The organism is Pseudomonas sp. CBZ-4 (assembly GCF_000346755.1).
Classification (GTDB): domain Bacteria; phylum Pseudomonadota; class Gammaproteobacteria; order Pseudomonadales; family Pseudomonadaceae; genus Aquipseudomonas.
In genome coordinates this window covers 1-57,402 of sequence record NZ_ANNV01000181.1, presented here as the reverse complement: position 1 = coordinate 57,402, position 57,402 = coordinate 1, and the positions used below count along the sequence as shown (strand labels likewise).

The 57,402-nt window shown below is 61.5% G+C and carries 50 protein-coding genes and 1 tRNA gene (1 of these 51 only partly in view); 20 read left to right on the top strand and 31 right to left on the bottom strand.

Going from position 1 to position 57,402, the window contains the following annotated elements:
* The 4 genes from B348_RS0129085 to B348_RS0129070 all read right to left on the bottom strand — a co-directional run.
* Nucleotides 1-322, bottom strand: partial view of a serine/threonine protein kinase gene (locus B348_RS0129085; protein ID WP_017739544.1) — the 5' end (the start) only. It extends 653 nt beyond the left edge of the window; 322 of the gene's 975 nt are visible here — the first part of the coding sequence; the start codon lies at nt 320-322; the stop codon falls past the left edge of the window.
* 161 nt (nt 323-483) lie between these two features.
* On the bottom strand, nt 484-2,382 hold the full coding sequence (locus tag B348_RS0129080) for a PhoX family phosphatase (RefSeq protein WP_017739543.1): 1,899 nt from the start codon (nt 2,380-2,382) through the stop codon (nt 484-486).
* 79 nt (nt 2,383-2,461) lie between these two features.
* Entirely contained in the window at nt 2,462-3,226 is a 765-nt protein-coding gene (locus tag B348_RS0129075; RefSeq protein WP_017739542.1) for a TOBE domain-containing protein, read from the bottom strand.
* Between the two features lie 58 nt (nt 3,227-3,284).
* Entirely contained in the window at nt 3,285-4,022 is a 738-nt protein-coding gene (locus B348_RS0129070; RefSeq protein ID WP_026137158.1) for a ComF family protein, read from the bottom strand.
* A gap of 92 nt (nt 4,023-4,114) precedes the next feature.
* On the opposite strand from B348_RS0129070, the gene bioB reads away from it, so the two are divergent.
* The 10 genes from bioB to B348_RS0129020 all read left to right on the top strand — a co-directional run bounded on the left by bioB (nt 4,115) and on the right by B348_RS0129020 (nt 16,494).
* Complete coding sequence (gene bioB, locus B348_RS0129065; RefSeq protein ID WP_017739540.1) at nt 4,115-5,170, top strand: biotin synthase BioB; 1,056 nt, start codon at nt 4,115-4,117, stop codon at nt 5,168-5,170.
* Nucleotides 5,171-5,310: 140 nt separating this feature from the next.
* Nucleotides 5,311-6,492 carry an 8-amino-7-oxononanoate synthase gene (gene bioF / locus B348_RS0129060; protein ID WP_017739539.1) on the top strand — a complete coding sequence of 394 codons (1,182 nt, stop codon included), beginning with the start codon at nt 5,311-5,313 and terminating at the stop codon, nt 6,490-6,492.
* A complete protein-coding gene (locus B348_RS0129055) occupies nt 6,485-7,216 on the top strand; it encodes an alpha/beta fold hydrolase (protein WP_017739538.1) in 732 nt (243 codons plus the stop codon). Before bioF ends, B348_RS0129055 begins: the two co-directional genes overlap by 8 nt.
* Nucleotides 7,209-8,021, top strand: coding sequence for a malonyl-ACP O-methyltransferase BioC (gene bioC / locus B348_RS0129050; protein ID WP_017739537.1), 813 nt, complete (start codon nt 7,209-7,211; stop codon nt 8,019-8,021). The genes B348_RS0129055 and bioC overlap by 8 nt, the downstream gene beginning before the upstream one ends.
* Nucleotides 8,018-8,698 (top strand): dethiobiotin synthase, encoded by a 681-nt coding sequence (bioD, locus tag B348_RS0129045; RefSeq protein ID WP_017739536.1) that lies wholly within the window; start codon nt 8,018-8,020, stop codon nt 8,696-8,698. The genes bioC and bioD overlap by 4 nt, the downstream gene beginning before the upstream one ends.
* Before the next feature lie 106 nt (nt 8,699-8,804).
* The gene (locus B348_RS0129040) at nt 8,805-9,086 is read left to right on the top strand and encodes a hypothetical protein (RefSeq protein ID WP_017739535.1); all 282 of its coding nucleotides are present in this window, start codon (nt 8,805-8,807) and stop codon (nt 9,084-9,086) included.
* 342 nt (nt 9,087-9,428) lie between these two features.
* Nucleotides 9,429-11,234: a phenylacyl-CoA dehydrogenase gene (locus B348_RS0129035; protein ID WP_017739534.1), complete on the top strand. Its 1,806-nt coding sequence runs from the start codon at nt 9,429-9,431 to the stop codon at nt 11,232-11,234.
* A gap of 208 nt (nt 11,235-11,442) precedes the next feature.
* On the top strand, nt 11,443-12,732 hold the full coding sequence (locus tag B348_RS0129030) for a diguanylate cyclase (RefSeq protein WP_026137157.1): 1,290 nt from the start codon (nt 11,443-11,445) through the stop codon (nt 12,730-12,732).
* A 90-nt stretch (nt 12,733-12,822) separates the two neighbouring features.
* On the top strand, nt 12,823-14,592 hold the full coding sequence (locus B348_RS0129025; protein ID WP_017739532.1) for an acyl-CoA dehydrogenase C-terminal domain-containing protein: 1,770 nt from the start codon (nt 12,823-12,825) through the stop codon (nt 14,590-14,592).
* Nucleotides 14,593-14,715: 123 nt separating this feature from the next.
* Nucleotides 14,716-16,494 (top strand): acyl-CoA dehydrogenase C-terminal domain-containing protein, encoded by a 1,779-nt coding sequence (locus B348_RS0129020; RefSeq protein WP_017739531.1) that lies wholly within the window; start codon nt 14,716-14,718, stop codon nt 16,492-16,494.
* 226 nt (nt 16,495-16,720) lie between these two features.
* On the opposite strand, the gene B348_RS0129015 is transcribed toward B348_RS0129020, so the two are convergent.
* Nucleotides 16,721-17,620 (bottom strand): LysR family transcriptional regulator, encoded by a 900-nt coding sequence (locus tag B348_RS0129015; RefSeq protein WP_017739530.1) that lies wholly within the window; start codon nt 17,618-17,620, stop codon nt 16,721-16,723.
* 209 nt (nt 17,621-17,829) lie between these two features.
* Here B348_RS0129015 and B348_RS0129010 point away from each other — a divergent pair, with 209 nt between their 5' ends.
* The 4 genes from B348_RS0129010 (at nt 17,830) to B348_RS1000000131345 (ending at nt 20,248) form a co-directional block, all read left to right on the top strand.
* Nucleotides 17,830-19,089: an aspartate aminotransferase family protein gene (locus B348_RS0129010; protein ID WP_017739529.1), complete on the top strand. Its 1,260-nt coding sequence runs from the start codon at nt 17,830-17,832 to the stop codon at nt 19,087-19,089.
* 235 nt (nt 19,090-19,324) lie between these two features.
* Nucleotides 19,325-19,690, top strand: coding sequence for a type II toxin-antitoxin system RelE/ParE family toxin (locus B348_RS0129005; RefSeq protein WP_017739528.1), 366 nt, complete (start codon nt 19,325-19,327; stop codon nt 19,688-19,690).
* The gene (locus B348_RS0129000) at nt 19,674-19,994 is read left to right on the top strand and encodes a DNA-binding transcriptional regulator (RefSeq protein WP_017739527.1); all 321 of its coding nucleotides are present in this window, start codon (nt 19,674-19,676) and stop codon (nt 19,992-19,994) included. Before B348_RS0129005 ends, B348_RS0129000 begins: the two co-directional genes overlap by 17 nt.
* Nucleotides 19,995-20,089: 95 nt before the next feature.
* Nucleotides 20,090-20,248, top strand: a complete 159-nt coding sequence (locus B348_RS1000000131345; protein ID WP_010207008.1) for a YqaE/Pmp3 family membrane protein — start codon at nt 20,090-20,092, stop codon at nt 20,246-20,248.
* 5 nt (nt 20,249-20,253) lie between these two features.
* On the opposite strand, the gene pqqE is transcribed toward B348_RS1000000131345, so the two are convergent.
* The 14 genes from pqqE to rpsU all read right to left on the bottom strand — a co-directional run bounded on the left by pqqE (nt 20,254) and on the right by rpsU (nt 37,757).
* Nucleotides 20,254-21,384: a pyrroloquinoline quinone biosynthesis protein PqqE gene (gene pqqE / locus B348_RS0128990; RefSeq protein WP_017739526.1), complete on the bottom strand. Its 1,131-nt coding sequence runs from the start codon at nt 21,382-21,384 to the stop codon at nt 20,254-20,256.
* Nucleotides 21,377-21,652, bottom strand: coding sequence for a pyrroloquinoline quinone biosynthesis peptide chaperone PqqD (pqqD, locus tag B348_RS0128985; protein WP_003194772.1), 276 nt, complete (start codon nt 21,650-21,652; stop codon nt 21,377-21,379). Before pqqD ends, pqqE begins: the two co-directional genes overlap by 8 nt.
* Entirely contained in the window at nt 21,649-22,401 is a 753-nt protein-coding gene (gene pqqC, locus B348_RS0128980; RefSeq protein ID WP_017739525.1) for a pyrroloquinoline-quinone synthase PqqC, read from the bottom strand. The genes pqqD and pqqC overlap by 4 nt, the downstream gene beginning before the upstream one ends.
* An 11-nt stretch (nt 22,402-22,412) precedes the next feature.
* A complete protein-coding gene (gene pqqB / locus B348_RS0128975; protein ID WP_017739524.1) occupies nt 22,413-23,324 on the bottom strand; it encodes a pyrroloquinoline quinone biosynthesis protein PqqB in 912 nt (303 codons plus the stop codon).
* Nucleotides 23,325-23,393: 69 nt separating this feature from the next.
* On the bottom strand, nt 23,394-23,468 hold the full coding sequence (gene pqqA, locus B348_RS1000000131340; RefSeq protein ID WP_003194766.1) for a pyrroloquinoline quinone precursor peptide PqqA: 75 nt from the start codon (nt 23,466-23,468) through the stop codon (nt 23,394-23,396).
* Nucleotides 23,469-23,627: 159 nt separating this feature from the next.
* Nucleotides 23,628-25,982 carry a pyrroloquinoline quinone biosynthesis protein PqqF gene (pqqF, locus tag B348_RS0128965; protein WP_017739523.1) on the bottom strand — a complete coding sequence of 785 codons (2,355 nt, stop codon included), beginning with the start codon at nt 25,980-25,982 and terminating at the stop codon, nt 23,628-23,630.
* Between the two features lie 48 nt (nt 25,983-26,030).
* Nucleotides 26,031-26,825, bottom strand: coding sequence for a carbon-nitrogen hydrolase family protein (locus tag B348_RS0128960; protein ID WP_017739522.1), 795 nt, complete (start codon nt 26,823-26,825; stop codon nt 26,031-26,033).
* Between the two features lie 11 nt (nt 26,826-26,836).
* Nucleotides 26,837-28,528, bottom strand: a complete 1,692-nt coding sequence (locus B348_RS0128955; protein WP_017739521.1) for an NAD(P)/FAD-dependent oxidoreductase — start codon at nt 28,526-28,528, stop codon at nt 26,837-26,839.
* 146 nt (nt 28,529-28,674) lie between these two features.
* Nucleotides 28,675-29,121, bottom strand: coding sequence for an Lrp/AsnC family transcriptional regulator (locus B348_RS0128950; RefSeq protein ID WP_017739520.1), 447 nt, complete (start codon nt 29,119-29,121; stop codon nt 28,675-28,677).
* A 132-nt stretch (nt 29,122-29,253) separates the two neighbouring features.
* Nucleotides 29,254-29,330 (bottom strand) — tRNA-Ile (locus tag B348_RS0128945).
* Nucleotides 29,331-29,345: 15 nt separating this feature from the next.
* Nucleotides 29,346-33,089 (bottom strand): EAL domain-containing protein, encoded by a 3,744-nt coding sequence (locus tag B348_RS0128940; protein WP_017739519.1) that lies wholly within the window; start codon nt 33,087-33,089, stop codon nt 29,346-29,348.
* Between the two features lie 121 nt (nt 33,090-33,210).
* Nucleotides 33,211-35,061, bottom strand: coding sequence for an RNA polymerase sigma factor RpoD (gene rpoD, locus B348_RS0128935; protein ID WP_017739518.1), 1,851 nt, complete (start codon nt 35,059-35,061; stop codon nt 33,211-33,213).
* A 67-nt stretch (nt 35,062-35,128) separates the two neighbouring features.
* The gene (dnaG, locus tag B348_RS0128930; protein WP_017739517.1) at nt 35,129-37,099 is read right to left on the bottom strand and encodes a DNA primase; all 1,971 of its coding nucleotides are present in this window, start codon (nt 37,097-37,099) and stop codon (nt 35,129-35,131) included.
* 442 nt (nt 37,100-37,541) lie between these two features.
* Nucleotides 37,542-37,757, bottom strand: coding sequence for a 30S ribosomal protein S21 (rpsU, locus tag B348_RS1000000131335; RefSeq protein ID WP_002551877.1), 216 nt, complete (start codon nt 37,755-37,757; stop codon nt 37,542-37,544).
* A gap of 202 nt (nt 37,758-37,959) precedes the next feature.
* On the opposite strand from rpsU, the gene tsaD reads away from it, so the two are divergent.
* A complete protein-coding gene (gene tsaD / locus B348_RS0128920) occupies nt 37,960-38,985 on the top strand; it encodes a tRNA (adenosine(37)-N6)-threonylcarbamoyltransferase complex transferase subunit TsaD (protein WP_017739515.1) in 1,026 nt (341 codons plus the stop codon).
* A 32-nt stretch (nt 38,986-39,017) separates the two neighbouring features.
* On the opposite strand, the gene plsY is transcribed toward tsaD, so the two are convergent.
* Nucleotides 39,018-39,587, bottom strand: coding sequence for a glycerol-3-phosphate 1-O-acyltransferase PlsY (plsY, locus tag B348_RS0128915; RefSeq protein ID WP_017739514.1), 570 nt, complete (start codon nt 39,585-39,587; stop codon nt 39,018-39,020).
* A gap of 74 nt (nt 39,588-39,661) precedes the next feature.
* Between plsY and folB the strand changes: the two genes are divergently transcribed.
* Both folB and folK read left to right on the top strand, forming a co-directional pair.
* A complete protein-coding gene (gene folB, locus B348_RS0128910) occupies nt 39,662-40,015 on the top strand; it encodes a dihydroneopterin aldolase (RefSeq protein WP_015886183.1) in 354 nt (117 codons plus the stop codon).
* A complete protein-coding gene (gene folK, locus B348_RS0128905) occupies nt 40,006-40,524 on the top strand; it encodes a 2-amino-4-hydroxy-6-hydroxymethyldihydropteridine diphosphokinase (protein ID WP_017739512.1) in 519 nt (172 codons plus the stop codon). The genes folB and folK overlap by 10 nt, the downstream gene beginning before the upstream one ends.
* 111 nt (nt 40,525-40,635) lie before the next feature.
* Here the strand turns inward: folK and B348_RS0128900 are convergent, their stop codons facing one another.
* The 11 genes from B348_RS0128900 to B348_RS0128850 all read right to left on the bottom strand — a co-directional run bounded on the left by B348_RS0128900 (nt 40,636) and on the right by B348_RS0128850 (nt 54,681).
* Nucleotides 40,636-41,865: a multifunctional CCA addition/repair protein gene (locus B348_RS0128900; protein ID WP_017739511.1), complete on the bottom strand. Its 1,230-nt coding sequence runs from the start codon at nt 41,863-41,865 to the stop codon at nt 40,636-40,638.
* Nucleotides 41,866-41,928: 63 nt separating this feature from the next.
* Nucleotides 41,929-43,494 carry a SpoVR family protein gene (locus B348_RS0128895; RefSeq protein WP_017739510.1) on the bottom strand — a complete coding sequence of 522 codons (1,566 nt, stop codon included), beginning with the start codon at nt 43,492-43,494 and terminating at the stop codon, nt 41,929-41,931.
* A complete protein-coding gene (locus B348_RS0128890; RefSeq protein WP_017739509.1) occupies nt 43,491-44,762 on the bottom strand; it encodes a YeaH/YhbH family protein in 1,272 nt (423 codons plus the stop codon). The genes B348_RS0128895 and B348_RS0128890 overlap by 4 nt, the downstream gene beginning before the upstream one ends.
* Nucleotides 44,763-44,875: 113 nt before the next feature.
* Nucleotides 44,876-46,798, bottom strand: a complete 1,923-nt coding sequence (locus tag B348_RS0128885; RefSeq protein WP_017739508.1) for a PrkA family serine protein kinase — start codon at nt 46,796-46,798, stop codon at nt 44,876-44,878.
* 285 nt (nt 46,799-47,083) lie between these two features.
* Nucleotides 47,084-47,413: a thiosulfate sulfurtransferase GlpE gene (gene glpE, locus B348_RS0128880; protein ID WP_017739507.1), complete on the bottom strand. Its 330-nt coding sequence runs from the start codon at nt 47,411-47,413 to the stop codon at nt 47,084-47,086.
* A gap of 8 nt (nt 47,414-47,421) precedes the next feature.
* The gene (locus B348_RS0128875) at nt 47,422-48,270 is read right to left on the bottom strand and encodes a symmetrical bis(5'-nucleosyl)-tetraphosphatase (RefSeq protein WP_017739506.1); all 849 of its coding nucleotides are present in this window, start codon (nt 48,268-48,270) and stop codon (nt 47,422-47,424) included.
* Nucleotides 48,270-48,650: a Co2+/Mg2+ efflux protein ApaG gene (gene apaG / locus B348_RS0128870; RefSeq protein ID WP_017739505.1), complete on the bottom strand. Its 381-nt coding sequence runs from the start codon at nt 48,648-48,650 to the stop codon at nt 48,270-48,272. The genes B348_RS0128875 and apaG overlap by 1 nt, the downstream gene beginning before the upstream one ends.
* Nucleotides 48,651-48,757: 107 nt before the next feature.
* Nucleotides 48,758-49,570, bottom strand: coding sequence for a 16S rRNA (adenine(1518)-N(6)/adenine(1519)-N(6))-dimethyltransferase RsmA (rsmA, locus tag B348_RS0128865; protein WP_017739504.1), 813 nt, complete (start codon nt 49,568-49,570; stop codon nt 48,758-48,760).
* Nucleotides 49,567-50,556, bottom strand: a complete 990-nt coding sequence (gene pdxA / locus B348_RS0128860; protein ID WP_017739503.1) for a 4-hydroxythreonine-4-phosphate dehydrogenase PdxA — start codon at nt 50,554-50,556, stop codon at nt 49,567-49,569. Before pdxA ends, rsmA begins: the two co-directional genes overlap by 4 nt.
* Nucleotides 50,553-51,887 (bottom strand): peptidylprolyl isomerase, encoded by a 1,335-nt coding sequence (locus tag B348_RS0128855; RefSeq protein WP_032865261.1) that lies wholly within the window; start codon nt 51,885-51,887, stop codon nt 50,553-50,555. The genes pdxA and B348_RS0128855 overlap by 4 nt, the downstream gene beginning before the upstream one ends.
* The gene (locus B348_RS0128850) at nt 51,868-54,681 is read right to left on the bottom strand and encodes an LPS-assembly protein LptD (RefSeq protein WP_026137155.1); all 2,814 of its coding nucleotides are present in this window, start codon (nt 54,679-54,681) and stop codon (nt 51,868-51,870) included. The genes B348_RS0128855 and B348_RS0128850 overlap by 20 nt, the downstream gene beginning before the upstream one ends.
* A gap of 130 nt (nt 54,682-54,811) precedes the next feature.
* On the opposite strand from B348_RS0128850, the gene B348_RS0128845 reads away from it, so the two are divergent.
* Genes B348_RS0128845 through B348_RS0128835 form a run of 3 tightly spaced genes read left to right on the top strand, consistent with a single transcriptional unit; the run spans nt 54,812 to nt 57,277 of the window.
* Entirely contained in the window at nt 54,812-55,837 is a 1,026-nt protein-coding gene (locus B348_RS0128845) for an aminoglycoside phosphotransferase family protein (RefSeq protein WP_017739500.1), read from the top strand.
* Nucleotides 55,834-56,508: an N-acetylmuramate alpha-1-phosphate uridylyltransferase MurU gene (gene murU, locus B348_RS0128840; RefSeq protein ID WP_026137154.1), complete on the top strand. Its 675-nt coding sequence runs from the start codon at nt 55,834-55,836 to the stop codon at nt 56,506-56,508. Before B348_RS0128845 ends, murU begins: the two co-directional genes overlap by 4 nt.
* Before the next feature lies 1 nt (nt 56,509).
* The gene (locus B348_RS0128835) at nt 56,510-57,277 is read left to right on the top strand and encodes a TerB family tellurite resistance protein (RefSeq protein ID WP_017739498.1); all 768 of its coding nucleotides are present in this window, start codon (nt 56,510-56,512) and stop codon (nt 57,275-57,277) included.
* Nucleotides 57,278-57,402: the final 125 nt, after the last annotated feature.

Below are 57,402 nucleotides of genomic sequence, written 5' to 3'. Positions count from 1 at the left end.
CGCCGCGGCGGGGGAACAGGGCGAAACGGAAACCGGCGTGTTCGAACAGGCTTTCACCGTTGTGGATCAGCGGCGCGACCACCGGCACTTCGCATTCCGCCAGCTCAAAGGTGAAGCGGTGTTCTTCGAGGATCGCTTCGTTGGTCCAGCGCTGCGGGCGGTAGAACTTGGCGATCAGCGGCTCGGCGTCGTCGATGCCCACCTGATAGACGCGGTTTTCGTAGCTGTTGAGCGCCAGGACGCGCGCATCGCTGAGGAAACCGATGCTTTCGACCGCGTCGAGGACCAGATCGGGGGTGAGTGTTTCAAACGGGTGGGCCATGCGAACTCCTGCGCGCAGCAGGGCGCCGCGTCCGGCCGGGTATGGTAACAGCATAGATAGGCGGTGGCTGTGGGGACGCCTTCGCGGGCAAGCCCGCTCCCACAGTTGGAGTTGTGAATACCTTCAACTGTGGGAGCTGGCTTGCCTGCGATAAGGCCCTGTCAGGCGCCGACTATCCCACCATCATCCCGCCGAATCGCCATCACCGACGAGCGCGGCTTGCCGTTCGGCAGATGCTCCGGCCAGGTCGAGCCGCCGGTTTCCCCCGGGTGCTGGATCCCCACAAACAGCGTCTTCTGATCCGGCGAGAAGCTGATGCCCGTCACCTCACATGCCACCGGTCCGACCATGAACCGGCGGATTTCCCCAGTGGCCGGGTCGGCACACAGCATCTGGTTATTGCCCATCCCGGCGAAGTCGCCTGCGTTGCTGTAGTCGCCGTCGGTAAGAATCCACAGGCGCCCGGCCTTGTCGAAACCCAGGCCATCGGGGCTGTTGAACATGTTTTGCGGGTTGATATTCGATGAGCCACCTTTCGGCGTTCCGGCATGCACGCCCGGATTGCCGGCCACCACAAACAGGTCCCAGGTGAACGTGTGGGCGCCGTGGTTATCGGCGTCGGCCTTCCAGCGCAGGATCTGGCCGTAGACGTTTTTCTCCCGAGGGTTGGGGCCGCCCACCGGCTGGCCGTCTTCGCCGCGCTTGGCGTTGTTGGTCAGGGTGCAATAGACCTGGCCGTCGGTGGGGCTGACCACGATCCATTCCGGGCGGTCCATGCGCGTGGCTTTCACCACACTGGCGGCGAGGCGCGCGTGGATCAGCACTTCGGCCTGGCTGGCGAAACCGCTGCTGGCGTCGATGCCGTTCTTGCCGTGGGTCAGCTCGACCCATTGACCGGTGCCCTTGGGATGGTCGGCGTTGCCGTCGCCCGCGTCGAAGATCGCCACATACAAGGTGCCGTGGTCCAGCAGGTCTTTGTTGGCCTTGGGGTTCTTGTGGTTGATCTTGTCGCGGCTGACGAACTTGTAGATGAATTCACCGCGTTCATCGTCGCCCATGTACACCACGGCGCGGCCGTCGCGGGTTTCGGCCAGCGCTGCGTTTTCGTGCTTGAAGCGGCCGAGGGCGGTGCGTTTGACCGGGGTGGATTTGGGATCGAACGGATCGATTTCCACCACCCAGCCGTGGCGATTGAGCTCGTTGGGATTTTTAGCAAGGTCAAAGCGCGGGTCGTGCTGGTGCCAGTTGATCTCTTTGCTGGCGGCCACGGCGCCGTAGCGCTTTTGCCCGGCATTGAAGGTTTGTTGTGGGTTGCTGCTGCCGAAGCAGTCGGTGAAGTTCTCTTCACAGGTCAGATAAGTGCCCCATGGCGTCTTGCCGTTGGCGCAGTTCTGGAAGGTGCCGAGGGCTTTGGTGCCGGTTTTGTCGGCGCCGGTTTTCAGCCAGGCGTGGCCGGCAGCGGGGCCGCCCAGGCGGATCGGCGAGTTGCCGTGGATGCGCCGGTTGTAGCGCGAGTCCTGGACGAATTGCCAAGTGTCGCCCTTGCGCCGTACTTCAATCACCGAGACACCCTCGCTGGCCAGGGCCTTGCGCACTTCTTCGGCCGATTGTGGCGCGCCGCCGTGGGCGAAGAGGTAGCGATAGTTGGTGTATTCGTTGTTGATCGCCATGAGCGCGCGGTTGTCTTCGCCGGGGAAGGCGAACAGGCTCATGCCGTCGTTGTGGTCGCCGAATTGCTGTTCCTGGGCCTCGGCGGTGCCGTTGCCGGACGGGTCGAAGGCCGGTGCAGTCTTGCTCAGCGGTTGGCCCCAGCTGATCAGCACCGAAGCGCTGTAGCCCGGTGGCAAGGTAATGGCGTCGCTGGTGGCGGCGGCGATGCTGGTGAAACCCAGCAACGGGCTGGCGGAGGCGGCGTTGACGGCCATGGCGCTGCGGCTCAGCAGGTTGCCGCCGAGGAACATGGCCGCGCCGCACAGGGCACCGGCGCCGATAAAGCGGCGGCGGGTGAGGCCGACCATCTGTTCAAGGTCGGTGGCTTGGTTTTCTTCTAATAGGCTCATCTCAGGCTCCCTGCGGTTTTTGCAGACACCTTAAGGAGCGCGCGTGACGAAATTGTTGCAGTTTGACGGCGAGCGTTGCCTACACCGGTGTGCCGAGCAACACATTGCTCGGAGCGAATTGCACCTGGATCGCCTCGCCCTCGGCGGCGCCCAGGGCCTTGAGTGCGTCGGGCTGGGCTAGGGCACACAGAACCTGGCCGTTCGGCAGGGCGATTCGCACTTCGCTGGGGCCGTCGTCGGCGGCGAGAACCATCTCGATCATGCCGCCCATGCAATTGTGTCCAGGTGTTGCAGCAGCACCGGGAGCCAACAATTCCAGCCAGCCAGCCTTGATCAACGCGACCACTTCCACGCCGGTCTCCAGTTCCAGGCGCTGGGTGCTGTCGTGGGTGATCTGCGCTTGCAACGTCAGGCCGCCCGCCAGTTGCAGGCGGATCAGGTCGTTGCGGCCATGGCTTTCAATCGCCATGACTTGGCCGTGCAACTGGTTGCGCGCGCTGGTGCGCAGCATCAGGCGGCCGAGCAGGTTGAAGTCGCTGGCGGCCTCATCCGAACCCAGCAGTTCGGCCTGCAACACTTGCAGGCGCTGGTAGAGACGCAACACCCGCTCACCCTCGGCGGTCAGCTTGGCGCCGCCGCCGCCCTTGCCGCCGACGCTGCGTTCCACCAGGGGCTTTTGCGCGAGGTTGTTCAGCTCGTCGATGGCGTCCCAGGCGGCCTTGTAGCTCAAGCCGGCGCTTTTTGCCGCGCGGGTGATCGAGCCCTGTTCGGCGATATGCCCCAGCAAGGCAATGCGCTGGGGGCGGCGGATGATGTGTTGGCTGAGGGAGGCTGGCAGAGACATGGCGACACGCTTGGATGAGATAAACCGAACGTTGCGGGCAAGGCGCGGCGGCGTCAAGTCAGGCGCCCGGTTTGGGGGTGCGGGCCAGGCAATACACGTCGACGCGGCGTGCGCCAGCATTGATCAACAGGCGGGCGAGGCTGTGGGCGGTGGCGCCGGTGGTGAGCACATCGTCCACCAGGGCGAAGTGGCGGCCCGTCACGTCGGCGCTGGTAGCCAGGGCGAAGGCCGTGAGCAGGTTGCGCTGGCGGCTTTTGGCGTCGAGGGCATGTTGCGCGACGGTGTCTTGCGGACGTAACAGCAGGTGTTCATCCATAGCGATGTCGAGGTCTTGGCTGAGCCAGCGCGCGATCATGAGTGCCTGGTTAAAGCCGCGCTCACGCAGGCGTTTGCGCGCCATGGGCACCGGCAGCAGGCAGTCGGGGCGGGTCAGTCCGCTGTTGTCGAAGCGATGTTGCAGGTGCTGGCCCAACAGTCGCGCAAGCATGTGCCCGAGGGGCCAGCGTGCCTGGTGCTTGAAGCGGCTGATCAGGCTGTCGATGGGGAAGCTGTAGGTCCAGGGGGCGATCACATGTTTAAAGGCAGACGGTTTTTTCAGGCACGGGCCGCATATCAGGCCGTCCATGGGCAAGGGCAGGGCGCATATGGCGCACTGTTCCATTAACCACGGCAGCTCGGTTTCGCAGACGTTGCATACACAATGGCTGGCGTGTGTCGCTTCATCGCAGATTAAACAGGTGTGTGCGTTTTTTAACCAGATGTAAACCTGGTGTTTGTGCTCAGGTTGACAGTGCATGAATCTTCCTTAAATATGCCGAGCATCCGTGTCGTGTCTGTGGGTATTGCCCGTCCCGCAGCGCTTGCCCAAGCATAATCAAGGAATCGCCCATGAGCGCCAGCACCACCGCCACCTTGCGTCACGATTGGTCCCTCGCCGAAGTCAAAGCGCTGTTTGTGCAGCCGTTCAATGACCTGCTGTTCCAGGCGCAGACCGTGCACCGCGCGCATTTCGACGCGAACCGTGTGCAGGTGTCGACCCTGCTGTCGATCAAGACGGGCGCCTGCCCGGAAGATTGCAAATATTGTCCGCAGTCGGGCCACTACAACACCGGCCTGGAAAAAGAAAAGCTGATGGAAGTGCAGAAGGTCCTCGAAGAGGCCGCCCGCGCCAAGGCCATCGGTTCGACGCGCTTCTGCATGGGCGCTGCCTGGAAGCACCCGTCGGCCAAGGACATGCCCTACGTGTTGCAGATGGTCCAGGGCGTGAAGGCCATGGGCCTGGAAACCTGCATGACCCTCGGTCGCCTCGACCAGGAGCAGACCGAAGCCCTGGCCCAGGCCGGTCTCGACTACTACAACCACAACCTTGATACGTCGCCGGAGTTCTACGGTTCGATCATCACCACTCGCACTTACAGCGAGCGCCTGCAAACCCTGGCGTATGTGCGTGATTCGGGGATGAAGATCTGCTCCGGCGGCATCCTCGGCATGGGCGAGTCCCTCGACGACCGCGCCAACCTGCTGATCCAACTGGCCAACCTGCCGGAGCATCCGGAGTCGGTGCCGATCAACATGCTGGTGAAGGTGGCCGGTACGCCGCTGGAGAACGCCGAGGACATCGACCCGTTCGACTTTATCCGCATGCTCGCCGTGGCGCGCATTCTCATGCCGCAGTCCCATGTGCGCCTGTCGGCCGGCCGTGAGGCGATGAACGAGCAGATGCAGGCCCTGGCGTTTTTTGCCGGTGCCAACTCGATCTTCTACGGCGACAAGTTGCTGACCACCGCCAACCCGCAGGCGGATAAGGACATGCAGCTGTTCTCGCGTTTGGGGATCTTGCCGGAGGCGCGTGAAGAGCACGCCGATGAGGTGCATCAGGCGGCGATCGAGCAGGCGTTGGTGGAGCAGAAGAGCAGCGAGCAGTTCTACAACGCCGCTGTTTGATTGAAATGCAATCCAACTGTGGGAGCTGGCTTGCCTGCGATGACGGCGGCACATTCAACATAAATGTGTCAGACAGACCGCTATCGCAGGCAAGCCAGCTCCCACATTGGATCGAGTTCACCTGATCTACCGAGGCCAGCATGTCTTTCGATCTCTCCGCGCGCCTCGCTGCCCGCCGTGCCGAACACCTTTATCGCCAACGTCCGCTGCTGCAAAGCCCTCAAGGCCCGCAAGTGGTGGTGGACGGCCAGCCGTTGCTGGCGTTCTGCAACAACGATTACCTGGGCCTGGCCAATCACCCACATGTGATCGAAGCCTGGCGCGCCGGTGCGTCCCGCTGGGGGGTGGGCGGTGGGGCTTCGCACTTGGTGGTGGGGCATGCCACGCCACACCATGAACTGGAAGAAGCCCTGGCCGACCTCACCGGTCGCCCGCGCGCGCTGCTGTTCACCACCGGCTACATGGCCAACCTCGGCGCGGTCACGGCGCTGGTGGGGCAGGGCGATACGGTGCTGGAGGACCGGCTTAACCACGCCTCGCTGCTGGATGCCGGTTTGCTGTCCGGTGCGCGCTTCAATCGCTACCTGCACAACGACGCCGCCAGCCTGGCCAAGCGTTTGGAAAAGGCCACCGGCAACACCTTGGTGGTCACCGACGGCGTGTTCAGCATGGACGGCGACCTGGCCGACCTGCCTGCACTGGCCCGTGAAACGCGGGCAAAAGGCGCGTGGCTGATGGTGGATGACGCCCACGGGTTTGGTCCGCTGGGCGCCACCGGCGCTGGGATCGTCGAGCACTTCGGCTTGAGCCAGGAGGACGTGCCGGTGTTGGTCGGCACCCTCGGCAAGGCGTTTGGCACGGCGGGCGCTTTTGTGGCCGGCAGTGAAGAGCTGATCGAAAGCCTGATCCAGTTCGCCCGGCCGTATATCTACACCACCAGCCAACCGCCGGCGCTGGCCTGCGCCACGTTGAAAAGCCTGGAGCTTTTGCGCACCGAGCATTGGCGGCGCGCGCACCTCAACGGCCTGATCCGCCAGTTCCGCCAGGGCGCCGAGCAGTTGGGCCTGGATCTGATGGCGAGCTTTACGCCGATCCAGCCGATCCTGATCGGCGACAGCGCCAAGGCCGTGCGCCTGTCGCAGATGCTGCGCGAGCGTGGCCTGATGGTTACCGCGATCCGCCCGCCCACCGTGCCGGCCGGCAGCGCGCGTTTGCGCGTGACCTTGACGGCGGCCCACACCGAGGCGCAGGTGCAGCTATTGTTAAACGCATTGGAAGAGTGTTTCCGCTTGTTAGGCGCCACGGAGCCCGACCATGCGTGATCGACTGATCTTGTTGCCCGGCTGGGGCCTCGGCGTATCGCCGCTGGAACCCTTGGCCGCCGCCTTGCAGGGCCTCGACGAACACCTGCGGGTGCAGATCGAGCCGTTGCCGGCGCTGGCGTCCAGCGACCTCGACGAATGGCTGGATGAACTCGACGCCACCTTGCCGGACAACGCCTGGCTGGGCGGCTGGTCCCTCGGCGGCATGCTCGCCACGGAACTGGCGGCGCGGCGCGGCGAACGCTGCTGCGGCCTGCTGACCCTGGCGAGCAACCCGTGTTTCGTCGCCCATGACGGTTGGCCGAGTGCGATGCCCGCCGAGACCTTCGACGCCTTCCTCGCCGGTTGCCATGCAGATTCCCAAGTCACCCTCAAACGCTTCGGCCTGTTGTGCGCCAAGGGCGCCGCGGACCCGCGTGGGTTGGCGCGTTTGCTGGTCAGCGGAGCACCGAATACGCCGTCCCGCGTGTTGATGGGCGGTCTTGAACTGCTCGCCCAACTCGACACCCGCGACGCCTTGCTGGCGTATCGCGGCCCGCAGATGCACCTGTTCGCCGGGCTGGATGAACTGGTGCCCGCCGAGGCGGCCAGCGCCCTGCTGAGCGTGCTGCCCGATGTTGAAATCGGCCTGATTGAACAGGCCGGTCACGCTTTTCTTCTGGAAGACCCCCACGGTGTCGCGGGGGCCATCCAGGCTTTTTTGCATGAGTGCGTCGATGACTGATCTATCCCACCCCCAACTGCCGGGCGCCTTGCCGGACAAGCGCCAGGTCGCGGCGTCGTTTTCCCGTGCGGCGGCCAGCTATGACAGCGTGGCTGCGTTGCAACGGGCCGTCGGCAGCGAGTTGCTGGCACGTTTGCCGTCCGGTTTTGCGCCACCGCGCTGGCTGGACATGGGCTGTGGCACGGGATACTTCAGCCGTGTGCTGGGCGAACGTTTGCCCGCCAGCCAAGGCGTGGCGCTGGACATTGCCGAGGGCATGCTCAACCACGCCCGGCCTCTGGGCGGCGCACACCACTTCATCGCAGGCGACGCCGAACGCTTGCCGCTTAAAGCTCAAAGCTTGCAGCTGATCTTCTCCTCCCTCGCCGTGCAATGGTGTGCGAATTTCGAGGCGGTGCTCAGCGAGGCCTATCGCGTGCTGCAACCCGGTGGTGTGCTGGCGTTCGCCAGCCTGTGCGTGGGCACGCTGGATGAGTTGCGTGAAAGCTGGCGGGCGGCGGACGGCCTGGTGCACGTCAACCGCTTCCGTACCTTCGAGGCGTATCAGCAGTTGTGCGCGGCCAGCGGTTTACGCGTGGTCAGCCTGGCGCGCCAGCCCCATGTGCTGCATTACCCGGACGTGCGCAGCCTGACCCATGAATTGAAGGCGTTGGGCGCGCATAACCTCAACCCGGGCCGGCCGGGAGGGTTGACGGGGCGCGCGCGGATTGTTGCACTGGTGGACGCTTACGAGCAGTTCCGTCAGGCCCAGGGCCTGCCGGCGACTTATCAGGTGGTCTACGCAGTACTGGAGAAACCGTTATGAGCGCCGCTTATTTCATTACGGGCACCGACACCGACGTCGGCAAGACCACCGTCGCCGCCGGGCTGTTGCACGCGGCGCGACAAGCCGGCAAAAGTACCGCCGCAGGCAAGCCGGTGGCATCCGGTTGTCAGGTCACGCCCAAGGGCCTGCGCAATGCCGATGCACTGGCGTTGTTGGCCGAGTGTTCATTGCCGCTGAGTTACGCCGAGGTGAATCCGGTGGCATTCGAGCCGGCCATCGCGCCCCATCTGGCGGCACGGGAAGCCGGCGTTGCGCTCACGGTGCAATCGCTGCTCAAGCCCATGCAGCAGGTGTTGGCGCGGGACGCGGATTTCACCCTGATCGAAGGCGCGGGCGGCTGGCGCGTACCCTTGGCCGACCAGGCCAACCTGTCGGACCTGGCCATCGCGTTGAAGCTGCCGGTGATCCTGGTGGTGGGCGTGCGCCTGGGTTGCATCAGCCATGCATTGCTCACCGCCGAAGCCATTGCGCGGGATGGTTTGCCGCTGGCGGGCTGGGTGGCCAATATCATCGACCCCAAGACCTCTCGTCTGGAAGAAAACCTCGCCACCCTGGCCGAACGCCTGCCGGCGCCCTGCCTGGGCCGTGTGCCGAAACTCAAGCACGCCGGGGCCGAGGCGGTGGCGGAATACTTGCAACTGGACCTGCTTGACTGATTTTGGCTATCACTAAGGCATTGTGCCATTAGTGTTTTTGACGGGTGTTTTGCCGGTTTCTCTGCTTCAATCAGCGTTCACGATTCTCTAAAGGCAGGCTTACGCCATGGACATCTCTGGAAGCAGCGCGTTTTATTCGGGCCTGAGCACCATTCAGACCGGGCAGAACCGTGTCGACCAGGCCGCCGGCAAAATCGCCAGCGCCGCGACGACCCAGCCCTCGGATGCGCAGGTAGATCGCTTGCGTGCCAATGACCGTGCCCAGCCTTCCAACTCGGCGAGCAATATGGTCGAGATGGCGCAAGGCAAGTTTCAAGTGGAGCTGGGCGCGAAGGTTGCCAAGGCTTCGGATGAAATGCTCGGCACCTTGATCGACACTTACGCTTAATCCCCTCTCTTCAGGCTTGCTGGCTCTTTCTGTGGGAGCTGGCTTGTCTGCGATGGCCTCAACTCGGTCTTCCTGATGCACCGCGGCGCCTGCATCGCAGGCAAGCCAGCTCCCACACAAGCCAGCTCCCACATTTGACCTCTGCTGTTCTGATGAACTTCTACACTCGATCTGCTGTGGCAACCCGCCGCAAGCATCGCCGTGCGCGTCATTGATTCGCGTCATGACAAACGGCGTCTTGACATCCCCAGGTCGTAAACGTATGTTTCAAACACCTGTTTGACCGCCACAACAAATCCACGCGGTTGTTCATTCCAGATACATCAGCAGAGGTTTATCGCTATGCCTGACTACAAGGCCCCCTTGCGTGATATTCGCTTCGTTCGTGACGAACTGCTTGGCTATGAAGCGCACTATCAAAGCCTGCCGGCTTGCCAGGACGCTACCCCGGACATGGTTGACGCCATTCTCGAAGAAGGCGCCAAGTTCTGTGAGCAAGTACTGGCACCGTTGAACCGCGTGGGCGACATCGAAGGGTGTACCTGGAGTGAGTCAGGCGTTAAAACCCCTACGGGTTTCAAAGAAGCCTACAAACAATTCGTCGAAGGCGGCTGGCCAAGCCTGGCCCACGACGTGGAGCACGGCGGCCAAGGCCTGCCGGAATCCCTGGGCCTGGCGGTGAGCGAGATGGTCGGTGCGGCCAACTGGTCGTGGGGCATGTACCCGGGCCTGTCCCACGGTGCGATGAACACCATTTCCGAGCACGGCACCCCTGAGCAACAAGACGCTTACCTGACCAAGCTGGTGTCGGGCGAATGGACCGGCACGATGTGCCTGACCGAGCCACACTGCGGCACCGACCTGGGTATGCTGCGCACCAAGGCCGAGCCTCAGGCCGACGGTTCCTACAAAGTCTCCGGCACCAAGATCTTCATCTCGGCCGGTGAACACGACATGGCCGACAACATCGTCCACATCGTGCTGGCGCGCCTGCCGGACGCACCGGCTGGCACCAAAGGCATCTCGCTGTTTATCGTGCCGAAGTTCCTGCCAAACGCCGACGGTTCGGTGGGTGAGCGCAACGCCGTGACCTGTGGTTCCCTGGAACACAAGATGGGCATCCACGGCAACGCCACCTGCGTGATGAACTTCGACGCGGCCACCGGTTTCCTGATCGGCCCGGCGAACAAAGGCCTGAACTGCATGTTCACCTTTATGAACACCGCGCGCCTGGGCACTGCGCTGCAAGGCCTGTCCCACGCCGAGATCGGCTTCCAGGGCGGCCTGAAATATGCCCGCGACCGCCTGCAAATGCGTTCCCTGACTGGCCCGAAAGCGCCGGACAAAGCCGCTGACCCGATCATCGTGCACCCCGACGTGCGCCGCATGCTGCTGACCATGAAAGCTTTCGCCGAAGGCAACCGTGCGATGGTGTACTTCACCGCCAAGCAAGTGGACATCGTCAAGTACGGCACCGACGACGAAGCCAAGAAGCAAGCCGACGGCCTGCTGGCGTTCATGACCCCGATCGCCAAGGCGTTCATGACCGAAGTCGGTTTTGAATCCGCCAACCACGGCGTACAGATCTACGGCGGCCACGGCTTCATCGCCGAGTGGGGCATGGAGCAGAACGTGCGCGACAGCCGCATTTCGATGCTGTACGAAGGCACCACCGGCATCCAGGCACTCGACCTGCTGGGCCGCAAAGTGCTGATGACCCAGGGCGAAGCGCTCAAGGGCTTCACCAAGATCGTGCACAAGTTCTGCCAGGCCAACGAAGGCAACGAAGCCGTCAAAGAGTTCGTTGCACCGCTGGTGGCACTGAACAAAGAGTGGGGCGAGTTGACCATGAAGGTCGGCATGGCCGCGATGAAAGACCGCGAAGAAGTCGGTGCCGCCTCGGTGGATTACCTGATGTACTCCGGTTACGCGTGCCTGGCGTACTTCTGGGCCGACATGGCACGCCTGGCTGCCGAGAAACTGGCCGCCGGCACCACCGAAGAGGCGTTCTACACCGCCAAGCTGCAGACCGCGCGCTTCTACTTCCAGCGCATCCTGCCGCGGACCCTGGCCCATAAAGCCACCATGCTGTCGGGTGCCAACAACCTGATGGACATGAAAGAAGAAGACTTCGGCCTGGCTTACTAAGCCTTACCGGGTTCACTTCCAGAGCCGCCGTTCCTTCACGGGAGCGGCGGCTTTTTTGTGGGCGATAAAAAACCCCAGTGCAGCACTCAGGGATTGCGACCGGCTGCCGTTACAGTGATGGCAATGTGATACATGCGTGCCAGGTTGTGCTTAACTGTCTGCATACAGGCACAGTGCCATCATTCATTTGCGGGTCGGAGTTTTACCCTTGTCACGCGTGTCCGCTGTACGGTTTAGTCATTTCCTCCCTTCGTTGCTGCTGTTGCTGGCCGGGCTCTCGGCTGCGTACGTCAAGGACCTCAACGTCTTCTTCACCTCGCTGTTCAACGTGCTGCCGACCCTGGTGCTGTTGCTCGGCGGTGCGTATTGCGCGGTGTATCGTCGCCAGCGCGAACTGTTCCTGATGATCACGGTGTACGTCGCGTATTTCCTGCTGGATACCCAGACCGATTACTACCGCGACAACGGCCGCGTGCGCGAAGACGCCGCCGTGGTGTTCCATCTGTGTTGCCTGTTGTTGCCGCTGTTGTTCAGCATCTACGCGCTGTGGCAGGAAAAAACCCACCTGTTCCGTGACTTCGTCGCACGCTGTGCGGTGCTGTTTGCTGTCGGCAGCGTGGCGTTGGCGCTGGAGCAAAGTTATCCCCAGGCGCTGCTGAACTGGCTGGCGGAGATTCGCTGGCCGGCGCTGCATGGCAGTTGGATGAGCCTGATCCAGCTGTCGTACCCGATGTTCCTGATCGGCTTCCTGACCCTCGCGGCGCAGTACTGGTACCAGCCACGCCCGCTCCACGCGGCGCAACTGGTGGGGTTTGTCGGGTTGTTCTGGATGTTGCCGCAAACCTTCATCCTGCCGTTCACCCTCAACATCATGTGCAGCCAGGTGATGCTGATGATCGCCGCCGGTGTGGCCCACGAGGCCTATCAAATGGCCTTCCGCGACGAGCTGACCGGCTTGCCGGGGCGACGTGCGCTGAACGAACGCATGCAGCGCCTGGGGCGCAACTACGTACTGGCGATGACCGACGTCGATCACTTCAAGCGCTTCAACGACACCCATGGCCACGACGTGGGCGACCAGGTGCTGCGCCTGGTGGCGAGCAAGTTGGCCAAGGTCAACGGTGGCGGGCGCGCGTATCGGTATGGCGGGGAAGAGTTCGCCGTGGTGTTCGCCGGCAAGACCCTGGACGAATGCATGCCGCACCTGGAAGAGATCCGCGAGATCATCGCCAACTACGACATCAAGCTGCGCAACCCGGACCGCCCGCAGGACGATCAGCAAGGTCGCCAGCGGCGCGTGGGCAGCGGTGCAACCAGTGTGTCGGTGACCGTGAGTATCGGCGTGGCCGAGCGCCAGGCTGAGCAGCGCACCAGCGAAGAAGTGCTCAAGTCCGCCGACCAGGCGCTGTACGCCGCCAAGGGGGCGGGGCGCAATTGCGTGATCGCGGCCGGGCAAACCCGGCGTGGCGCGGTGCGCATGGAAAGCGCTGCCGGTTGAGTAATGGCGCTGTATTCAGCAGCGCTACAGTGATTGTCCGGGCGTGTTGCCAGCAGTAGGTTGAAGCCATCTGCTGCCGGAGACATTGCCATGCCTGACTACAAAGCTCCCCTGCGCGACATGCGCTTTCTGATCGACAACGTGTTTGATTTCCACGGCCACTACGCTGCGCTGGGGGCGACCGACGCCAGCCCGGACATGGTCAGCGCGATCCTCGAAGAAGGCGCGAAATTCTGCGAAAACGTGCTTTCACCGCTGAACCGCAGTGGCGATGAAGAAGGCTGCCATTTCGATAATGGCGTGGTCACCACGCCCAAGGGCTTCAAGGAAGCCTTCGCCCAATATGTGGAAGGCGGCTGGCACGGCGTGGCGGCAGATCCGGCCTACGGCGGCCAAGGCTTGCCGCAATCCCTGGGCCTGGTGATCAGCGAGATGATCGGCTCCAGCAATACCTCTTGGGGCATGTATCCAGGGCTGACCCACGGCGCCATGTCGGCGATCCACGCCCACGGCAGCGCTGAGCAGAAAGACACGTTCCTGAGCAAACTCACTGCCGGCGAGTGGACCGGCACCATGTGCCTCACCGAAGCCCACTGCGGCACCGACCTGGGCCTGATCAAGACCCGCGCCGTGCCCCAGGCGGACGGCAGTTATGCGCTCACCGGCAGCAAGATCTTCATCTCGGCCGGCGAGCACGACATGAGCGCGAACATCATCCACCTGGTGCTGGCCAAGCTGCCGGACGCGCCGGCGGGCACCAAGGGCATCTCGTTGTTTATCGTGCCCAAGTTCCATGCCGACTCCGGCGCGCGCAACGCGGTGCACTGTGGCTCCATCGAACACAAGATGGGCATCAAGGCGTCGGCCACCTGCGTGCTGAACTTCGACGGAGCCAAGGGCTTCCTGATCGGCGAGGCGAACAAAGGCCTCAATTGCATGTTCACCATGATGAACCACGCGCGCCTGGGCACCGGCATGCAGGGCTTGTGCAACGGCGAGGCGAGCTTCCAGGGCGCGATCAAGTACGCCAACGACCGCCTGCAAATGCGCGCGCTGACCGGCGCCAAGGCCCCGGACAAAGCCGCCGACCCGATCATCGTGCACCCCGACGTGCGGCGCATGTTGCTGACCATGAAAGCCTTCAACGAAGGCAACCGCGCCCTGACCTATTTCACCGCGCAGTTGCTCGACACCGCGCACCTGAGCAGCGACGCGGCACAGCGCCAGGAGGCCGAAGACCTGTTGGCGTTCCTCACCCCGATCTGCAAGGCCTTTATGACTGACACGGGCCTTGAGGTGACTAACCACGGCATGCAGATATTCGGCGGCCACGGTTACATTCGCGAATGGGGCATGGAGCAACTGGCGCGTGATGCGCGGATTGCGCCGATCTATGAGGGCACCAACGGCATCCAGGCCCTCGACTTGCTCGGGCGCAAGGTGCTCGGCAGCCAAGGCAAGTTGCTGCGCGGGTTTACCAAAATTGTGCATAAGTTCTGCGGGGCAAACGCCGAGCATCCTCAGCTCAAGGCTTATGTGGCGCAACTCAATCAACTGAATGGGGAATGGGGCGAGCTGACCACCAAGGTTGGTATGGCCGCCATGAAGAACCCCGATGAGGTCGGCGCGGCGGCGGTGGATTACTTGATGTACAGCGGCTACGTGGTACTCGCCTACCTGTGGTTGCGCATGGCGATTGCTGCCCTTGAGCAGGATGATGCCGACTTCGCCAAGGCCAAGCTGGCCACTTGCGAGTTCTACTTCAAGCGCCTGTTGCCACGTACCGCTACCCACCGCGCTGCGGTAGAGGCGGGCAGCGAATGCCTGATGAGTCTGCCGGCGGAGGCATTTGCGCTCTGATGACTTAAAAATACCAAACAGTCACAAGTGGACCCTATGTGTCTGAAAAGTTGTTCGGGTACACTCGGAGCCTGTAAAACCGACACTTACCGAATTACTTTTCACGTTCTCACGAGGTTTGCCATGGCTGATTACAAAGCGCCGCTGCGTGATATGCGCTTCGTCCTCAATGAAGTCTTCGAGGTCGCCACCACTTGGGCCCAATTGCCGGCATTGGCAGACACCGTTGACGCCGAAACCGTAGAGGCCATCCTCGAAGAAGCCGGCAAAGTCACCGCCAAATCCATCGCCCCCCTCAGCCGTGGCGGCGATGAGCAGGGTTGCCGTTGGGAAGACACGGCGGTGTTTACCCCGGATGGTTATCCACAGGCCTACAAAACCTACGCTGAAGGCGGTTGGGTCGGTGTAGGCGGTGATCCGGTGTTCGGCGGCATGGGCATGCCCAAGGCGGTCTCGGCTCAGGTCGAGGAGATGATCAACTCGTCGAGCCTGGCGTTCGGCCTGTACCCGATGCTGACCTCCGGCGCCTGTGTGTCGATCAACACCCATGCCAGTGAAGAGCTGAAGGCCATCTACCTGCCGAAGATGTACTCCGGTGAGTGGGCTGGCTCCATGTGCCTGACCGAAGCCCATGCCGGTACGGACCTGGGGATTATTCGCACCAAGGCCGAGCCGCAGGCGGACGGTTCCTACACCATCAGCGGCACCAAGATCTTTATCACCGGTGGCGAGCACGACCTGACCGACAACATCATCCATCTGGTGCTGGCCAAGCTGCCGGATGCGCCGGCCGGTCCCAAGGGCATTTCGTTGTTCCTCGTGCCGAAGTTCATGGTCAATGCCGATGGCAGCCTGGGCGCGCGTAACCTGGTGAGCTGTGGCTCGATCGAACACAAGATGGGCATCCAGGCGTCCGCGACCTGTGTGATGAACTTCGATGGCGCCGTGGGTTACCTGGTGGGCGAGCCGAACCGCGGTTTGGCGGCGATGTTCACCATGATGAACTACGAGCGCCTGGGTGTTGGTATCCAGGGCCTGGCGTCGGGGGAGCGCTCGTACCAGAACGCGATTGAATACGCGCGTGACCGTCTGCAAAGCCGTGCGCCGACCGGTGCCCAGGCCAAGGACAAAGTGGCCGACCCGATCATCGTCCATCCGGACGTGCGGCGCATGCTGCTGACCATGAAGGCGGCGAACGAAGGCGGCCGCGCATTCTCCACCTACGTCGCGACGCAGCTGGACATCGCCAAGTTCAGCGAAGACCCGGCGGCTCGCGAGCGTGCGGATAACCTGGTGGCGCTGCTGACACCCGTCGCCAAGGCATTCTTGAGCGACCTCGGCCTGGAAACCACCGTGCTCGGCCAGCAAGTGTTTGGCGGCCACGGCTACATTCGTGAATGGGGCCAGGAGCAGTTGGTGCGTGACGTGCGCATCACCCAGATCTACGAAGGCACCAACGGCATCCAGGCGCTGGACTTGATGGGCCGCAAGATCGTCGGCAGCGGCGGGGCGTTCTACACCTTGTTCGCCGACGAGATCCGCCAATTCATCGCGTCGACAGGCGCCGAGTTGGCCGAATTCACCAAGCCGCTGAGTGCGGCGGTGGATAACCTCGATGAATTGACCGCCTGGGTGCTGGACCGCGCGAAGACCAACCCGAATGAAATCGGCGCGGCCTCCGTGGAGTATTTGCATGCATTTGGATACATGGCGTACGCCTATATGTGGGCACGCATGGCCAAGGCGGCGCTGGGCAAAGAGGCCGAGGAAGACTTCTACGCCAGCAAACTGGGCACGGCGCGCTTCTACTTTGCGCGTCTGCTGCCGCGTATCCAGTCGCTGAGCGCGTCGGTAAAAGCTGGTAGCGAATCGCTGTTTTTGCTGGATGAGGCACTGTTCTAAGGGCTTGGAGGGCGTGTAAGCATTCTCTTACATGACGTGCTGCTATTCGTCCTCTATCGCCAAATTGGATCCACAGATAATCTACTTCACATGGACGTCGCGCAGGAAGCGCAAAGCAACAACACGGACACGTAGGATTCTGCCAGGACGGCGGAGTGAAATGGATGTCAGGGAAACAGTCTGCAAAGCCCCGCTTCGGCGGGGTTTTCTTTTGCCCGCGAAAAAGTCAGGCGCCGGCCTGCGGGGCATTCATCACGTCTTCGAGCAAGGTGCGCAACAGCGCCACCGTCGCCTGTTGGCGCTGTGCATCGCGGCACACCAAGCCCACTTTCAATGGCACCCTGGGTTCGCTCAAGGGTTTCCACAGCAGTGACTGGCTGTTGTGTTCGTCTTGGGAACGTCCTGGCAGCACCGTCGCCAGTTGGGTGTTGGGCAAACTGTCGAGAATCCCCACCATGGTGTTCAACTCGGCCTGTACCTGCGGACGCCGCCCGAGGTTGGCCAACTGGCCCTGCCAGATCTGCCGCACCTGAAACTCTTCCCCCAGCAGCAACATTGGCAACTCGGCCGCCTGTTTCAGCGAGACTTTCTTGAATTCCCGCAGCGGGTGATCTTCGGGGATGACGACCTTCAACTCATCTTCGTACAGCAGTGCGCCGTGCAGTCCGGGCTGGCGGGGGGGCAGGTAGCTGATGCCGATGTCCAGCGAGCCGTTCAGCAGTCGCCGTTCAATCTCCAAACCGGTCAATTCGTAGATCTGCACCACCAGATGGGGCTGGGCCTTGCGCACTCGTTCAAGCATTTGCGGGACCAGGCTGGTGTGCACGGTTTGCAGCACGCCGATGGCCAAGGTGCGCATGGCCTGGCCCTTGAAGTTGCGCAAGGCTTCGACGGCTTGCTGCATGCCATCGATCAGCGGCAACGCGTGGTTGTACAGCGTGTGGGCCGCCAGGGTCGGCAACAGGCGTTTGCTGCTGCGTTCGAACAGGCTCACATCGAGGTTCTGCTCCAGCTGGCGAATCTGCTGGGACAGCGCCGGTTGGGAGATCGACAGACGCTCGGCGGCACGGCCGACGTGGCCTTCCTCATACACCGCGACGAAATAACGCAGTTGCTTGAAATCCATAAGGCTTACTTATCGAAAAAGCTGGAAAATCGAAATGGCCGTTGGCCCCCGAGGCGCCTAGTCTAGCGCCTATTCGCAGGGCTTACAGGGCCAGATCGGGCAATGAACAGCGTTTCTTCAGACAGCGTTTACATAGGCAAGGCAAAAAACCTCATGGCCGTAGTGGCCGGGTGGACCGACCAAGGTCCGGTTGCTATCGGGGGTGATCTGTGAACCTGTTCAACATGCGTCGCCCTGCGCCGAGCCTGGATGACCTGATTCTGGAGGAAGCGCCGTCGGGAGATGCCCTGATGCCCAGCGTGGCGCGGCCGCCGCAAGTTTTCGTACGCGGCCAGGGCTCCTGGCTGTGGGACAGTGAGGACCGTGCCTATCTGGATTTCAGCCAGGGCAACGCCGCCAACAGCCTCGGCCATAGCCCGCAAGTGTTGATCAAAGCCCTGGCCGACCAGACCCAGGCACTGATCAACCCGGGCAATGGTCTGTATAACCGCGCCCAACTCAACCTGGCCGAGCGCCTGTGCCACCGCACCGGCAGCGACCAGGCTTACCTGCTCAATAGCGGCGCGGAAGCCTGCGAAGCGGCGATCAAGCTGGCGCGTAAATGGGGTCAGCTGCATCGCGGCGGCGCCTATCGGATCATCAGCGCCAGCGCCGGTTGCCATGGGCGCAGCTTCGCGGCGATGGCCGCTTCGGCGGGCGCCGCAGGCAACCGCTTCGAACCGCAATTGCCGGGCTTCAGCCACGTGCCCTTCAACGATTTGCCGGCGCTGCATGCCGCTGTGGATGCGCAAACCGTCGCGATCATGCTTGAACCGATCCAGGGCGAAGCCGGCGTGATTCCCGCGACCGAGCACTATCTCAAAGGCGTCGAGCGCCTGTGCCGCGAACTGGGCATCCTGCTGATCCTCGACGAAGTGCAAACCGGCCTCGGCCGCTGCGGCACCTTGCTCGCCGAACAGCAATACGGTGTGCGCGCCGACATCATTACCCTCGGCAAAGGCCTCGGCGGCGGCGTGCCCCTGGCGGCGCTGCTGGCGCGGGGCAACGCCTGTTGCTTCGAAGTGGGCGAGCTGGAAGGCACCCACCACGGCAATGCGCTGATGGCGTCGGCCGGCGTGGCGGTACTCGATACCGTGCTGGAACACGGCTTTCTTGAGCATGTACGCGAAGCCGGCCTGCACCTGGGCGAAGGCCTCGCCCGCCTGGCTTATCGCTACGACCACGGCCAACTGCGCGGCCACGGCCTGATGTGGGGCCTGACCTTGTCGGATGATTCTGCGGATGCAGTGGTAAAAGCGGCGCTGCACGAAGGCCTGATCCTCAACGCCCCGCAATCCAACTGCCTGCGCTTTACCCCGGCGCTGACGGTGAGCAAAAGCAACATCGACGAAATGCTCCTGCGCCTGGCACGCGCCTTCTCCCGCGTGCGCACCGCGCAACTGCAATGCCGCAAGGGCATCGCGGTTTAACTCTTATTTCCTGAACCGTCTCGCGGTATACGCGGCGCCTCCGGCCTGATTCTTTTGGCTGGGGGCGTTTTTTTGTCTGTGAAATTTTTGGATTGAAAATGTTGATTGAGCGCTTGTGAAAACAATGGCTTTTTAGCGGACGTCGGCAAGGACTGCCGATGGGGTGTGGAGCTTTGTGGTGTGCTCCATTTCTAATCTGTACCACTGGGTGGTATGTTTGCTGGAAGGGATATCCATGAAGCTCAGGTTATTCAAGACCCGGAAATTTGCTGATGCAGCCAGCAAGGCCTGGATCTGTGATTCGCAATTGAGGGAGGCGTTTGGCCAATTGTTGAAGGGGCAGGCAGATAATCTGGGAGGTGGTGTTTGGAAAAAGCGCCTCAACCAGAACAGACATCGTTCCATCGTATTGGCCAAGGGTCGGCACTACTGGGTATATCAATTGCTGTTCGCCAAGCAAGACCAAAGCAATATCAGTCAGAGCGAACTGGTTTGGCTTAGGTCAGTGGCTACGACGTATGAACGTTTCAATGAAGAACAGATTCAGCGGATGCTGGAATTCAAGGAGTTTGTGGAGATACATCATGACCAAGAAGTATAAAAGCGAGGTGTTTGAGTCCATTCACCATTCTGCTGAAGCGCTTTACGCTATCGGCGCCATCACTAAGACCACCCTTCGTGAATATGACGAAGCATGCTTGTCTGCTGTGCCGGAACAAATCCCGGCAGAAAAAATTAAAGAGCTACGCGAAAACAGCCACGTCAGCCAACCTGTTTTCGCACGCTACCTCAACACCAGCGCCTCCACGGTGAAACAGTGGGAATCCGGCGAGAAACGCCCTAGCGGCATGGCACTCAAGCTACTGAGCATCGTGCAGAAGCACGGCCTGGAAATTCTGGCCTGACGGTGGCGCTATGCCAGATCCCACTGAACCCTCACGAACCCCCAAGGTCGATTAGCTACACGGCTCACACGAGCCGATTTTCTGGAGCTGAACCCATGGACATCATTCGTATCATCATCGCCATTCTGCTGCCGCCACTGGGTGTGTTCCTGCAAGTGGGTTTCGCCGGTGCGTTCTGGCTGAATATTCTGCTGACCTTGTGCGGTTATTTCCCAGGCATCATTCACGCGGTGTACATCATCGCCAAGCGCTGAGGCCGTCAGCCTTTGGCGATGAGCCGTGAGTTGCGCTCATTGCGAAAGGCCAGTTGCTCGATGGTCTGAGTGGCGTGTTCGGCCTCTTCCCGCGCCTTGAGGATGATGCCGTGCTGCTCGGACTTGCTGCACACCGGGTCGGCATTGCTCGCGTCCCCCGTGAGCATGAAGGCCTGGCAGCGGCAGCCGCCGAAGTCTTTTTCCTTTTCATCGCATGAACGGCACGGCTCGGGCATCCAGTCGTAGCCGCGAAAGCGGTTGAAGCCGAACGAGTCGTACCAGATGTGTTGCATGCTGTGCTCGCGCACATTGGGAAATTGCACCGGCATCTGTCGGGCACCGTGACAGGGCAGGGCAGTGCCGTCCGGCGTGACGGTCAGAAAGATACTGCCCCAACCATTCATGCAGGCTTTCGGGCGTTCCTCGTAGTAGTCCGGGGTCACGAAGATCAGCTTGCACGGGTGGCCTTCGGCTTCCAGTTTGGCGCGGTATTCGTTGGTGATGCGTTCGGCGCGCACCAGCTGTTCCTGGGTTGGCAATAACCCGACACGGTTGAGCTGCGCCCAGCCGTAGAACTGGCAGGTGGCGAGTTCGACAAAGTCCGCTTCCAGCGCGATGCACAGCTCGATGATGCGGTCGATCTTGTCGATATTGTGCCGATGGGTGACGAAGTTCAGCACCATCGGATAGCCGTGGGCTTTTACCGCGCGGGCCATTTCGAGTTTTTGCGCGAAGGCTTTTTTCGAGCCGGCCAGCAGGTTGTTCACTTGCTCGTCGCTGGCCTGGAAGCTGATCTGGATATGGTCCAGGCCGGCCTTCTTGAAGTCGCTGATCTTCTGCTCGGTGAGGCCGATGCCGGAGGTGATCAGGTTGGTGTAGAACCCCAGTTTGCGCGCCTCGGCGATCAGTTCGGCGAGGTCCTGGCGCACCAGCGGTTCACCGCCGGAAAAACCCAGCTGCGCGGCGCCCATTTCCCGCGCTTCGCGAAACACCTTGAACCACTGCTCGGTGCTCAGTTCCTTGCCCTGTTCGGCAAAATCCAGCGGATTGGAGCAATACGGGCACTGCAACGGGCAGCGGTAGGTCAGCTCGGCGAGCAGCCACAACGGCAGGCCAATCGGCGGTTTTTCAGGCAAGGGTGATCCAGTGCTCAGCACGGGCGACCTCCATGAATTGCTCGATGTCGTCACCCAGCTCAGGCACGCCGGGGAACTGCTTATCCAGCTCGGCGATGATTGCCGCCACGTCGCGCTCGCCGTCGATCAAGCCGCCGATCAGCGCGGCGCTGTCGTTGAGCTTGATCATGCCTTCGGGGTAGAGCAGCACATGGCCCTTTTGCGCGGGTTCGTACTGGTAGCGATAGCCTTGGCGCCAGGTCGGTTTCTTGCTGCGATCAAAGCTCATAGGGCGATCCCCTTATGCCATACCCGTTGGTCGGTCACGCTGTGATACGGCGGGCGTTTCAGTTCGTAGGCCATGCTCATGGCGTCCAGCATGCTCCACAAGATATCCAGTTTGAACTGGAGAATTTCCAGCATGCGTTCCTGGCCTTCGCGGGTGGTGTAGTGCTGCAGGGTGATCGCCAAACCGTGCTCCACGTCGCGCCGGGCCTGGCCCAGGCGGGTGCGGAAATATTCGTAGCCGGTGGGGTCGATCCACGGGTAATGCTGCGGCCAGCTGTCGAGGCGTGACTGGTGGATCTGCGGCGCGAACAGTTCGGTCAACGAGCTGCTGGCGGCTTCTTGCCAACTGGCGCGACGGGCGAAGTTGACGTAGGCATCTACCGCAAATCGTACGCCGGGCAGGACCAATTCCTGCGAACGCAGTTGATCCGGGTCGAGGCCGACGGCCTGGCCCAGGCGCAGCCAGGCTTCGATACCGCCGTCTTCACCCGGTGCGCCGTCGTGGTCGAGCAGGCGCTGGATCCACTCGCGGCGGATCTCGCGGTCCGGGCAGTTGGCCAGGATCGCCGCGTCTTTGAGCGGGATGTTCACCTGGTAGTAGAAGCGGTTGGCGACCCAGCCCTGGATCTGCTCGCGGCTCGCGCGGCCTTCATACATCGCCACGTGGTACGGGTGATGGATGTGGTAGAAGGCGCCTTTGGCCCGCAGGGCGGCTTCGAATTCAGCGGTGGTCAACGGCGTGTCAGTCATATCGTCTGCTCCTACAATTCAATGCTCATGCCGTCGTAAGCCACTTCGACATTGCGCCGCACCAGTTCCGCTCGCTCGGGGGAGTCTTCATCGAGGATCGGGTTGGTGTTGTTGATGTGGATAAGTACTTTGCGCTGCTCGGGCAACTGTTCCAGCACTTCGAGCATGCCGCCGGGGCCGTTTTGCGCCAGGTGGCCCATCTCGCGCCCGGTGCGGGTGCCGACGCCACGGCGCTGCATTTCATCGTCATCCCACATGGTTCCGTCCACCAGCAGACAGTCGCTGCCGGCCATGATCTCCAGCAGCGGCGCGTCGACTTTTCCCAGGCCTGGGGCGTAGAACAGTTTGCCGCCGGTGCGCAGGTCTTCGACGATCAGGCCGATGTTGTCGCCCGGGTGCGGGTCGAAGCGGTGCGGTGAGTAGGGCGGCGCGGCGCTGCGCAGTGGCAGCGGGGTGAAACGCAGGTTGGGGCAGGCCGGGACAGTGAAGCTGGCGTCCAGCTCGATGCGGTTCCAGGCCAGGCCGCCGTTCCAGTGGGTGAGCATGGTGAACAGCGGGAAGCCAGTGCTGAGGTCTTCATGGACCATGTCGGTGCACCACACCTGGTGCGGGCAACCTTCGCGCAGGCTCAGCAGGCCGGTGGTGTGGTCGATCTGGCTGTCCATCAGGATGATCGCGCTGATGCCGGTGTCGCGCAGGGCGCGGCCCGGTTGCATCGGCGCAAAGCTTTGCAGTTGCGCACGAATATCCGGCGAGGCATTGCACAGCACCCAGTTCACGCCATCGTCGGAGAGGGCGATGGACGACTGGGTGCGCGCCTGGGCCCGCAGGCTGCCATCACGAAAACCTGCGCAGTTCGCGCAGTTGCAGTTCCACTGGGGGAAACCACCGCCGGCGGCGGAACCTAGAATCTGGACAAACATGGTAGCTCCCAAGCAAAGCTCAAAACAAAAACGCCCCGGGCGGGCCGAGGCGTTGTATTACCCAGCAGATTAACGGCTGGCGAAGTACATGGTGACTTCGAAACCGATACGCAGATCAGTGTAAGCAGGTTTGGACCAGGTCATATTCTTACTCCTACCAAGGGATGGGACTTTCACTACCAAGTAATACATATAGTCCACCTCCAATCGGAGATGTTCAGCTGTGTGCGTAGGAATAATACTCAGATCTGTTCAAGTTAGCGCTGTCTCGGAGGAAAAAGCCTGTTGCAGGGTTGGCAATGATCAGCCTGGAGACTGCCATTGACCCTGGATGATTGGGCCGTTGGCGATACAGCGCCAGCCGCCTGTGGCGTCGATCAATTGTTCGGCGGCGTGCTGCATCTGTTCAGGTGTGAGGCCCTGGATTGATTGTTGAAGGCGCTCCAGATAGTCCGCCGGGTGCCGCGCCAAACGCGCGTGCCAGAGCAGCTCGGCGGCCTGGGCAAGCGGTAGCGTCTCGGTTGAGAACTGTCGGGCCAGCGCCAGGTTGCCGAGGTCTTCGCTGCTGCTGATGTGTGCCGGTAACTGCGTGAGGAAGGTATGCAGGTGTTCGAGGATCCCATCGAGGGGCACGCTGGGGGATTGCACGCCAAAAAGCAGGCCGGTTTGCCCGTTGATCTGTCGGACGCCGCTGAACACGGCGTAGCCGATTTGCAGTTCTACCCGCAGGCGTTGGTAAAACGGGCCCTGGAGCACATGCCCGAGCAGGCGCCAGGCAGCCTCATCCGCCAGGGATTGGCTGGGCGTCGGGCAAAACAGCAGCAGGGCGGCTTCGTTGGAGTCAGTTTGCACCTCATGCCAGACACGCTGGCCGCCGAGGGTTGGCAGGACTTGTTCGAGATTGGCCGGGTGCCCGGGCAGGCGGGCCGCTGCGGCTTTGATCGCTGCCTCAGACACGGTGGAAAACCCCAGCCCCAGGCCTTGCCACTGTGCGCTGGCCCAGGTTGTCTCGGCGTTTTCGGGCGTGATGGCGGTGCAGAAAGCAGGCAACGCCTTGAGTAATTCGCGGATGGCGAACATCGGCGTGGGGGCGCAGGGTGCCTGTTGCGTCTGATTCAGGCTGTGCGCCAATGCGTCCAGCACTGCTGGCATGGGTTCGGTTAGCCCGACCAGTTTCACCAGCCAGTCATTGCCGACGGTTTCAAACGACACCTCGACGCCCGCCTGGCGAGCATTCTCACGCAATGGCTGCAAGGCGCTTTCCAGACCCGAGGGAGCAAAGCGCCAGTGCAGGTACAGCGCGGCTTCATCGGTATCGTCCGCCAGCGCTTGGCTGAACGTCAGTGCCGATACTTCTCGGCGCCCCCGTGAACGGTCCTGGGCGAACGTGCGTAAACCACGATGGGCGCTGGTCTGTCCGCGAATCAGGCCGGCGCGTTCTTCCTTGAGCGGCGGGCGCAGGAAGGGATTGTTGGGTGGCAGTTGCCATGTGTGTCGGGAGGCTGGCAGGTGCAGAGCGTCGAGCATGGCTTTGAGGGCGGCGATGGCCTGCTCCGACAAGTCTTCGTTGGCGTGTTGAACCAGGGCCAGGGCGCCTCGGGTCTGTTGCTGGCGAGTGGCGAGCAGGGCGAACTCTTCTTGCAGTGCAGTCCAATCGCTATGTGCGAAAAAGCTCAGCCAGTCGTACAGCAAGGATTCAATCAGTGTCGCCTGTTCACCTTGTGCGCCGAGCGTAAAGTCCATATCGAGCAGCGCTTGTCCGGCGAAGTGATACAGCACCGTCGCCTGTAAGTCAGTGGCCAGTTGCCGGGTTTGCAGTTCGGCCAACAGCCCGCCCGGTGCCGAGGCGTTGAGCCAGGTGCAAAGGAACTCCAGCGCCGCGCGGGGCGCATGGCATGTGATGACCTGATGCAGGTGATTTCCGGCTATGTGCTGATAGCCCTGGGCATGGCCGGGCATCAATGCGAGTGGCGCGACTTGAGGGTGCAGCGGACCTGTAGCCAGCTGCTCGCCGAACCGCTGGGCCAGGGCCTCCAGTTCGTCCAAAGGCTGCGGCCCGGCCAGGCGCAGGCTCATCTGCCCGCTCTGGTAAAACTGCTGATGAAATTCCCGCAAGGCCTGCTGAAAAGCCTCACGCTCCACCGGCAGACTGTCGCGGTTGCCCGCATGAAAGCCGCGCAGTGGATGATCTGCCGCCAGGCCTTCGAGCAACGCCACCTGCTGCTGTGCCTTGGCATCCTGGGACCAGGCGACACACTCCGCGTGCAGCACTTCGCGCTCGCGCAGTTGGTCGTTCAGCGCCAGACGCGGGTGGGCCAGCATGTCCGCCAAGCGTTCCAGCCCATCGGCAAAGGTTGCTACCGGCAGCTCAAAGAAGAACTCGGTGGTGCGCTCACGGGTGCTGGCATTGACCTGGCCACCGTAGCGTTGCACGTAAGCCATCAACCCTTCGCTGGTAGGAAAGCGCTCGGTGCCGAGAAACAACAGGTGTTCAAGAAAATGCGCCAGTCCCGGCCAAGCCAGCGGCACGTCATGGCTGCCGGCAGCCACCTGTAAGGCCGCGGCGCAGCGCTTCAAGCGTGGCGCATGGAGCAGGGTAACCCGCAGGCCATTGGCGAGGGTCAGTTGGCGATCAAGGGGGTGGGCCGGCGCAGGCATGGGCACTTCCGAAACGTAGGAAGTGCCTATGCTAGCAAACCCAATGGTTCAGGGCTTGTGCAGTGCGCCGTACAGTTCGGGGCGGCGGTCGTGCAGGTAGTGGTTGGCGGCGCGGGCATCGAGGATCGACTGGCGCTCCAGGGTGCCGATGATCAAGGCTTCATCCAGCCCCGCCTGGGCAATGCGCTGGCCATCCGGCGCGGCGATGCTGCTTTGCCCGCAGTAGTGGATCTCGCCTTCATGCCCGCAGTAGTTGGCGTAGGCCACGTAGCACTGGTTCTCGAAGGCCCGCGCCCGCACGGTGACATCGGCGACGAAGTCGAACGGCACCATGTTCGCCGTGGGCACCAGGATCAGTTCGGCGCCGGCCAGGGCCAGGCGCCGGGTGTTTTCCGGGAACTCCAGGTCGTAGCAGATCAGCATGCCCAGCTTCCAGCCGTTGAGCTCCACCAGCGGGAAGTCGTCGCCTCCGGCGCTGAACATCGAGTGATCAAGGTCACCAAACAGATGGGTCTTGCGGTAGTTGCACAGGCGCTGGCCGTGGGCGTCGATCAACTGCACGGCGTTGTAGATCTGCCCGTCTTCAGCGCGCTCCGGGTAGCCATACACAATCGCCAGGCCCGCGCTTTGCGCCAGAGCGGCAATTGTCTGTGCGGACGGGCCATCTGCCGCCTCGGCCAAGGCGCCAACGGCTTCGGCGCCGATGTTGTAGCCGCTGAGGAACATCTCCGGCAGCACCAGCACATCGGCGCCGGACGCCTCATGCGCCAACTGGTGCAGGCGCTTGAGGTTGCCGGCCACGTCCAGCGGTAACGGCGGGCATTGGTACAGGGCGACACGCATGGTTCGGCTCCTTATTCAGCCAGGGCGATCGGGCCGATTTCATCGAACACATCGCCCGGCCCCGGGTTCTCGGGGTGAGTGCTGCCGCCGAAGTGGGTCATGATGCCCCATACCGCGTTCAGCGACGTTTGCACGGCGCCTTCCACCCAGGCCGGGGTCCAGGAAACGTCGTCACCGGCGATAAAAATCCCACGCTGTTCGGCGGGCATGTCCTTCTGCATGAAGTGCGCATACATACGCTGGTTGTAGCGATAGTGACCGGGCAGCGCGCCTTTGAAGGCCCCGAGGAAGTGCGGGTCGGCTTCCCAGGACACGGTAATCGGGTCGCCGATGATGCGCGCCTTGATATCGACTTTCGGGTAGATCTTCTTCAGGGCGTCGAGGGCCAGCTTCACGCGCTTGTCGATGGGCTGCGGGAGCATTTTCAGCGCGTCGCTCATCCATGAGTAAGACAGGCAGATCACGCCTGGCTTGTCGTCGCCGTTGTCGAACAGGTAGGTGCCACGGGTCAGGCGGTCGGTGAGGGTCATGCTCATCAGGTCGCGGCCGGTTTCCGGGTCTTTGTCTTTCCAGAACGGGCGATCGACCATCACGAAGGTCTTCGACGATTGCATGTAGCGGGTGCGGTCCAGGGCCATCCACATTTTTTGCGAGAACAGGCTTTCGTCGCATTCGATCTGGGTGGTCAGCAGCCAGCTCTGGCAGGTGGTCAGCACGGCGGCGTATTCGCGGGTGTCGCCATAGTTGTCGGTGACGGCGAAACGGCCACCGTCAGCGTGGGCAATGCGCTTCACCCCGGCCCGTGGCGCGCCACGGTGCAACGAGCTGAGGCTGGTGCCGGCTGGCCAATGGGCGCAACGCTCCGGCACATGGCGCCAGATGCCCATGGGCACCTGTGCCACGCCGCCTACCACGAGGTGCTGGTGGTCGTCGCAGTTGGTCATGACCACGCGGAAGATTTCCAGCATGGAGTTGGGGAAATCCGAGTCCCAGCCACCGGTGCCGAAGCCGACCTGGCCGAAGACTTCACGGTGCAGGAACGACAGCTTGGCAAACGCCTTGGAGGTGGCGACGAAGTCGTAGAAGGTGCGGTCGTCCCACAGCGGCACGAGCTTGTTCCACAGTTCCTTGAGGCGCGGTACGTCACGGTCGCGGATAGCTTGCTGGATGTCACCGAACTGCGAGCCGGCTTCCAGGGCGTCGGCCCAGGCGTCGGCTACTTCCTGGAACAGCACCGGCAAATCCGCCAGCTTTTGTGCGTAATGGGTCTGGCCTTCCAGGTCGATCACGGTACTGCCGGAGGCTGGGGTCAACGGGTTGGGGAATGGTTTGGTTTCCAGGCCGAGCTTGTCCACGTAGTGGTAGAACGCGGTGGACGACACAGGGAAGCGCATTCCACCCAGCTCGGCGATGATGCCTTCGGCGCCTTCAAATGCCTGGGAGCGCAAGCGGCCACCCATTTTCGAGGCTTCGTACACCACGGGCTTGAGGCCCAGCTTCATCAGCTCGTAGGCGGCCACCAGGCCGGCGATGCCCGCGCCGACAATCGCCACTTCGGCGCCATGGTGGGCGGCGGGGATACTGCCCAGGCCGGCGGGGTGCTCGATCCAGTCATCAAAGGCAAACGGAAAGTCCGGGCCAAAGATGGTGATGGGTTTTTTACCGTCTGCAGGGTGGCGATTGTTTTTGTTGAATGGGTTCATGGCTGACCTGGCTGGCGACTCGGCGGGGCACGTCCCGCTGAGTATAGGAAAAGATGGCAGTCAGTTTAGGGAGCGTAGCGTGCGTTAATAAGACGCAATGTGTCGTCGTATTGAACTGTTTTTAGTCATAGTGACGAAGTTGGTGGTCAGACTGGCTGTCCGCGATCCAATTTGTTGCTGAGGATGATCGAGGTGGTGGTTTTCTCCACGCCATCGACGCTGCCGATCTGGTCCAGCAACTGGTCAAGCTGTTCCGGCGAATCGGTGCGCAGCCAAGCCACGTAATCGAACTCGCCACTCACGGCGCACAACTGCTGGACCTGGGCCATCGCACTCAGGCGGCGCAGGACTTCCTTGCCTGAGCGCGGTTGCACCGTGATCCCCACATACGCTTGCAAACCGCCATCGGCCACCCGCTGGCCCAAACGCACACCGTAGCCGGTGATGACCTGGGTCTTTTCCAGGCGTGCCAGGCGCGAGGTCACCGTGGTGCGTGCGATGCCCAACTGCCGGGCCAGCATGGCCACGCTTTCGCGCGCGTTGATCTGCAGGGCGGCGATCAGTTGGCGGTCGATTTCATCTAGGGCGGACAAGGGAGGGCTCCAGTGGGTTGGCGCTGAGAGTGTGGACGTTTTTTGGACACTTTCGTCGTTTTATTCGCCTGGGCAGGCTGAGAAACTATTCCGCCAGAAACGCGAAAGCCGCGCAATGCGCGGCTTTGGAGTTGGTGGGCCCACACGGACTTGAACCGTGGACCAAAGGATTATGAGTCCTCTGCTCTGACCAACTGAGCTATAGGCCCTTAACAGGTCGCGGATTATAGCGATGGTTTCTCTGCTGTGCTATCCGAAAAATCCTCAAGGCTCATACGAAGAAAGCTCGCGGCAAAAAGCTCCGGCGGCAGGGGCAGGCTGACGATGTAGCCTTGCATCTGTTCGCAGCCTTCTGCGGCAAGAAACGCCTGCTGCGCGGGGTTTTCCACGCCTTCGGCAATGATGGTGAATTGCATGCTGTGGCCCAGGGCGATGATGGCACGGACGATGGCGGCGTCGTGGGGGTCGTCGGGCAGGCCGCGGACGAAGGATTGGTCGATTTTCAGGAAGTCCAGCGGCAGGCGCTTGAGGTAGCTGAGGGATGAATAGCCGGTGCCAAAGTCGTCAATCGCCAGTTGTACGCCCAGGCGCTTGAGTTGGTGCAGGACTGCCAGCGCTTCTTCGGCCTGGCTCATGATGAAGTTTTCGGTGATCTCCAATTGCAGGCAGCCGGGTTCGAGGTGGTAGTCGCGCAGCAGTTGTTCGATGCGTGACAGCAGGTTGGGGTGGCGCAGTTGCGCGCCGGCGAGGTTGACCGAGAGGGTGCCGAAATCGTCGAAGGTGCCTTGCCAGGCGTGCAGTTGTCGGCAGGCCTGTTCGAGTACCCAGTCGCCAATCTGCAGGATCATGCCGTTTTCTTCGGCCAGGGCAATGAAGTGCTCGGGAGGCACGTCGCCGAAGGTCGGGTGGTGCCAGCGGATGAGGGCTTCTGCGCCGATCAGTTCTTGCGTCACCAGGCTGAGTTTTGGCTGGTAGTAGAGGCTCAGTTCGTCGCGCTCGATGGCGCGACGCAGTTCGTGTTCCAGGGCCACGCGTTCGTTGGCTTGGGCGGTGAGGTCGCGGGTGTAACTCTCGACCCGGTTGCGGCCCTTGGCCTTGGAGCGGTACATCGCGGCGTCGGCGTTCTTCACCAGGGTGGCGACGTCGGTGCCGTCCTGGGGGTAGAGGCTGGTGCCGATACTGGCGCTGATAAAAAACTCGTGTTCGCCGGCCTGGAACGGTGGGGTGAAGCACGCCAGCAGTTTGTTCGCGAGGTAGTCGGCGTCGGTGGCGTGTTGCAGGCCTGGCAGCAGGATGATGAATTCATCGCCGCCGAGGCGGGCGACGGTGTCGATATCGCGCAGTTGTTCCTTGAGGCGCACGGCGATGTCTTTGAGCAAGAGGTCGCCAATGGGGTGGCCGAGGCTGTCGTTGATGTGTTTGAAGCGGTCGAGGTCGAGAAACAGCACGGCGCCTTGCTTGCCGGTTTCCTGATGGCCGTTGAGGGCGGCCTGCAACCGGTTTTCGAACAGTGTGCGGTTGGGCAGGCCGGTCAAAGGGTCGTGGTGCGCCTGGTAGTCGAGGCGCGCCTGGGCCAGTTTGAGGCTGGAGATGTCGGCGAACACGGCTACAAAGTGTGTGATCAGTTCATCACGGTTGCGTACGGCGCTGATCGTCAGCCAGCTGGGGTAAACCTCGCCATTCTTGCGGCGGTTGGAAATCTCGCCCTGCCAATGCCCTTGGGCCGTCAGTTGGTGCCACATCGCCGCATAGAAGGCGCTGTCGTGCAGCCCGGAGGCGAGCAGGCGCGGGGTGTGGCCCAAGGCCTCGGCCTCGCTGTAGCCGGTGATCTCGCTGAAGGCGCGGTTGACTGCGCTGATGTTCTGCCGGGTGTCGGTGATCAGCACGCCTTCGGCGGTGCTTTCGAAGACCGTGGCGGCTTGTTGCAGCTTCTCCTGCATCAGTTGGCGCTCGGTGATGTCGCGGGCGATGGTGAGCATGCAGTCGTCATCGCCAATGGGCAGTGGCCGGCTGGACAACTCGCAGAGCCGGATCTGCCCGTCGCTGCGACGGATATGGCAGATGAAGTCGCGGACAAAACCGTCGCGTTGCATCAGTTCCAGCATGTGCTTGCGTTCGTTGAGGTCGACCCAGATGCCCAGGTCCAGGGCTGACTGGTCGAGGGATGCCGCGCTGTTGAAACCGGTGATACGGCTGAAGCCATCGTTTACTTCGATCAACAGGCCGTCACTCTGGCGGCTCAACAGCAAGCCGTCGGGGGAGGCGTGGAACGCCTTGGCGAATTTTTCTTCGGAGGTTTGCAGTTGCTGCTGGGTTTCCTTGAGCTGGGAGATATCGCGCACCACCACCACAATGGCTTCGATGGTATCGAGCTGGAACGGTTCGGCGGAAATCAGGCCGGTAAAGGCTTGGCCGTTGCTGCGCCGAAAGGGCATCTCCAGGTTGCGGATACTGGCGGTCTGCACTCGTTGCAGCAGATCCGGGCCGGTACCCTCGGTCCCCCAGATATTCAACTGTGTGCCGGTTTTACCCACCACCTCTTCAGCGTTCAGGCCAACCTGGTCCTCGAACGCCTTGTTCACCTCCAGCAGGCAGCCGTCGGACAGGCGGGCGATGATCAAGATGTCCGGACATTGCTGAAACACCGAGGCAAACTTTTGCTCCGATAGCTGCAAGGCTTCTTCGGTGCGTTTGGCCTCGCTGATGTCGATCATCAAACCGCGCAGCACCGGCTCATGGCCGTGTTCTATCAGGCTGACAATGTCCCGCACCCACAGACAGCGGCCATCGGCGGTGATGACGCGGTAATCAATGCTGTGGTCGCGGTTGGCGCGGGTTTCGCGGTGGCAGTAGGTTTCGGCGCGTGTCAGGTCGGCCGGGTGAATGATGTTGCGCCAGAAACCCGGGATCAGCCAGTGGGCGCGGGGGTAACCGAGCAAGTCTTCGGCGTGAGGTGATACGTAGCTGTAGGTGAAATCGACAACGCTGGCTTCCCAGGCGATGGCGGACAGGCTCTCCACCAGGCCGCGGTAGTGGTATTCGCTGCTGCGCAGTTCCTGCTCTAGCGCGACGCGGCGGGATATTTCCGAGCTGAGCCGGCGATTTATCCGAATGACGATGGCCAATACGGTGCTCAGGAGTAATACCGTCGGCAAGCCGTAGGTCAGCAGGTCGGTCCAAAAAGCGCGATGATCGGTGATGCTGCCGACCCAATGTTGCTGGATGGCGTCGGTTTCTTGCGGGCTGAGGTCGGCGAGGACTTTATCGAGGATGCCGACCAGCATTTTGTTGTCCCGGGGCACGCCCATCGCCAGTTGATAGCGATAGGGCGTTTCGCCGCTCACGTACAAGCCATCGAGCTTCAGTTGGCGCAGGCTCCAGACGCTGGAGGCGAGGTCACCGACCACGGCATCCACTTCGTCGGTGGCCAGTGCTTGCAGGGTTGAACTGACATTTGGCATGGCCACCAGGTTGAGATCGGGATGGTGGGTGCGCAGCAGTTCATGGGGCGCGTAGTTTTCCACCACCGCAATTTTCAGTCCGTAGAGGTCCTTGAGGGTGTGTGGCTTGGCGCCGCCTTCATGGGCCAGGATTACGATGGGAAAGTCCAGGTAGGGGCGCGTGAACGCCATGTAGCTCTGGCGTTCCGGGGTGGACATGATGCCGGGCAGCAAATCGAGCTGGTTGTTCCGGGCTTGTTCGAGCACAGCGCTCCAGCTCGCCGGTTCGATCAGCTTGACCCTCACGCCCAGGCGGTCCTGGATCAGGCGCACGTAATCTGCGGCCAGGCCTTGGTAGTGGCCATTTTCATCGCGGTATTCGAAGGGTGGCCATGACGCATCCACCCCCAGCCGCAGCTCCTGATGGTCCGCCAGCCAGCCACGCTCATCGTCGGTAAGAGTCAACGCGCCAGCCGTTGCGGTCCAGGTCAGCAGCGACAGCAGTAACACGGTCGGCAATCTGGGCATAACGGTCTCGTTATGGCACGGGGAATGGTTCGAGTGTAGACGGGCATTGCGGGGGAGGGGTGTTGCGCGGGATTTTTTGCTGTAGAAAACAAAACCCCCGGCCTGGGCCGGGGGTTTGGTATCACTCGTCGAGGAAGGAGCGCAGATGCTCGCTTCGCGTCGGGTGGCGCAACTTGCGCAGCGCCTTGGCTTCGATCTGACGGATCCGCTCGCGGGTCACGTCAAACTGCTTACCGACTTCCTCAAGGGTGTGGTCGGTATTCATGTCGATGCCGAAACGCATGCGCAGTACCTTGGCTTCACGGGCAGTGAGGCCGGAGAGTACGTCGCGAGTCGCTTCTTTGAGGCTCTCAACGGTGGCGACATCGATTGGCGACTGCATGGTCGAGTCTTCGATGAAGTCACCCAGATGGGAGTCTTCGTCATCACCAATCGGGGTTTCCATGGAGATCGGCTCTTTAGCGATCTTCAATACCTTGCGGATTTTATCCTCAGGCATTTCCATGCGTTCGCCCAGCTCTTCCGGGGTCGGTTCGCGACCCATTTCCTGCAGCATCTGCCGGGAAATACGGTTGAGCTTGTTGATCGTCTCGATCATGTGCACCGGAATACGGATGGTGCGGGCCTGGTCGGCGATCGAGCGAGTGATCGCCTGACGGATCCACCAGGTGGCATAAGTCGAGAACTTGTAGCCGCGACGGTATTCGAACTTGTCCACAGCCTTCATCAAGCCGATGTTGCCTTCCTGGATCAGATCGAGGAATTGCAGGCCACGGTTGGTGTACTTCTTGGCGATGGAGATCACCAGACGCAAGTTCGCTTCAACCATCTCTTTCTTCGCGCGGCGGGCCTTGGCCTCACCGATCGACATGCGACGGTTGATGTCCTTGATCTCGGCAATCGTCAGGCCGGTCTCGGTTTCAAGCGCAGTCAGCTTTTGCTGGCAACGGATGATGTCCGGTTGCAGGCGACCGATGGCTTCAGCGTATTTCGCCTTGCCTTTGGCCAGTGCGTCGGACCAGCTTTCGTCAACTTCGTTGCCCGGGAACTGGCGCAGGAAGTCGGTACGCGGCATGCGCGCATCGCGGACACAGAGCTGCATGATCGCACGCTCTTGTGCACGCAGACGCTCAAGGGCGCTACGAACGCGCTCAACCAGGCCTTCGAATTGCTTCGGGACCAGCTTGATCGGCATGAACAGCTCAGCCAGGGCCAGCAGCTCGGCGATTGCCTGCTTGTTGGCGCGACCGTGCTTCTTCAAGGCCTTGCGGGTGATTTCCATTTGATCGGAAACCGCACCGAAACGCTGGGCAGCGATGATCGGGTCTGGACCGCTTTCGACTTCTTCTTCGTCGTCGGTGCTGGCTTCAGCCTCGTCGTCGTCGGTGTCATCGTCCGCTTTCGCGGCTTTGGCATCGACGGGCGGCGGTACTTCGGCAGCAGGCGGCGCGATGCCGTCGTCTGGGTCGATATAACCGCTCAGGACGTCGGACAGGCGGCCACCTTCGGTGGTGACGCGAGTGTACTCGGAGAGAATGTGGTCAACCGTGCCAGGGAAGTGCGCGATTGCGCCCATCACTTCACGGATGCCCTCTTCAATACGCTTGGCGATTTCGATTTCGCCTTCGCGTGTCAGCAACTCGACGGTACCCATTTCACGCATATACATGCGCACAGGGTCAGTCGTGCGACCGATGTCGGTCTCCACCGCGGCCAACGCAGCAGCGGCTTCTTCAGCGGCTGCCTCGTCGGTATCGGCGTCGGCCAACATAAGGGCGTCCGCATCCGGAGCACTCTCGTGTACGGGGATCCCCATGTCATTAATCATGCGGATGATGTCTTCCACCTGCTCTGGATCTGAAATATCCTCAGGCAGGTGATCGTTGACCTCTGCGTAAGTCAGATACTTCTGCTCACGACCAAGGGTGATCAACTCTTTGATACGAGACTGCTGTTGCGCTTTTCCGGACATAACACCCTATCCACTGAAGGTCTTGGCGGGCAAAAAACAAGCCGAGGATTATACCCGAGCTATGACCTCACACGCCAGCTGAGGTCGGGTTTGATGCGGAAACATTCTGTTTTAAGAGGTCGCGCATCTGTTTTGCTATCTGAATTTGCTCTTCAGCCGATAATCCTGGCTGCCTTGCTCTCTTGATGAGTTCGTCGAGGGTCTGCGTGTGCTGGCCCTCGGATAACCTAATAATGGTGTCTAAAAACTGTTGTTCAAGGTTATCGCCGTCAATTAGCCACTCCTTTTCCGCGAGTGCCTTCAACAAGCGACCTTGTTCGGTGCCGTGCCAGCGAGCCATCAGCTGAATTGAGTTTAGCTTAGGATTTTTCTGTACCGCTTCAATCAGTGCGATTAACACCTGAGCGTAGGTGTTGCTGGCGTTGGCAAAATGATCGGCGCTTTCAACCTTGCCCGCCAATTGCGGGTGATGGATGAGGGTGCGCAGGGCAATCAAGGTTGGCGCTTCTACGGCGACCGGGGTGCGTGGGGCGTAGGCTTCGTCACGATCACCGCGCTTGCCGTTCTTGCTCCAGGGTTTCTTGTCCCACTGCTTGCCGCCAGCGCCGGGTTTTTTCGGTGTCCACTCCTGCTGGGGCGCGTAGGCCTCGTGGGGTTGGTGGAAGTCGGCATAGTCCGGCATGGCGTCGTAATCCATGCCTGGGTCGTAGGCTGGCGGCGCCTCTTGTGGTGCGCTGTGGGCCAGCTGGCTGACCGCTTCGCCGCTTAAACCGGTGATTTCTTGCAGGCGCTGACGCATCAGGGTACGCAGGTTGGCGCCTGGCACCTTGTCGATCAGCGGCGCGGCGAGGGTGGCCATGTGGGCCTTGCCTTCGAGGGAGCGCGGATCGGCTTCTTCGGTCAGTTGCTGGAAGAAGTAGTCCGCCAGCGGCTGCGCATGTTGATTGATGCGGGCGCGGAATGCGTCGGTGCCTTCGGAGCGGACCAGGGTGTCCGGGTCTTCGCCCTCGGGCAGGAACAAAAAGCGTGCGCGGCGCCCGTCTTGCAGGCTCGACAGCGTGGCTTCGAGGGCGCGCCAGGCGGCGTTGCGGCCGGCCTGGTCGCCGTCGAAGCAAAACAGGACGCTGGGCACGACGCGAAACAGGCGCTTCAAGTGTTCTTCGCTGGTGGCGGTACCCAGTGTTGCCACCGCGTTGCGCAGGCCCTGCTGGGCGAGTGCGATCACATCCATATAGCCTTCAACCACGATGATTTCATCGAGGTTGCGGTTGTTCTTGCGCGCTTCGAACAGCCCGTAGAGTTCCTGGCCCTTGTGGAATACCGGGGTTTCCGGGGAGTTCAGGTACTTGGGCTTGTCGTCCCCCAGCACGCGGCCACCGAAGGCGATGATGCGGCCACGGCTGTCGCGGATCGGAAACATCACGCGGTCGCGGAATCGGTCATAGCGCTTGCCGGTCTCGGCGTTCTCCACCAAGAGGCCGGCGTCGATCATGGCCTTTTGCTGCAGGGTGTCGCTGCTCAGGTGCTTGTACAGGTTGTCCCAGCCGGGTGGGGCAAAACCCAGGCCGAAATCGCGGGCGATTTCACCGGTGAGGCCGCGACCCTTGAGGTAGTCGACGGCGGCCTTGCGCTGCGGATGGCTTTTAAGCGCCTGGCGATAAAAGTCGGCAGCGGCCGTCAGCAGTGGGTAAAGCGGCGAATCGGTGGGTTGGCGCGGTTTGTGCGGGCGGCCACTTTCTTCGCGCGGGACTTCCATGCCGGCGGCTTTCGCCAGGTCCTCGATGGCCTGGGGGAAATCCAGGTTGTCGTGGTCCATGAGAAAACCGAGGGCGTTGCCGCCCGCGCCGCAGCCGAAGCAGTAGTAGAACTGCTTGTCGGGGCTGACGCTGAACGACGGGGTTTTCTCTTTGTGAAACGGGCAGCAGGCGGTGTAGTTCTTGCCGGCTTTTTTCAGTTGCACGCGCGAGCTGACAACATCGACGATGTCGGTGCGGTTCAGAAGGTCGTCAATAAAGCTCTGGGGAATCAGCCCGGCCATGGCGTTCTCGTCATCACTGCGTGTAAATGAGGGCCCGTGATGTGCTCGGGCGCACGTATCGTGGCTCGATCATCAACTGTCTGCTTGGGCTTTCAGGAAGTGTATCTGCCGTTCATTCACTGACGTTAATTTCAATCAGCTTTTCGGCATGGAAATGTTGCCCCGGCATCCGGTGTTGGCCAGTGGTGGGCCTCGGAAGCTCGTGCAGGCACAGCCGACACAGTTGATCGCCTGTTTGTAGGATAAGTGTGCTCGTCAGTAGCCTTGTTAGACTCGTCAGAAGAGACGTGCACCGCTGGCAGAAGAGCCAGTCCTGACGTGTGAAGCAGTTGTTTCGGTCGCGTGTGCGGCGTCAACAGTGAAGCATCAAGCGATATCCGCAAATGCCAGCAGCCCGGCTGAGGGCCGGGCTTGGCAGAAGCTTGCTACGAACGTCTGTGTATTAGTACAGACGAACGGCGCGGCGCTGTTCGCGCTGAACTTTCTTAGCGTGACGCTTAACAGCGGCTGCTGCTTTGCGCTTACGCTCAGAAGTTGGCTTCTCGTAAAATTCGCGGCTACGAACTTCAGCCAGTACACCGGCTTTTTCGCAGGAGCGCTTGAAACGACGCAGAGCTACGTCGAAGGGTTCGTTCTCTTTAACTTTGACGGCTGGCATCCAGAGCTACCTTCTTTCATTACCGGGATCAACGTTCTCGTCGCAAGAAATTCGCGGCTGAGGTCGTCGGTTTTTAAGGGTTGCGGATGTTAACCCCTCATTGCCCGGAATGCAAAGCCTCTGATCGAAAACCGCTAGTCGGGAGGGGGAGTGGCGACTATTATGCGCGCCTTCGAATTCAGCCTCTACAAGGCGCAAACCCATGCTAGTACTGGGACTTGAAACCTCCTGCGACGAAACCGGTGTCGCACTTTACGACAGTGAACGCGGGCTTTTGGCCGATGCACTGTTCAGTCAGATCGACCTGCACCGTGCCTATGGCGGCGTGGTGCCGGAGCTTGCCAGCCGCGATCACGTCAAGCGCATGCTGCCGTTGATTCGCCAGGTGCTGGACGAGGCCGGCTGCGTGCCGACCGAGATCGACGCGATTGCCTACACCGCAGGCCCCGGATTGGTCGGAGCCCTGCTGGTTGGGGCTTCTTGCGCCCAGGCGCTGGCGTTTGCCTGGGGCATTCCGGCCCTCGGCGTGCACCACATGGAAGGCCATTTACTGGCACCGATGCTGGAAAAAACACCGCCCGAGTTCCCGTTCGTCGCTTTGTTGGTGTCTGGCGGTCATACGCAGCTGGTTCAGGTGGACGGCATCGGCCAATACACCCTGCTGGGCGAATCCCTGGATGACGCTGCCGGCGAAGCCTTCGACAAGACCGCGAAGATGATGGGCCTCAATTATCCAGGTGGCCCGGAAATCGCCCGTCTCGCCGAAAAAGGCGTGGCCGGCCGCTACACCTTCCCGCGACCGATGTGTGATCGCCCGGGCCTGATGTTCAGCTTCAGCGGCCTGAAAACCTCTGCGCTGAATACCTGGCAGCACAGCGTCAGCGCCGGGGACGACAGTGAGCAAGCCCGTTGCGACATCGCGCTGGCGTTCCAGCAGGCCGTGGTGGAGACTTTGACCATCAAGTGCAAGCGCGCCCTCAAGCAGGCCGGCATGAAGCGCCTGGTGATCGCTGGCGGCGTGAGCGCCAACAAGGCCTTGCGCACGTCGTTGGAAAAAATGCTCGGCGACATGAAAGGGGACGTGTTCTACGCACGCCCCGAGTTTTGCACCGATAACGGCGCGATGATCGCCTATGCCGGCTGCCAGCGCTTGCAGGCCGGCCAGCATGAGAGCCTGGCGATCAGCGTGCAGGCGCGCTGGCCGATGGAGCAGTTGTCACCGCTGTAGCGCGTAACGTGAGCCGGGCTCATCGCGGGTATTTAAAAATGCCGTTCGCGCCCGGCAAACAGGTCGCGTAGATTGCCGCGGTGGCGCCAGACGATCAGCAGTGTCAGTACGCTCATCGGCAACAGCGCCGCCGGTTCCTGCCAGGCCAGCAACGGCAGGGTCAGCGGGGTGGCGATCAGCGCGGCGAGCGAGCTGGTGCGGGTCAGGTAGAACGTCAGCAGCCAGGCGATAACGGCCAGCAAGGCCGCCGGTGGGTAGATCCCCAGCAGCATGCCGGCCGCCGTGGCCACACCCTTGCCGCCGCGAAAGCGGAAGTACAGGGGAAACAGATGGCCGAGGACGGCACACACGCCGATCCACGCCTGCTGTTGCAGGGTAAGGCCGGCGAGGCTGGCGATCAGCACGGGCAACAGGCCCTTGCACAGGTCGCCCAGCAACGTCAGCACGGCGAGCTTCTTGCCGGCCAGGCGCAACATATTGGTGGCGCCGGCATTGCCTGAGCCACTCATTCGCGGGTCGGGATTTCCCGTCAGGCGGCTGAGCAAAATGGCGAAGGACAGCGAGCCGAGCAGGTAGGCGAGAATCGCCAGTGACCAAAACATGCTAACTATTCCGGGCGAGGACGCCCTGATTCTAACGGGGCATCGCGCCCTTGTCGTGCTGCGGAGAAGAGTGCTTGGACAGAGTGTTTATCGAAGGCCTGGAAGTTGACACCGTGATCGGGGCCTACGACTGGGAGCGCGGAATCCGCCAATGCCTGCGCCTGGACCTGAGCTTCGCCTGGGACAACCGCCCGGCTGCGGCCGGTGACGACCTGACCCTGGCCTTGGACTACGCCAGCGTGTCCGCACGTATCCAGGCGTTTGCCGAGCAATCTCAATATCAGCTGGTGGAAACCTTCGCCGAGCGCTTGGCCGAAGTGTTGATGAGTGAGTTCCAGATTCCCTGGCTGCACCTCAAGTTGACCAAGCCCGGGGCTGTGCCGGCCGCGAAGGGCGTGGGCGTGGAGATCGAGCGCGGATGTCGCTAACTCAGGTTTACCTTGGCCTTGGCAGCAATATCGAGCGCGAGACCCATCTGCGCGCCGGCCTTGACGCGCTGGCGAGTTTTTTGACGGATATCCGCTGCTCGGCGGTGTTCGAAAGCCAGCCGGTGGGGATCAAGAGTGGTCCGTTCTTCAATCTGGTGGTGTCGGCCTATACCGACCTGCCGCTGATGGAACTGGATCGCCGGTTGAAATTCATCGAGGCCGACAATGGCCGTTACGCGCCGGATCGCAAGGGCCTGCCGCTGGACATCGACGTGCTGTTGTACGGTGATCTGGTGGGCAATTTCGATGGCTTGATCCTGCCGCGCGCAGAAATCCTCAAGAACGCTTTCGTGCTGTGGCCGCTGTCGTTGATGGCGCCGCAGCGTGTGCACCCTGAGGTGGGCAAGACACTGGCCGAGCTGTGGCGCGATGCGCAGATCGACCAGGTGCTGGCGCCTGTGGGGTTTGAATGGCAGGGCCAGCAGCTCACACCTGATGAGCTTCTGTAGGAGCTGGGCTTTCTGGGCGAGGGAGCTTGCTCCCGCTGGGCTGCGTAGCGGCCCCAAAATCTTGGGAGCGCTGCGCACTCCAGCGGGAGCAAGCTCCCTCGCCACAATGGTCTACAGGGTGTGTTGCTCTTTGTAGGCTTTCAGCGCCTTGAGCCGTTCACGCTTGAGCGCTTCGCCCAGTTCCGGGCCCTTGAAGCCTTGTTCCAGCAGTGGCGCCACCGCCACTTCGCGCGCAGCCTTGGCTGCGCCGCGCAAATACTCCGCCTGTGGATAACTGCGCTGCTCGAAACCCTGGCGTCCCCTGGCGTCCATTTCGCAGGCGACCACAAACTCTTCAAAGCGCTGCGGTCGACGGTACACGTCAAAACTCTGCAACAACTCCAGCAATGTCGAGGCTTTCAGCTCCAGCGCGCGGTGGCCGTGGGTGTGATATTGGCAAACCAGCAGCGCCAGTTCCTGGCAATCTCTCGGTACCTTGAAGCGTTCGTTGACCGCCTTGACCAGCTTCAAGCCGGTGTGTTCGTGGGCAATATGCCGCGGCAACTTATCCACAGGCGTGAGGCCTTTGCCCAGGTCATGCAGCAGGCAGGCCCAGCGTACGGTCAGCGGCTGTTTGTGCAGGGCGGCCTGTTCCAGCACGCTCAGGGTGTGCACGCCTGTGTCGATTTCAGGGTGATGGGCTGGGGGTTGCGGCACACCGAAGAGCGCATCCACCTCCGGCATCAAGGTTTTCAGCGCATTGCAATCCCGTAGAACCTGGATGAATACCTGGGGCTGATCTTCCATCAGTGCACGGGAAATTTCTTTCCAGCTGCGCTCCGGGGTCAGGGCTTCCAGCTCTCCGGATTCGCTGAGTTGGCGCATCAGTTCCAGGGTTTGCGGAGCAACGGTAAAGTCCAAGGGGGCGTAACGAGCAGCGAAGCGGGCAACGCGCAGGACTCGCAGTGGATCTTCGGCGAAAGCGGGTGAAACGTGACGCAGAACGCGCGCTTCAAGATCAAGCAGGCCGCCATAGGGATCGGTCACATTGCCATCGTCGTCTTCGGCCATGGCATTGATGGTCAGGTCGCGGCGGATCAGGTCTTCTTCCAGCGTGACATCAGGGCTGGCGTGGAACACAAAGCCGCCGTAACCCCGGCCGCTCTTGCGTTCGGTGCGGGCGAGGGCGTACTCGTCGCCGTTTCTCGGGTCGAGGAACACCGGGAAGTCCGAGCCCACTGGCTTGTAGCCCAAGGCGAGCATCTCTTCGGCCGTTGCACCGACGACGACACGGTCGATGTCGGTGACCGGGATGCCCAGCAGGCGATCGCGTACCGCGCCGCCGACTTTGTAGATTTTCATGAAAACGCCTCCATTAGCCCCACAGGATAACGCCTGTGCCTGGCCAATGGAGGCTTTGCTGTTTCAGAGATGCACGACGGCCAGGTCCAGGCGGCCGTAGTCGTTGTCGTTGTGATCGCTGCGCGGTGGCACATGGTGGGTTTTCATCACCTGATCGCCCTGCAGGGTTTCCAGGTGGATGTCGAAGCCCCAAAGCCGATGCAGGTGCTTGAGCACTTCCTCGGTGGATTCGCCCAGGGGTTTGCGGTCGTGTTGCTGGTGACGCAGGGTCAGCGAGCGGTCGCCGCGCACGTCGATGCTGTAGATCTGCACGTTGGGCTCGCGGTTGCCCAGGTTGTATTGCGCCGCCAGGGTTTCACGGATGGTGCGGTAGCCGGGCTCGTCGTGGATGGCGGGTACCACCAGGTCATCCTTGAGGTCGTCGTCGAGGATGCTGAACAGCTTGAGGTCGCGAATCACCTGGGGTGACAAATATTGCAGGATGAAGCTCTCATCCTTGAAGCTGCTCATGGCGAACTTGATGGTGGACAGCCAGTCGGTACCGGCGATTTCCGGAAACCAGCGGCGGTCTTCTTCGGTGGGGTGCTCACACATGCGCCGGATATCACGGTACATGGCAAAACCCAGGGCGTAGGGGTTGATGCCGCTGTAATACGGGCTGTCGAAGCCAGGCTGGAATACCACGCTGGTGTGGGAAGTGAGGAACTCCATCATGAAGCCGTCGGTGACCAGGCCTTCGTCGTACAGGTCGTTCATCAGCGTGTAGTGCCAGAACGTCGCCCAGCCTTCGTTCATCACCTGGGTCTGGCGCTGTGGATAAAAGTACTGGGCGATCTTGCGCACGATACGCACGATTTCCCGTTGCCACGGCTCCAGCAACGGTGCGTGTTTTTCCAGGAAATACAGGATGTTTTCCTGAGGTTCGGCGGGGAAGCGTGCATTGTCCTTGTCGCTGTTCTTGCCGGTTTTTTTCGGAATGGTGCGCCACAGGTCGTTGATCTGTTTCTGCAGGTGCTCCTCGCGTTCCTTCTGGCGCAGGCGTTCTTCCTCGGCAGAAATCGGGTACGGGCGTTTGTAGCGGTCCACGCCGTAGTTCATCAGCGCATGGCAGGAGTCGAGCAGGTCCTCCACGGCGTCGATGCCGTGGCGTTCCTCGCATTGCATGATGTACTGCTTGGCGAACACCAGGTAGTCGATGATCGAACTGGCGTCGGTCCAGGTGCGGAACAGGTAGTTGCCCTTGAAGAAGCTGTTGTGCCCGTAGCAGGCATGGGCCACCACCAGCGCCTGCATGCAGATGGTGTTTTCTTCCATCAGGTAGGCGATGCACGGGTCCGAGTTGATCACAATCTCGTAGGCCAGGCCCATCTGCCCGCGACTGTAGGACTTTTCGGTACTAAGGAAGTGTTTGCCGTAGGACCAATGGTGATAGCCCAGGGGCATGCCGACTGAGGCGTAGGCATCCATCATCTGCTCGGCGGTGATCACTTCGATCTGGTTGGGGTAGGTGTCCAGGGCATAACCCGCCGCAATACGGCTGATTTCCCGGTCATAGGCCTGGATCAGTTCAAAGGTCCACTCGGAACCCGTGGAAATCGGTTGGCGTCTTTGCTCTTTTTTGGCGGTCATGTCACTAACCTGCGCTGGAAGAGTTCACGGAAGACCGGGTAGATATCGCCGGCCGAGACCAGTTGCTGCTGGGCGAACGTGTCGGCAAAGGCTTCGCCGATGCGCTCGTATTCGAACCACAGGGCCTGGTGCTCACGGGGGGTGATTTCAACGTAAGTGTAGTACTGCACAAACGGCATGATCTGGTTGATCAGGATGTCGCGGCAGATCGGCGAGTCGTCATTCCAGTTGTCACCGTCCGAGGCCTGGGCGGCGTAGATGTTCCACTCGTTGGCCGGGTAGCGTTCGGCCATGATCTCCTGCATCAGTTTCAGCGCGCTGGAGACAATGGTGCCGCCGGTTTCCCGTGAGTAGAAGAACTCCTCTTCGTCCACTTCCCGGGCGCTGGTGTGATGGCGGATGAATACCACGTCGATCTTGTCGTAGTTCCGCTTCAGGAACAGGTACAGCAGGATAAAGAAACGCTTGGCAATGTCCTTGGTGGCCTGGGTCATGGAACCGGACACGTCCATCAGGCAGAACATCACCGCCTTGGAGCTAGGGTTGGGCTGCTTGACCAGCAGGTTGTACTTCAGGTCGAAGGTGTCGAGGAACGGCACGCGGTGGATGCGCGCGCTGAGTTTCTCGATTTCCGCCTCGATGTCCTGGATATCGCCGAAGTTGTCTGGCTCCTCACGTTTCAGGCGGGCCAGTTCTTCCTTGGCTTCCTTCAGTTTCGCGCGGCTGCTGCCAGACAGGGCGATACGCCGCGCATGGGCCGAGCGCAGGGTGCGGATGATGTTGATGCGCGACGGGTTGCCCTCGTTGCTGATCCCCGCGCGCACGGTCTTGAAGGTGTCGGTGCCGGTGAGGTTGCGCTTGACCAGGTTGGGCAGCTCCAGGTCCTCGAACATGAATTCGAGGAATTCCTCCTGGGTGATCTGGAACACGAACTCATCCATGCCCTCGCCGGAATTGCCGGCCTTGCCAGGGCCTTTGCCGCCGCCACCGCCTTGGGGGCGCTGGATATGCTCGCCGGTGGTGAATTCCTTGTTGCCCGGGTGCACCACCGTCTGTTTGCCGCCCCGACCGTGGTGCAGCACCGGTTCGTCGATGTCTCGTCCGGGAATACTGATCTGTTCGCCGTGCTCCATGTCGGTAATGGAGCGGCGGCTGACGGCCTCTTCCACGGCCTTTTTGATGTGGTCACGGTAACGCCGCAGGAAGCGCTGGCGGTTTACCGTGCTCTTGTTCTTGCCATTGAGGCGTCGGTCGATCACATAGCTCATGGGGAGCCCTCCGGGCAGCTTCACGTTACAAGCTTCAAACTGCGAGCTGGAAGCTTAAAGACAGGCGGTCAGTTGCCAGGCCCAAGGCCTGGCACTGCACGCGCGTCGCTGCCTTACTGCGATTTGCGAACCCGCAGGTACCACTCGGAGAGCAGCCGTACCTGTTTGTCGGTGTAGCCACGTTCGACCATGCGTGTGACGAAGTCGTTGTGTTTTTGCTGGTCCTCCTTGCTGGCCTTGGCGTTGAAGCTGATGACCGGCAGCAGATCCTCGGTGTTGGAGAACATTTTCTTCTCGATGACCACCCGCAGCTTCTCGTAGCTGAGCCAGGTCGGGTTCTTGCCGTTGTTGTTGGCGCGGGCGCGCAGCACGAAGTTGACGATTTCGTTGCGGAAATCTTTCGGGTTGCTGATGCCGGCCGGTTTCTCGATCTTCTCCAGTTCCTCGTTGAGGGCTACGCGGTTGAGAATCTCGCCGGTTTCCGGGTCGCGGTATTCCTGGTCCTGGATCCAGAAGTCGGCGTACAGCACGTAGCGGTCGAAGATGTTCTGGCCGTACTCGCTGTAGGACTCCAGGTACGCGGTCTGGATTTCCTTGCCGATGAACTCGATGTAGCGCGGCGCCAGGTATTCCTTGAGGAAGCGCAGATAGCGCTCGCGGGTCTCGGCCTGGAATTGTTCCTGTTCGATCTGCTGTTCCAGCACATAGAGCAGGTGCACCGGGTTGGCAGCGATCTCGTGGGGGTCGAAGTTGAAGACCTTGGACAGGATCTTGAACGCAAACCGTGTCGACAGGCCGTTCATGCCCTCGTCCACACCGGCGGTGTCGCGGTACTCCTGGATCGACTTGGCCTTGGGGTCGGTGTCCTTGAGGTTTTCGCCGTCGTACACACGCATCTTCGAGTAGATGTTCGAGTTTTCCGGCTCCTTGAGGCGCGACAGCACCGTGAACTGGGCGAGCATCTTCAGGGTGTCGGGTGCGCAGTGCGCCTTGGCCAGGGAGCTGTTGAACAGCAGCTTGTCGTAGATCTTGATTTCATCGCTGACCCGCAGGCAGTACGGCACCTTGACGATATAGATCCGGTCGATGAACGCTTCGTTGTTCTTGTTGTTGCGGAAGGTATGCCACTCCGATTCGTTGGAGTGGGCCAGCAGGATCCCGGTGAACGGAATCGCCCCCAGGCCTTCGGTGCTGTTGTAGTTGCCTTCCTGGGTGGCGGTCAGCAGTGGGTGCAGCACCTTGATCGGTGCCTTGAACATCTCCACGAACTCCATCAGGCCCTGGTTGGCCCGGCACAGCGCGCCCGAGTAGCTGTAGGCGTCGGCGTCGTTCTGCGGGAATTCTTCGAGCTTGCGGATATCGACCTTGCCCACCAGTGCCGAGATGTCCTGGTTGTTCTCGTCGCCCGGTTCGGTCTTGGCCACGCCGATCTGGTTGAGGATCGAGGGGTAGAGCTTGACCACGCGGAACTGGCTGATGTCACCGCCGAACTCGGCCAGGCGCTTGGTGGCCCAAGGCGACATGATGGTGTTGAGGTAGCGACGTGGGATGCCGAAGTCTTCTTCGAGGATCGCGCCATCTTCGGTGGCGTTGAACAGGCCCAGGGGCGACTCGAAGACCGGCGAGCCCTTGATCGCGTAGAAGGGCACCTTCTCGATCAGTTGTTTGAGCTTTTCGGCCAGGGACGATTTACCGCCGCCGACGGGGCCGAGCAGGTAGAGGATCTGTTTCTTCTCTTCCAGGCCTTGGGCGGCATGGCGGAAGTAGGAGACGATCTGGTCGATGCATTCTTCCATGCCATGGAAGTCTTCAAAGGCCGGATAGCGACGGATCACCTTGTTGGAAAAAATCCGCGACAGGCGCGAGTTGTTGGAGGTGTCTACCAGCTCCGGCTCGCCAATCGCCAGCAGCAGGCGTTCGGCGGCAGACGCATAGGTGCTGCGGTCCTTTTTGCACAGCTCAAGATACTCCTGCAGCGTGAGTTCTTCTTGCTGTGTGGACTCGAAGCGTTGTTGGAAGTGGCTAAAAATACTCATGACGTCGTCACCTCGCTCGATACGTGGAGCCGACGCCGGATCAATCAGTCGATGCTGGCAGTCATTGACGATCGCCAATGGCCGTTTTCCCCCCAGAACACCCTGAAACGCTACCGATGACCCGCACGCCGGTGTACCGGCTCTCCCCTGATTCGGATGGCCTGCGCTTAAGGATAGTTCGGAATCGGGGAGGTCAAGGCGCGATGCGTAATTAGTTTGGCTGCGCCGTTCGTCAGAAACGGCGCGAGGCCAAGCGTCACGCGGGGTAGCGGGGTTTGAAAAAAATTATTGCGAATCGCCCGAGGCAATTTCCGCAGGAAAGGTCGTACGCCACAGCTCAAAGCCACCGTCGAGGCTGTAGACGTCGGAGAAGCCCTGGCTGATCAGGTAGGCGGCTGCGCTCTGGCTGGAATTGCCGTGGTAGCAGGCCACGATCACCGGCGCATCGAGGTCGGCTGCGCGGATGAAGTCGGCGATGTTGACGTTGTCCAGGTGTTGGGCGCCGCTGATGTGAGCCGCCACGTAGGTAGGCTGATCACGGATGTCGACGACCACTGCGCCTTTCTCGCGCAGGGCCTGGGCTTGTTCGGGGGAGATGCGTTTGAATTCGCTCATGGGGGCTCCTAGGGCTTGGCGGCCGGCAGGGTAACGGAAAGGGGGGCTTCGCACTGGCAACTGTGGCGCTCGCCAGTGTCGATGTTCATCAGGGTCATGGCGCCGCCCCACACGCAACCGGTGTCGAGGGCGAACACGCCGGGTTCGTTGCACTTGCCTTCAAGGGCGGCCCAGTGGCCAAAGATGATCTGCGTGTCACGGGTCTTGCGGTCTTTGTGGGCGAACCAGGGTTTGTAGCCGGGCAGTGCGGTATCGGCACCTTCCTTGCTCTTGAGGTCCAGCTTGCCTTCGGCGGTGCAGAAACGCATGCGGGTGAAGTAGTTGGTGATGACCCGCAGGCGCGTGACGCCCTTGAGGTCGTTGTCCCACTTCACTGGCTCGTTGCCGTACATGCCGTCGAGGTAGGTGGTGTACAGGTTGTCATCAGTCAATACGCTTTCGACTTCGGCGGCGCACTTGAGGGCTTTCTTCAGCGTCCACTGCGGCGGGATGCCCGCATGCACCAGGGCCATGTTGCGGGCCTCGTCGTAGTGCATGATCTTCTGGCGGCGCAGCCAGTCGAGCAAGTCGGCGCTGTCCGGCGCTTCGAGGATTTCCCGCAGGGTGTCGCCCTTTTTCAGGCGCTCGATGTTCTTGCCGGCGGCCAGCAGGTGCAGGTCGTGATTGCCCAGGACGCATACGAGGGAATCGCGCAGGCTATATAAGTAGCGCAAGGTTTCGAGGGATTGCGGGCCGCGGTTGACCAGATCGCCGACCAGCCACAGGCGGTCGCGGGTTGGATCGAAGGACACACGTTCAAGCAGGCACTTGAGGGGTTCCAGGCAGCCTTGCAGGTCGCCGACCGCGTACGTCGCCATCAGTGCAGGGCTCCCGGCACGGCGAGGCGGAAGGGCGCGATAACGGCATCGAACAACTGGCCATCGGTGGCTTTCATCTGATACGAGCCTTGCATGGTGCCGACCTTGGAGGTCATCACCGTGCCGCTGCTATAGGTGTGGCTGGCTCCGCAATCAATCAACGGCTGCTGGCCAACCACGCCTGCGCCGCGCACTTCCTCGACCTGGCCGTCGCCGTCGGTGATCACCCAGTGGCGCGACAGCAGCTTGGCCGGCACCAGCCCGTTGTTTTTCACCGTGATGGTGTAGGCAAAGGCGAAGCGGTTGTGTTCGGGTTGCGATTGGTCCGCGAGGAAGCGGGTGACGACGCTGACGTCGATCTGGTAGCGAGGATCAGACATGCAAGAGGCCTTAAAAGCAAAAGCGGAGGACAGCAGATGCGGATCAGTCTAGGCCAAGAGGTGGGCACTAGGCCAGACATGCTGTCTGGCCCAGGCTCGGCAGGCTTTTAGTCCGCGGCAGGGGCAGGCTGGATGGCCAGCTGGTCGGCCAGGCGCACGAATGCCGCCAGGTCCAGTTGCTCTGGGCGCAAGCTGCCATCGACGCCGGCGGCTTCGATTTCAGCGTTGCTCAGCAAAGCCTTGAGCGTGTTGCGCAGGGTCTTGCGACGCTGGTTGAACGCTTCGCGTACCACGCGCTCCAGCAGCTTGTGATCCTTGGCCGGATGCGGCAGCACGGCGTGCGGCACCAGGCGCACGATGGCCGAATCAACCTTTGGCGGCGGGTTGAATGCGCCCGGGCCGACGTTGAACAGGTGTTCGACGCGGCAGTGGTACTGAACCATGATCGACAGGCGACCCCAATCACCACCGCCAGGGCCTGCCGCCAAACGCTCAACCACTTCTTTTTGCAGCATGAAGTGCATGTCGCGAATGATCCCGGCGTTGTTCAGCAGGTGGAAGATCAGCGGCGTGGAGATGTTGTACGGCAGGTTGCCCACGACCCGCAGGCTGTTGGGCGCGGCATTGAGGCTGTTGAAGTCGAACTTCAGCGCATCGCCCTGGTGCAGGTTGAAGTTGGGCTTGTCGGCGAACTGCTGGTTGAGGATCGGTATCAGGTCCTTGTCCAGTTCCACCACGTCCAGTTGCCCACCGCTGGCCAGCAGGCCTTGGGTCAGCGCGCCCTGGCCGGGGCCGATTTCCAGCAGGCGGTCTTCGGGCTTGGCATGGATGGAGCGCAGGATGCGGTCGATCACGCCCGCGTCGTGCAGGAAGTTTTGCCCGAAGCGCTTGCGCGCCCGGTGTTGGTAATGCTCGGTCATATACGGGTCTCGGCCATCTGATAGGCGGTTTCCAGGGCCACGTGCAGGCTGCCGGTATCGATCTTGCCGCTGCCGGCCAGGTCCAGGGCAGTACCATGGTCGACGGAGGTGCGGATGATCGGCAGGCCCAGTGTCACGTTGACTGCGGCGCCAAAGCCTTTGTATTTCAGCACAGGCAGCCCCTGGTCATGGTACATCGCCAGCACTGCGTCGCAGTGCTCCAGATATTTGGGGGTAAACAGAGTGTCCGCAGGCAATGGGCCGCGCAGGTCCATGCCTTCTTGGCGCAGACGCTCCAGGGTGGGTTCGATGATGTCGATTTCTTCATGGCCCAGGTGGCCGCCTTCACCGGCGTGGGGGTTGAGCCCACAGACCAGGATGCGCGGTTGGGCGATGCCGAATTTTTGTTGCAGGTCGGCGTGCAGGATGCGCGTAACGCGTTCCACACGCTCGACGGTAATGGCGTCGGCTATCTCACGCAGCGGCAGGTGCGTGGTCACCAGGGCGACGCGCAGGCCACGGGTGGCCAGCATCATGACGACTTGTTCGGTATGGGTGAGTTCGGCGAGGAATTCAGTATGGCCGGAAAAGGCGATGCCGGATTCATTGATCACGCCTTTGTGCACCGGGGCGGTGATCATGCCGGCGAAGTCGCCGTCGATGCAGCCTTGCCCGGCGCGGGTCAGTGTTTGCAGGACGAATGCGGCATTGGCGGTGTCCAGCTGTCCGGCCACCACCTTGGCTTGCAGTGGGGTGTCCCACACATACAGGCTGCCGGCGGGGGCGGGCAGGTCGGGCCAGTTGCCGGGCGACACCTCCAGCAAACTGACCGCCACGCCCAGTTGCGCGGCCCGCTCAAGGAGCAGGTCGCGGCTGGTAATGGCAATCAGGGGGTGTGGCTGGGGGTGCGAGGCGAGCAGCAGGCACAGGTCTGGACCAATGCCGGCCGGCTCGCCGGGTGTTACCGCGAAACGCTGGGGTTTCACTGGGCTGCCTGGTCGGTGCCTGTTTGCTCGGCGCCTGGCAGCTTGTTTTCTACGTAGGCTTCGTCACGGATCTGACGCAACCAGGTTTGCAGCTCTTCGTCGTATTTGCGGTTGCGCAGTACGGACAATGCTTGTTGCTCGCGGGCCTGGCTGGTGTTGTCGGTGGCGCGACGGCCAAGGACTTCCAGCACGTGCCAGCCATATTGGGTCTTGAACGGCTTGGACAATACGCCTTGCGGGGTCTTGGCCATGACGTCCTGGAACTCCGGCACCAGGGCTTTCGGGTCGATCCAGTTCAGGTCGCCGCCATTGAGGGCAGAACCTGGGTCTTCCGAGAAGCTCTTGGCCAGGGTGGCGAAGTCTTCACCGCTTTCGATGCGGTCATAGATCTTCTGGGCCAGTTCCTTGGTTTGCGCTTCAGTGCGGATTTCGCTTGGTTTGACCAGGATGTGACGAACATGCACTTCGTCTTTCAGCGAGGTCTCGCCGCCGCGTTTTTCTAGCAACTTCAGGATGATGAAACCGCCTGGCGTACGTGCAGGCTGGGTGATTTCACCCGGCTGCATGGCGCTCAGCTCACGATCGAACGGAGGTGGCAGTTGAGCGGCTTTACGCCAGCCCATGTCACCGCCGTCCAGGGCGTTGTCGCTGTTGGAGACGGCAATTGCAGTCTGGGCAAAGTCGGCGCCGGCTTTCAGGCGTTCGTAAACAGCCTGGGTCTTGGCGGCGGCTGCATTGAGCTGCTCGGAGTTGGCGCTGTCCGGTGTACCGATCAGGATGTTGGCCAGGTGCAGTTCTTCGGAAAGCTGCATCTTGCCCAGGTCCGAAGCCAGGAAGTTCTTCACTTCCTGCTCGGAGACCTGCACCCGCTCGGCCACACGGCGCTGACGTACACGGCTGATGATCATTTCACGGCGGATCTGGTCACGGGCGTCCTCATAGGACAGGCCATCGCGAGCCAGGGCGGCGCGGAACTGATCGATACTCATGTTGTTGCGCTGAGCGATGGTGCCAACGGCCTGGTTCAGTTCTTCATCCGAAATACGGATGCCCGAACGCTCGCCGATCTGCAGTTGCAGGTTCTCGACGATCAGGCGCTCCAGCACCTGCTGGTCCAGCACGCTGGTCGGTGGCACACCACCGCCACGCTTGGCGATGGTTTGCTGAACTTCCTTGACGCGTTGGTCCAGCTGGCTTTGCATGATCACGTCGTTATCGACGATGGCCACCACTTTATCCAGCTGTTGAACCGCAGCGTGCGCCGATGCGGTACCCAGGAACAGCGCGCCCAGTACGAGCGGGCGCAGACAATCAGAAAGCTTGGTCTTCACGTTCACGATAACCTTCAATGCCTTTGTCGAGGAAGCTCTCTACCTTGGCGCCGGTCAGGCCGCCGAGTCCTTTGAGGACGATCTGCAGGAAGAGCCCGTGGTCACCCTTTTCGTTAAGCGGGGCGATCTGGCTGTATTCGTCGTTGGAAACCCAGTAACGGTTGATGACGCGCAGTTTCCAGCAGCAGTTGTCGTACTCGAAACCACCGAAGGCTTCCAGGGTACGGTTGCGGGCATAGTCATACTGCCAGCGGGTGATCAGGTTCCACTGCGGAACGATCGGCCACATCATCGAGAAATCGTGTTGCTGGATTTTGTAGTAATCCTTCACGAAGTTAGGATCGCCTGGCGTGCCGTAATCACCACCGAACTGCCATTTGCCGCTGATCTGGTTGTAGACCACCTGGTCGTTGCGATAGCGATAACCGAGGTTGACGACCTTGTTCGGGTTGTCTTCCGGCTGGTAGTGGAACATCGCGCTGCCGGAACGAGGGCTGTGGCTCTCGGTGTCCCAGTTGTAGTCGGCCGTGGCACGCCAGTCGCGGTTGAAGCGGAACTCGTAGTCCAGGGCGATTGGCGACACGTCCGACTGCGCGTCGGCACGGTCAGAGGCCAGTACACCCGGCAGTTGCACTTCACGATCCTTGAAGTACACCGCCTGGCCCACGGAGACGCGCTGCCGTTCGAAGCCATTCTCTTCGATCCAGCGGCTGGTCACGCCCAGGGACAGCTTGTTCTCGTCGCCGATCCGGTCGGAACCGCTGAAGCGGTTGTCGCGGAACAGCGAGGCATAGTTGAACGAGTACTCGCTGGTGTCGAATACCGGGATATCGCTCTGGTCCTTGTTCGGGACGTAGAGGTAGAAAGCGCGCGGCTCGAGGGTCTGGCGATAGTCTTTGCCGAACCAGTTGGTGTTGCGGTCGAAGAACAGGCCGCTGTCGACACTGGCGATTGGAACGGCGCGGTCTTGGGAGCTTTTGAATGTGCCACCCGAGTATTGGGTACCGGCTTGCGCTGCCGCCGCCTGGGCCGCGACGATGTCGTTCTTGCCCTGGCTATCCAGATCCAGATCGTACTTGGTGTAAACGTACTTGAGCTTCGGCGTAATGAAGCCGTAGGTCCAGTTCATCGGATATTCAACCGCTGGCGCTACGTTCAGGCGAGTGCCGTTTGCACGGGTCAGGCCTTTGACGTAGGTATCCAGGCGATTTTCGATGCCGCCGTTTTCATTGATAAAGGTGCCGTTTTCCAGGCTGCGCTCAAACCGGACTGCTTCGGTCTCGTAGCTGAAATTCAGCCCGCCCGGATGGTATGGCAGTGCCCCATTGAAGGTGATCTGCGGCAAACGGTCGTACGGCGTGATCTGGGAGATCGTCGCAAGCTGATAAGCCTGCACGTTCAAGCGCGCCTGGTAGGAGTCGCCCCGGTACGCCACGGAACCTTGTTGGTTCAGGAAGTCGCGGCTCTCCACACCTTCCTGATAGGACTTGAGGTCCTGGAAGTAATACGGATCGCTGATGCGGGTGTAGTCAACCTGGGTCGATACGCGCGAATCCAAGCCGCCCTTATGCTGCCAATTGAGCATGTAGCGGGTTTTTTCGTATTCGGACTGCAGCTTGCGCTCGTCACTGTCGTCGTTCAGGTACGCGCCGCCGAACTGGCCTTCGCTGGACTTGGTGAGGTAGCGGAATTCGCCTTCCATCAACAGGCCGCGTTTGGTCATGTACTGCGGATACAACGTGGCATCGTAGTTCGGTGCCAGGTTGAAGTAGTACGGCGTAACCAGGGTGAAGCCGGTTTCGCTGCCGGTGCTGAAGCTCGGCGGCAGGAAGCCGGATTGACGACGGTCGTCGATCGGGAAGTAGATGTACGGGGTGTACAGGATCGGGATGTTCTTGATCCGCAGCGTCGCGTTGGTGGCCGTACCGAAACCGGTGGCCGGGTTCAACGTGATGTTGTTGCCCCGAAGCTGCCAGGCGTTGCTGTCTGGCTCGCAGGTGGTGTACGTACCGTCCTTCAGACGGATGATCGCGTTTTCGGCACGCTTGGCGTACAGCGCGTTACCGCGGATACGCGACTTGTGCAGGATGTACTCGGCGTTGTCGATCTGGGCGGCACCGGTGTCCAGTTGGACTTCGGCGCGGTCACCCACGATCAGGGCACCGTTGTCGCGCAGGCGAACGTTGCCGTTCAGCTCGCCGCGGTTTTCAGCCTGGTACAGGCTGGCCTCTTCGGATTCCAGCTGCATGCTGCCCTGGCGCATGACGACGTCACCGGCCAGGGTTGCGACTTGGGATTCCTGCTCGTAACGAGAGGCCTTGGCACCGATGAAGGTCGGCGCATCGCTCTTGTTCGTCTTGTCATTCATGCCAGGACGGGTCGGCTCGATGTACGCACCACCGCAGTACGGGCCGGTTTCGGCCAGTTGGGCGGCGGTCAGCTTCTCGCGGGGGACCCAGTCCAGGTGGCTGTAGTCGGCGCTGCGCGAGCGCAGGCCACGGCCCTTGGAGTCGGTGACCAGCGCGGTCTTCGGCACGGCCTCGGCGTTGTCACCGGCAACGGCTTGCGCCGTGTCGTTGGCCGAGCTGGCGGCAGCACCGTCATGCACCGGGCGCGGTGGCAATGGGGCAGCGGCGGTCTTTGGCGCGCAAGCCCAGGCACCCGAAGCGGAGACGGAACAGTCATACTGCTCCGCAGCGACCACGAATGAGGTGGCGAAAGGTTGCATGGCCAGCAGACTGCCGGTTACCAGCAACGGAAATTTTCTACGAAACGCGGGGGATTTCAATGCCATCTTATTAGTCCGGGCTTCCTGCGTGCCATCTGCCCGCGGTGTGGGCCGCACGACTCTCGATGGTCTGAAAAAGATGCGTGATAATAAAGCATGACCCGCTTGACGGCTAGGGCCGTCGGAGACCCTTGTAATGCCCGACCAAGATCTACGTTTACAACAGCTGGAAGTCTGGCTGGATGAGCAACTGCCGATCCTTTTCAACGCTCAAGACTGGGGTGCCGTACCCCCGGCCACATTGACCGCGGCCAGCAGCGACGCGAGTTTCAGGCGTTATTTCCGCTGGGAAGGCGGCGCCCGCACGTTCGTCGTGATGGACGCGCCACCCCCCCAGGAAAACTGCAAACCCTTCGTCGATATCGCTCATTTGCTGGCGAAGTCGGGAATAAATGTGCCAAAAATTTATGCAGAAGATTTGCCGCGCGGCTTTCTTTTGCTCAATGACCTGGGCACAAAAACCTATCTGGACGTGATTGACCCGCAAAACGCCGATCAATTGTTCGCCGACGCCATCGACGCATTGCTGGCGTTCCAGCAGTTGCCGATGGACGCGCCACTGCCCAGCTATGACGTCGCCTTGCTGCGCCGCGAGCTGGAATTGTTTCCCGAGTGGTACGTGCGCCGTCACCTGGGCGTCGAATTGGATGCCCGGCAGCAAGCCCTCTGGCAGCGTGCCAGCGACCTGTTGATCGACAGCGCCCTGGCCCAGCCGAAAGTGCTGGTGCACCGCGACTACATGCCGCGCAACCTGATGATCAGCGCGCCGAACCCCGGCGTGCTGGATTTCCAGGATGCGGTCTATGGCCCGGTGACCTACGACATCACCTGCCTGTTCAAGGACGCCTTCCTCAGTTGGCCCCAGGCCCGTGTGCGGGAATGGCAGCGCGGCTACTGGGAGCGTGCGCTGCAAACCGGCATTCCGGTGCATGCCGAGTTCGACGACTTCCTGCGTGCCAGCGACCTGATGGGCGTGCAGCGCCACCTCAAGGTCATCGGCATCTTCGCGCGTATCTGCCATCGCGACGGCAAGCCACGTTACCTGGCCGATGTGCCACGTTTCTTTGCTTATATAGAAGCCGTGCTGGCCGAGCGCCCTGAGCTGGGTGAACTGGCTGAACTGTTGGCCAGCCTGCGCCAACCCGTCGGGGCCACCGTATGAAGGCCATGATCCTGGCCGCAGGCAAAGGTGAGCGGATGCGTCCGCTCACCCTGCACACGCCCAAACCCTTGGTGCAGGCCGGCGGCAAACGGTTGATCGAATATCACCTGGAGGCGCTGGCCAAGGCCGGCTTCACCGAGATCGTGATCAACCATGCCTGGCTCGGCCAGCAGATCGAAAGCTACCTGGGCGACGGTTCGCAGTTCGGCGTGCGCATCCAGTACTCGCCGGAAGGCGAACCGCTGGAGACCGGTGGCGGGATTTTCCAGGCGTTGCCGCTGTTGGGGGATGAACCGTTCCTGGTGGTCAATGGCGATATCTGGACCGACTACGACTTCACCCAGCTCAAGCAACCGCTCCAGGGCCTGGCCCATCTGGTGATGGTCGACAACCCGGCGCATCACCCCTCGGGCGGCGATTTCTACCTGGATCAGGGTTTGCTTCATGATGCCGCGCCCGGTGCCGATAACCTGACCTTCAGTGGCATTTCAGTGCTCGATCCGCAGCTGTTCACGGGTTGCACTGCCGGTGCCTTCAAGCTGGCGCCGCTATTGCGGGCGGCGATGGCCAAAGGTTTGGTAACGGGGGAACACATGGTGGGACGCTGGATTGATGTCGGCACGCTGGAGCGCCTGGCGCAGGTTGAAACCCTGCTGGCAGCGGGGCAGTAAGATGCTGTGGCCAGGGACGCTGATCGGCGCCGGGGCTGGCTTTGCCATTGCCAGCATTCCGGGGGCCTTGTTGGGTGCGCTGTTCGGGCAGGCGCTGGATCGCCGCCTGCAACTGCACAGTTGGGCGCAGCTGCGCGAGCGCCTTGGCGGGCGCCCGGCGTTGCGCAATGACGAACTGTTGTTTGTGCTGCTCGGCCGCCTGGCGAAAAGCAATGGCCGCATCGTCGACGGGCATATCCAGCAGGCGCGCCAAGAAATGCGTGCGCTGGACATGAGCGAGCCGGCCCAGCGCCGCGCAATCGCGGCGTTCAACCGTGGCAAGTCCGGATCAGACCGCGTGCGCAGTTACTTGCGCGTGCTCAAGCGCCAGCCCCATGCGGCGGAAGGGGTGCTGCGTGCGTGCTGGCGCATGGTGTGGGCCGACGGCAAGGCGGATGACGCCGAGCGCGACCTGATCGAGCTGTGGGGCAAGTGGCTGGGCTGGACGCCGCAACAGCTCCAGGCGTTGGCCGCTGACTACAAACCGGAGCGCAAGCCGCTGGTGAGTCGGGGCATGTCTTATCAGGAGGCGTTGCGCTTGCTTGCCGTGACGGCCACCACTGAGCCAGCGGTGATCAAGCGCGCCTACCGCCGCCTGCTTAGCCGCCACCACCCGGACAAGATTGCCGGCAGCGGTGCCAGCTCCGCGCAAGTAAGTGAGGCTACCGAGCGTACCCGTGAATTGCACAATGCCTACACGCTGATTCGCGAGCGCCGGGATTTTCGCTGACAGCGACGACGCCTGACTGACAATCCAATCTCCTGTGGGAGCTGGCTTGCCTGCGATAGCGGTGGGCCAGCTTGCTCATAGGGTGCTGACACACCGCCATCGCAGGCAAGCCAGCTCCCACATTT

Coding starts and splice junctions, on each gene's coding strand:
- B348_RS0129020 (WP_017739531.1), top strand. CDS start 14,716: ATGGCTGATTACAAAGCGCCGCTGCGTGATATGCGCTTCGTCCTCAAT.
- B348_RS0128850 (WP_026137155.1), bottom strand. CDS start 54,681: ATGGCATTGAAATCCCCCGCGTTTCGTAGAAAATTTCCGTTGCTGGTA.
- B348_RS1000000131345 (WP_010207008.1), top strand. CDS start 20,090: ATGGACATCATTCGTATCATCATCGCCATTCTGCTGCCGCCACTGGGT.
- tsaD (WP_017739515.1), top strand. CDS start 37,960: ATGCTAGTACTGGGACTTGAAACCTCCTGCGACGAAACCGGTGTCGCA.
- bioF (WP_017739539.1), top strand. CDS start 5,311: ATGTCTTTCGATCTCTCCGCGCGCCTCGCTGCCCGCCGTGCCGAACAC.
- B348_RS0128845 (WP_017739500.1), top strand. CDS start 54,812: ATGCCCGACCAAGATCTACGTTTACAACAGCTGGAAGTCTGGCTGGAT.
- B348_RS0128885 (WP_017739508.1), bottom strand. CDS start 46,798: ATGAGTATTTTTAGCCACTTCCAACAACGCTTCGAGTCCACACAGCAA.
- plsY (WP_017739514.1), bottom strand. CDS start 39,587: ATGTTTTGGTCACTGGCGATTCTCGCCTACCTGCTCGGCTCGCTGTCC.
- B348_RS0128940 (WP_017739519.1), bottom strand. CDS start 33,089: ATGCCCAGATTGCCGACCGTGTTACTGCTGTCGCTGCTGACCTGGACC.
- apaG (WP_017739505.1), bottom strand. CDS start 48,650: ATGTCTGATCCTCGCTACCAGATCGACGTCAGCGTCGTCACCCGCTTC.
- B348_RS0129005 (WP_017739528.1), top strand. CDS start 19,325: ATGAAGCTCAGGTTATTCAAGACCCGGAAATTTGCTGATGCAGCCAGC.
- pqqD (WP_003194772.1), bottom strand. CDS start 21,652: ATGAGCTTTGATCGCAGCAAGAAACCGACCTGGCGCCAAGGCTATCGC.
- pqqC (WP_017739525.1), bottom strand. CDS start 22,401: ATGACTGACACGCCGTTGACCACCGCTGAATTCGAAGCCGCCCTGCGG.
- murU (WP_026137154.1), top strand. CDS start 55,834: ATGAAGGCCATGATCCTGGCCGCAGGCAAAGGTGAGCGGATGCGTCCG.
- glpE (WP_017739507.1), bottom strand. CDS start 47,413: ATGAGCGAATTCAAACGCATCTCCCCCGAACAAGCCCAGGCCCTGCGC.
- B348_RS0129055 (WP_017739538.1), top strand. CDS start 6,485: ATGCGTGATCGACTGATCTTGTTGCCCGGCTGGGGCCTCGGCGTATCG.
- B348_RS0129035 (WP_017739534.1), top strand. CDS start 9,429: ATGCCTGACTACAAGGCCCCCTTGCGTGATATTCGCTTCGTTCGTGAC.
- B348_RS0128890 (WP_017739509.1), bottom strand. CDS start 44,762: ATGAGCTATGTGATCGACCGACGCCTCAATGGCAAGAACAAGAGCACG.
- bioD (WP_017739536.1), top strand. CDS start 8,018: ATGAGCGCCGCTTATTTCATTACGGGCACCGACACCGACGTCGGCAAG.
- folK (WP_017739512.1), top strand. CDS start 40,006: ATGTCGCTAACTCAGGTTTACCTTGGCCTTGGCAGCAATATCGAGCGC.
- dnaG (WP_017739517.1), bottom strand. CDS start 37,099: ATGGCCGGGCTGATTCCCCAGAGCTTTATTGACGACCTTCTGAACCGC.
- B348_RS0128895 (WP_017739510.1), bottom strand. CDS start 43,494: ATGACCGCCAAAAAAGAGCAAAGACGCCAACCGATTTCCACGGGTTCC.
- B348_RS0129025 (WP_017739532.1), top strand. CDS start 12,823: ATGCCTGACTACAAAGCTCCCCTGCGCGACATGCGCTTTCTGATCGAC.
- bioB (WP_017739540.1), top strand. CDS start 4,115: ATGAGCGCCAGCACCACCGCCACCTTGCGTCACGATTGGTCCCTCGCC.
- pqqF (WP_017739523.1), bottom strand. CDS start 25,982: ATGCCTGCGCCGGCCCACCCCCTTGATCGCCAACTGACCCTCGCCAAT.
- rpoD (WP_017739518.1), bottom strand. CDS start 35,061: ATGTCCGGAAAAGCGCAACAGCAGTCTCGTATCAAAGAGTTGATCACC.
- B348_RS0128875 (WP_017739506.1), bottom strand. CDS start 48,270: ATGGCGACGTACGCGGTCGGCGACCTGCAAGGCTGCCTGGAACCCCTC.
- B348_RS0128955 (WP_017739521.1), bottom strand. CDS start 28,528: ATGAACCCATTCAACAAAAACAATCGCCACCCTGCAGACGGTAAAAAA.
- rsmA (WP_017739504.1), bottom strand. CDS start 49,570: ATGACCGAGCATTACCAACACCGGGCGCGCAAGCGCTTCGGGCAAAAC.
- B348_RS0129080 (WP_017739543.1), bottom strand. CDS start 2,382: ATGAGCCTATTAGAAGAAAACCAAGCCACCGACCTTGAACAGATGGTC.
- pqqB (WP_017739524.1), bottom strand. CDS start 23,324: ATGTTTGTCCAGATTCTAGGTTCCGCCGCCGGCGGTGGTTTCCCCCAG.
- B348_RS0129015 (WP_017739530.1), bottom strand. CDS start 17,620: ATGGATTTCAAGCAACTGCGTTATTTCGTCGCGGTGTATGAGGAAGGC.
- B348_RS0129070 (WP_026137158.1), bottom strand. CDS start 4,022: ATGCACTGTCAACCTGAGCACAAACACCAGGTTTACATCTGGTTAAAA.
- bioC (WP_017739537.1), top strand. CDS start 7,209: ATGACTGATCTATCCCACCCCCAACTGCCGGGCGCCTTGCCGGACAAG.
- rpsU (WP_002551877.1), bottom strand. CDS start 37,757: ATGCCAGCCGTCAAAGTTAAAGAGAACGAACCCTTCGACGTAGCTCTG.
- B348_RS0128835 (WP_017739498.1), top strand. CDS start 56,510: ATGCTGTGGCCAGGGACGCTGATCGGCGCCGGGGCTGGCTTTGCCATT.
- B348_RS0128900 (WP_017739511.1), bottom strand. CDS start 41,865: ATGAAAATCTACAAAGTCGGCGGCGCGGTACGCGATCGCCTGCTGGGC.
- B348_RS0129000 (WP_017739527.1), top strand. CDS start 19,674: ATGACCAAGAAGTATAAAAGCGAGGTGTTTGAGTCCATTCACCATTCT.
- B348_RS0129075 (WP_017739542.1), bottom strand. CDS start 3,226: ATGTCTCTGCCAGCCTCCCTCAGCCAACACATCATCCGCCGCCCCCAG.
- B348_RS0128960 (WP_017739522.1), bottom strand. CDS start 26,825: ATGCGTGTCGCCCTGTACCAATGCCCGCCGTTACCGCTGGACGTGGCC.
- B348_RS0129040 (WP_017739535.1), top strand. CDS start 8,805: ATGGACATCTCTGGAAGCAGCGCGTTTTATTCGGGCCTGAGCACCATT.